This window comes from Nocardiopsis sp. JB363, from assembly GCF_900143625.1.
Classification (GTDB): Bacteria; Actinomycetota; Actinomycetes; order Streptosporangiales; family Streptosporangiaceae; genus Nocardiopsis.
Window position 1 is genome coordinate 57,521 of the sequence record NZ_FRFF01000198.1, and the last position, 44,307, is coordinate 101,827.

The window sequence follows — 44,307 nt, forward strand, 5'->3', positions numbered from 1 at the left end:
GATCGCCGAGTTGGGCGAGGGAGTGCGCGGGAAGGTCCCCGGTGCGGGGCACCGGTTCACCGTCGAGGGCTACGGAAGGCATGTTCCCAGTGTCGCCGACGAGGCGGAGTGAGCGGACACGGTCGCGGCTCGGCTGTGGCGGACGACTCGCTCCTTCGAGAGCTCGGACACATGTTCGCTGGTCGTGGTCGTGGGCACCGGCGGTGATCTGGGGGTTCTCCAGAACGCCCACGGGGGTGGGACCTACGCCCCTGGGGAGCGTTACCGCAGGTCCTCGAAAGGAGCTCTCCCAAGGGGTTGTCTTGGAGGTGACACAACAGTTCGGCGAGAGGACACACGATGTCCGACCACACGACCACCCCCCGAACCGCACCGGCGGAGGAACGCCCCCTGATCGGTTCTCCGACGGCCCGCTACCTCTTCGCCGTCACTCGGATCTCGCTCGGCTGGGTGTTCCTTTGGGCCTTCTTCGACAAGCTGCTGGGCCTGGGCTTCTCCACCCCCGCCGAAGCCGCCTGGATCAACGGGGGAAGCCCCACCGGAGGGTTCCTGGCCAACGCCGTGAGCGGCCCCTTCGCCGGAGCGTTCAGCTCGATCGCCGGGACGTTCTGGGCCGACCCGCTGTTCATGGTGGGGCTGTTGGGTATCGGAGCGGCCCTGTTCCTGGGCATCGGTGAGCGGATCGCCGCCGCCTCCGGCGCGTTGATGATGCTCCTGATGTGGGCGGCGGTGCTGCCCCTGGAGACCAACCCGTTCATGGACGACCACATCGTCTACGCCCTGGTGCTGGTGGGCCTGGCGTGCGTGCGCTCGGCCGACACGCTCGGACTGGGCCGCTGGTGGGGCGCCACCGCGCCGGTCCGCAGGTTCCCCGCCCTGCGGTGACCCGACATCCCGTCCCGCGGTGGGTGCGGGACGGGACCCGGGGGGTGCGTGCGCGCGGCACGCACCCCCCTTTTTCCTGCCCGTGGGTCAGTGGGTCAGCGGCCTTGGGCCGCGCTCTCGTGGTCGCGGACGGGGCGCACGGGGGCGGTGATCCTGGTCTCGCGCACCGAGGGCACCGCGGTGGTGGAACCTCGTACGACCAATTCGGGGTCGAAGACGTACTCGGCGTGCGAGACGGGGTGTCCGGCGATCTCGTCGCACAGGGCGCGCACGGCCGCCATCGCCATGGCGTTGATCGGCTGACGGACGGTGGTCAGGGGCGGGTCGGTGAAGGCGATGAGCTGGGAGTCGTCGTAGCCGACCACGGAGAAGTCCTGGGGGACGCGCAGACCGCGCTGGCGGGCGGCGCGGATGGCGCCCAACGCCATGATGTCGGAGCCGCAGACCATGGCGGTGACGCCGCGTTCGATGAGCCGGTTCGCGGCGGCGTGCCCGCCCTCGACCCCGAACAGGGAGAGTTCGACGAGGTCGTCGCCGTCCAGCCCGTGTTCGGCCAACGCCTGGTGGAAGCCGTCCAGCTTGCGGCGGACCGGAACGTAACGCTCGGGCCCGCTGGTGAAACCGATGCGGGTGTGGCCCAAGGCGACCAGGTGGTTGACGGCCAGGTGGCCGGCCTCACGGTCGTCGGCGGAGATGAACGCCGCGGGGATGTCGTCGGAATAGCCGTTGACCAGCACGATCGGCAACCGCCGGGCGACCAGCGCGTGGTAGCGCTCGTGGGAGGCGGAGGTGTCGGCGTGTTTGCCCGAGACGAAGAGGATGCCGGAGACGTTGCGCTCCAGGAGCAGCTCGACGTACTCGTCCTCCGTTATTCCGCCGGGTGTCTGGGTGCACAACACCGGGGTGTAGCCGCGCTGGGCGAGGGCGCCCTCGGCCGCTTGGGCGAACATCGGGAACACGGGATTGTCGAGTTCGGGGATCACCATGCCGACCAGCCCGGCGGAGCGTTGTCGCAGCCGGGCGGGGCGCTCGTACCCGAGCACGTCGAGGGCGGTCAGGACGGCTTTTCGGGTGTCGCCGCCGACGCCGGGCTTGTCGTTGAGCACCCGCGAGACGGTGGCCTCGCTGACGCCTGCGTGCCGCGCGATGTCGGCAAGTCGTGGACCCATGGGAACGACTCTAGTCGAGATCGGCGTCACATGACAGAAAGTTGACGGTAATCTTGCGCAAGAACTTGCAGTCACTTTGAGGGAAGGACCCCGCCGATGCAGCACGAGGCGCACTGGTGGCGCGAGGCCGCCATCTACCAGATCTATGTGCGCAGCTTCGCCGACTCCAACGGGGACGGAGAGGGTGACCTGGCGGGGATCCGCGAGCGTCTCCCCCACCTGACGGAGCTGGGCGTCGACGCGATCTGGTTGACCCCGTTCTACGTCTCTCCGCTCGCCGACGGCGGATACGACGTCGCCGACTACCGTGACGTCGACCCCCGTTTCGGGACCCTCGACGACTTCGACGCTCTCCTCAAGGACGCCCACGAACAGGGCATCCGCCTGATCATCGACGTCGTCCCCAACCACTCCTCCTCGGAGCACGTGTGGTTCCGCGAGGCCGTGGCCGCCGAGCCGGGCGCCCCGGCGCGTGCGCGCTACATCTTCCGGGACGGCAAGGGCCCGGACGGGGAGGAGCCGCCGAACAACTGGAAGTCGATCTTCGGCGGTCCGGCCTGGACCCGTCTCACGCGTCCCGACGGCACGCCCGAACAGTGGTACCTGCACCTGTTCGACCCGGGCCAGCCCGACTTCGACTGGACCCACCAGGAGGTGCACGACGAGTTCGACGACGTGCTGCGCTTCTGGATGGACCGAGGGGTGGACGGCTTCCGGATCGACGTCGCGCACGGCATGGTCAAGGACCCGACGCTGCCCGACATCGACCCCGACGCCAAGGCCGACATGCTCGACGGCAGCACCTCGCTGCCCTACTTCGACCAGGACGGTGTGCACGAGATCTACCGTCGTTGGTCGCGGATCGCGGCCTCCTACGAGGGTGACCGCGCCCTGGTGGCGGAGGCCTGGGTGGAGGACTCCGACCGGATCGCGCGCTACCTGCGCCCGGACGAGCTGCACCAGGCGTTCAACTTCGAGTACCTGACCGCCCCCTGGGACGCGGCGCGTCTGCGCGAGGTGATCGACGGTTCGCTCAAGGCCAACGATGCCGTCGGCGCGACCACCACCTGGGTGCTGTCCAACCACGACGTCGTCCGGCACGTGACCCGTTTCGGCGACGGCGAGCAGGGGCTGCGTCGGGCTCGGGCGGCCACACTGCTCATGCTCGGGCTGCCCGGTTCGGCGTACATCTACCAGGGCGAGGAACTGGGCCTTCCCGAGGTCACCGACCTGCCCGAGGACGCCCTTCAGGACCCGAACTGGGAGCGTTCGGGTCGCACCGAACGCGGCCGGGACGGGTGCCGGGTGCCGCTGCCCTGGGAGGGCGAGACCGCGCCGTTCGGGTTCGGCTCCGAGGGTTCCACCCCGTGGCTGCCCATGCCCGAGCGCTGGGCCGGGCTGTCCCGGGCCTCCCAGAACGGCGTGGAGGGCTCCACCCTGGAGCTGTACAAGACCGCGCTGCGGCTGCGTCGGGAGCTGGACGCCCTGGGCGACGGCTCCATGAACTGGCTGGACTCGCCCGAGGGTGTCCTGTACTTCGAGCGCGAGCCCGGTGTCCGGGTGGCCGTGAACATGACCGAGGCACCGGTGGAGCTGGCCGCCTCCGGTGAGGTGCTGGTCGCCAGCGGCCCGGGCGTCGAGGTGTCCGAGGGCACCCTGACCCTGCCCGCCGAGAGCTCGGCCTGGCTGAGCGCCTGATCCCCGACGCCGGGCGGCCCTCGTCCCGGGCCGCCCGGCGTCCCCCCGTTTCACCCCTGATCTCTCCACCCTTCACATCCCCTGGTGCGGGGCGACCCCCTTCGTGTGTCCACGGTCCCCGCCGGCTCATCCTTGGAGTACACCTTGAGGAAAATTCCTCTCTCACTGTGCGCAGGCACGCTGGCGTTGACCTTGGTCGCCTGTTCGGGTGCCGAGGAGGTCGACGAGTACTCGTCGATCCCCCTGACCATCTGGGCCGACGAGGACCGCGCGCAGGCCATGCGAACCTTCGCGGAGGCCTTCTCCCGTGACGTCAACCAGCAGGTCGAGGTGATCGTGATCGAGCACGACGAGCTGCGCGCCAGCTTCCTGAGCTCGCACGCCACCGGTCTCGGCCCGGACCTGCTCGTGGGTCCCCATGACTGGACGGGTGAACTGGCCGCGGCGGAGTCGATCGTGCCGGTGGGGCTGGAGTCCTCCCAGTCCGACCTGTTCTCACCGGGCGCCTTGGACGCGGTCAGCTTCGACGGGCAGGTGTACGGGGTTCCTTACGCCACCGAGAACCTGGGGCTGTTCCGCAACACGGACCTGGTGCCGGAGGCGCCGACATCGATCGAGGACATGGCGAAGATCGGGGAGGATCTCGTGGACTCGGGGTCGGCCGATCAGGCATTGAGTCTGCAGGTCGGCGCGGAGGGTGACGCCTACCACATCCACCCGTTCTTCACCTCGGCCGGCGGCTACCTGTTCGGTGAGGACGAGTCGGGGGATCCCGACCCCACCGAACTGGGGGTGGCCACGCCGGAGTCGATCGCCGCCTTCGAGAAGGTGGCGAAACTGGGTGAGGACGGTTCGGGGCTGCTCGACCGCGGCACCGATGCCGACAACGCCACCGACCTGTTCGCCACGGGCGCGGCCCCGTTCCTGATCAGCGGCCCGTGGAGCGTCTCCGCGACGGAGGCGAACGAGATCCCGTTCGAGGTCAGCCCGATCCCCGGGTTCAGCGACGGCGCCGAGGCTCGATCCCTGATCGGCGTGCAGGCGTTCTTCGTGGCCTCCGGTGCGGCCGACCCGGACTTGGCCCAGGAATTGGCGCAGGCCTTCCTCGCCGACCCCGAACTCTCGGTGATCCTGTACGAGTCGGATCCCCGTGTACCCGCTTTGGACGCCGCGATGGAGATGGTGTCCGGCCAGGACCCGCACCTGGAGGCGTTCCAGCAGGCCGGAGAGGGCGGTGTGCCGATGCCCGCGATCCCGGAGATGGAGGCCGTGTGGAGCCCGTTCTCGCAGGCGACCGCGGACATCATCGGTGGAGCCGACCCGGCAGGGGCGCTGGCCGAGGCCGAACAGCTGATCCTGGAGAGCTTCGGCCCCTGATCCGGCCCCTCGGATCGAGCACCGGAACGCGCACCCTGAGTGACCATCACCCGACCGTTTCCAGGGTGTATCCACATCTTTATCCCCAGAGTTTGCAAAGACTTTCATGTCCTGCAAGTTATTGCTAACGTCACATCAACAGGCATGCCCGCAACGGACCCGCAACCTCCGGTGAACCGCATGCATGACCTCCGTCAGTCCTCCTGGAAGGAAGACACCATGAGATCCCGAAGCGCGTCCGCGGTCGCCGGCATCGCCGCGATCGCCTTGATGGCGACCGCGTGTGGCAGCGACGGCGACACCGGCGGCGGTGACGAGGGCTCTGCCGAGGGCACCCTCGTCATCTGGTCCGACCCCGAGCGCGCCGACGCCATCCAGAGCGCCGCCGCCGACTTCGCCGAGGCCAACGGCATCGAGGTCGACGTCCAGAACGTCTCCTTCGACGACATCCAGGGCGACATCGTCAACGCTCACCAGGCCGGCAACGCCCCCGACGTCTTCATCGGCGCCCACGACTGGGCCGGCAACCTCCTGCGCAACGGCACGGTCCAGCCGATCGAGCTGCCCGCCGACCGCGCCGAAGCGCTGGACGAGACCGCTGTGGAGGCCATGACCCTGGAGGGCCAGCTCCTGGGTGTTCCGTACGCGCAGGAGAACATCTTCCTCATGCGCAACACCGAGCTGGCTCCGGACGCCCCGGAGACCTTCGAGGAGCTCGTCGAGGTCGGCAACGAGCTCAAGGACGCCGGCGACACGAGCGAGGTCCTGGCGATGGCGGTCGGCCAGGAGGGCGACCCCTTCCGCATGAACGCCCTGATGACCTCGGCCGGTGGTTACCTGTTCGGTCAGGACGACAACGGCGACTGGGACCCCGAGGACCTCGGCATCGGCTCCGACGAGACGATCGAGGCCATGGAGACGATCGCCGAGTACGGCGAGGAGGGCGAGGAGGTGCTGCGCCGCTCCATCGACCTGGAGAACGAAGCCTCCCTGTTCTTCGACGGTGAGTCCCCGTTCTTCGTCGCCGGCCCCTGGAACATCGGTGACGCCAACACCTCCGACATCGACTACGAGATCAGCGCCATCCCCGGTTTCGACGGAATGGACCCCGCCAGCCCCTACATCGGCTACCAGGGCTTCTTCGTGACCGAGGGCAGCGCCAACAGCGCGCTGGCCGAGGAGTTCGTGGTCAACTACGTCTCCGACTCCGACTTCGTTCAGACGCTGTACGAGGCCGACCCGCGCACCCCGGTGCAGAGCGAGGCCCTGGCCGCCGTCTCCGAAGAGGACCCGAACATCGCGCTGATGGCCGAGACCGGTGAGAACGGCATGCCCATGCCGAACATCCCCGAGATGGGTGAGACCTGGGAGCCGCTGGGCGTGGCCCAGGCCCAGATCATCGGTGGTGCGGACCCCCGTGAGGCCATGGAGACCGCCCACGAGACCGTCGCCGAGCGGATCGGCCAGTAACTGTGGCAACCGACCGTCCCGGCACCGCGGGCGCCTCCACCAAGGGGGCGCCCGCGGGCCGCAAACGCCCAGGAGGCCCACTGGCCGGTGGCTCCCTCGGCGGCCAGATCATGAAGATCCTCCTGTTGGGCCTGTTCACCGCCCTCGGTGTGTGGGCGGTCCTGCCCCTGTACCTGGCGGGTGTGTGGTGGGGGATCGGTCTGGTCGTGGCCGTGGTGGCCCTCGTCTACTGGGTCTACTTCTCCAAGCGCACCGTCCCGGCCAAATACCTGGTGCCGGGTGTGCTCTTCCTGATGGCCTTCCAGATCTTCCCGGTGATCTACACGATGAGCACCTCGCTCACCAACATGAGCGACGGACACCGGGGATCCAAGGACCAGGCCATCGCGTCCATCGAGGCGTTCTCGGTGACACGAGACGCCGACTCCCGCGAGTTCGTCCTCACCGTGGCCGCCAACGGCGACCCCGAGACCGGTGAACTCGTCTTCCTCCTCAGCGACGACGAGGGCGGCACCTACGCCGGTACCGAAGAGGGGCTGAGCGACCTGGTCGGCGCCCAGGTCGACGACTCGGGCAAGATCACCGACACCATCGGGTACACCGTCCTGACGCCCGCCCAGGTGAACTCGCGCAGCGACGAGCTGCAAGGGTTCGCCGTTCCCACCGACGAGGGCTCGGGCATCCGCTCCAGCGGTCTGTCCAGTGCCTTCGAGGGCAGCGCCCTCCGGGTCTACGACGAGTCCTGCGACTGCATCGAGGACACCGAGACCGGTGCCGTCTACCACGCGGACGACGAGCGCGGCGCGTTCTACGACGAGGACGGGCAGCGCCTTCCCCAGGGCTGGCAGGTCGGGGTGGGACTGGACAACTTCCTCCGGTTCCTGTTCAACCCGACCTTCGCGTCCTCCTTCTTCGGCACGCTGGTGTGGAACGTCGTGTTCGCCGTCTCGGTCACCTTCCTGGTGTTCGTGGTCGGCCTGGCGGTGGCCCTGACCCTGCACGTGCCCAAGATGCGCGGCAAGGTGGTCTACCGGATCCTGGTCGTCCTGCCCTACGCCATGAGTTCACTGGCCATGTACCTGCTCTGGCGGGACATGTTCAACGCCGACTTCGGTCTGTTCAACCGGATGCTCGGGTTGCAAGTGGACTGGTTGGGCGACGTGTGGGCGGCGCGGTTCGCGGTGATCCTGGCCAACGTGTGGCTGGGCTATCCGTACATGTTCCTGGTCGCCACCGGGGCGCTACAGGCCATCCCCCGTGAGCTGGGGCAGGCGGCGCAGCTGGACGGGGCCGGGCCCTGGCAGGCGTTCCGGCACGTCACCCTGCCGCTGCTGATGGTCTCGATGACCCCGATCCTCATCTCCACGTTCGCGTTCAACTTCAACAACTTCAACGCGGTGTGGCTGATCACCAGGGGTGGACCGTTCGGTTCGGAGGGCACCACCGCCGGCGGTGCCACCGACCTGCTCATCACCTATACGTACCGGTTGGCGTTCAGTGAGGCCACCGCGCAGTACGGCTACGCCGCCGCGCTGTCGGTGATGATCTTCCTGATCGTCTCGGTGATGTCCGTGGTCACTCTGAGCCGGACCAAGGCCCTGCAGGAGGTGGACCGATGAGCGTCCCCGATGTCGCCACCAGGCCCGTCTATCAGCGCAGCGTCAGCACGCGCTTCGCCCTGTGGGCCGGGCGGCTGGGTTGGCGCCACGCCGTCATGTGGGTGATCGCGGCGTTCGCGATCTTCCCCGTGCTGTTCGTGGTCTCGGCCGCGATCAACCCGGTCGGCACCCTGAGCAGTTCCCAGTTGTGGCCGACGGGCGCGAGCCTGGACAACGCCAAGGAGCTGTTCCGCAACACCCCGTTCACCACCTGGTACACGAACTCGCTGTTCTTCGCGCTCACCAACGCGGCGGTCACCGTGCTGCTGTCCGCGCTGGCGGCCTACGCCTTCAGCCGGATGCGGTTCAAGGGCCGCCGGGTGGGACTGATCGGGCTCCTGGTCATCCAGATGTTCCCGCAGTTCCTGGCGATCGTGGCGATCTACCTGATGTTCTCCAACATCGGCGAGCTCTACCCGGCGATCGGCTTCGACACCCGTTGGGGCCTGCTGCTGGTGTACCTGGGCGGGGCGCTCAGCATCAACACGTGGTTGATGAAGGGCTTCTTCGACACCGTGCCCAAGGAGTTGGACGAGTCCGCGCAGATGGACGGGGCCACGCACGCGCAGGTGTTCTTCCGGATCATGCTGCCGCTGGTCACCCCGGTGCTGGCGATCGTGGCGCTGTTGGTGTTCATCAACACCATCAACGAGTTCCTGTTGGCCAGCGTGTTCCTGCGGGACACCGACTCGCAGACCTTGGGCCTGGGGCTGTACCAACTGGTGGACTCCCAGCGCAACGCCAACTTCGGGATGTTCGCGGTGGGCGCCATCATGCTGTCCCTGCCCACCCTGGCGGTGTTCTGGTTCCTCCAGCGCTACATCAGCGAGGGCCTGACCTCCGGAGCGGTCAAGGGCTAGTGGAGCAAACGTAGGAGGGGCGCCCCTGTTCGATGGGGGCGCCCCTCCTTCGTCGTCCGCCGGCCCCGGCCGGCCGCGACTACTTCTTCTTCTTGTCCTCGGAGACGCTGTCGTCCGTGGACAGTGCGGTGATGAAGGCCTCCTGGGGCACCTCGACCCGGCCGACCATCTTCATCCGCTTCTTGCCCTCCTTCTGCTTCTCCAGCAGCTTGCGCTTACGGCTGATGTCACCGCCGTAGCACTTGGAGAGCACGTCCTTGCGGATCGCCCGAATGTTCTCTCGGGCGATGACCCGGGCGCCGATGGCCGCCTGGACCGGGATCTCGAACTGCTGCCTCGGAATGAGCTCGCGCAGCTTCTTGGTCATCTCCACCCCGTAGGAGTAGGACTTCTCCCTGTGGACGATCGCCGAGAAAGCGTCGATGGGCTCGCCCTGGAGCAGGATGTCGACCTTGACCAGGTCCGCCGCCTGCTCCCCGATGGGCTCGTAGTCCAAGGAGGCGTAGCCCTTGGTCCGGGACTTGAGCGCGTCGAAGAAGTCGAAGACGATCTCGGCCATGGGAAGCGTGTACCGCATCTCGACACGGTCCTCGGACAGGTAGTCCATGCCTTGGAGCTCACCGCGGCGGTCCTGGCACAGTTCCATGATCTGACCGATGTGCTCGGCGGGGCTGAGCAGGGTGGTCTTGACCATCGGCTCGTAGATCGAGTCGATCTTCCCCTCGGGGAACTCGCTCGGGTTGGTCACGACGTGCTCGGTGCCGTCCTCCATGACCACCCTGTAGATCACGTTGGGGGCGGTGGAGATGAGTTCGAGGTTGAACTCGCGCTCCAGACGGGCCCTGGTGATCTCCAGGTGGAGCAGGCCCAGGAAGCCACAACGGAAGCCGAAGCCCAGAGCCGCGGAGGTCTCGGGCTCGAAGGCCAGGGCGGCGTCGTTGAGCTGGAGTTTGTCCAAGGCGTCGCGCAGCACCGGATAGTCGGTGCCGTCGATCGGATACAGGCCCGAGAACACCATGGGCTTGGGTTCCTGATAGCCCTCAAGCATCGTCTCGGCGGACTTGTTGAGGGTGGTGATGGTGTCACCGACCTTGGACTGACGCACGTCCTTCACGCCAGTGATGATGTAGCCGACCTCTCCCACGCTGAGGCCCTGGCTCTTGGTCGGCTCGGGTGCGCTGACCCCGATCTCCAGGATCTCGTGGGAGGCCTTGGTGGACATCATCTGGATGCGCTCGCGCGGGCTGAGCTTGCCGTCCACGACCCGCACGTAGGTGACCACGCCGCGGTAGGTGTCGTACACCGAGTCGAAGATCATCGCGCGGGCGGGGGCGTCCGGGTCGCCGACCGGGGCCGGGATCTGGGTGACGATCTCGTTGAGGAGATCCTCGACACCCTCACCGGTCTTGGCGCTGACCTTGAGCACGTCGGAGGGCTCACAGCCGATGATCCCGGCGATCTCCTCGGCGTACTTCTCGGGCTGGGCCGCGGGAAGGTCGATCTTGTTGAGCACCGGGATGATCTGTAGGTCGTTCTCCAGCGCCATGTACAGGTTGGCGAGGGTCTGCGCCTCGATCCCCTGGGCGGCGTCGACCAGCAGGATCGCGCCCTCGCAGGCGGCCAGCGAACGCGACACCTCGTAGGTGAAGTCGACGTGGCCGGGGGTGTCGATCAGGTCGAGCGTGTAGGTCTTGTCGTCCAGGGCGGTGAAGGGGATGCGCACCGCCTGGGACTTGATGGTGATGCCGCGCTCGCGCTCGATGTCCATGCGGTCCAGGTACTGGGCGCGCATCTGACGGTCCTCGACGACCCCGGTGATCTGGAGCATCCGGTCGGCCAGCGTCGACTTGCCATGGTCGATGTGCGCGATGATGCAGAAGTTGCGAATCAGCGCGGGATCGGTCCAGTTCGGCTGTGCCACCGTGCTCCGTTCAACAGGATTGGTTCAGGGTCGTGTGCGCCTGTGGGGGGCGTCATACCACCGCGGCCGTGGGCACACGGCGGCCTCTATCCTCCCATGGTGCGGGCACCGCACTCACCGGGTATCCCCCGGGGCGATGCGGCAGTATGGGCGCGAGGCGCGGGTGTCGACCTCCAGATTATGCGAACCGACGCCGGGCACGGTCCCGGCGGGGCGAGAGCGGGTGGCGCGGGAGTGAAGTGGTTTCTGACACGGCTGCTGGCGGGGATCGCGGCGATCCTGGTGCTGGTGGTGGCCGCGGGCGCGTTGCTGAGCTTCCAGTTCTCGGGCACGCCCAGCGATCGGGCGGCCTCCCAGGACGCGGACGCGGCTTGGGTGGGGTCGTGGGAGGACACCGACACTCTGGCGGATTTGTTGGACACCGGCTCGGTGAACACCCTGTACGTGTACGCGGGGGACGTGTCCGCCGACGGGACCGTGGAGCGGGTTCCCGACACCGAGGCGTTGCTGTCGTGGCTGGACTCCACCTATCCCGAGGTGCGTCCGCTCGCCTGGCTGCGGCACGTGGAGTCCGGTTCGTCCCTGTTGCGGGACCGATTCCCCACCGAGGCCCGTGAGGCGCTCGCGCCGGAGGTCGCCGAGGTGGCCGCGGACGGTTTCGCCGGGGTGCACCTGGAGATCCGTCCAGTGACGGTGAACGACCCATCGATCCCCACGTTGGTGTCGCTGGTCCGGGAGGAACTGGGCGAGGACCCGGTGCTGTCGATTCAGGCCCATCACGTGGAGTTGCTCCCCGGCGGCCGGGTGGCGTCGTTCGTCACCGACGGCGAGGAGAAGTACTGGTCCAAGGGGTACCTGGACCAGGTGACCGAGCACGCCGACGAGGTCGTACTGCCCGGGGTGGACGCGAACATGCCGACCGAGGGGATGTACGGCGGCTTCATGGTGCGTCAGGTGACCGAGGCGGTGGCGGCGCTCAGATCCCGTGAGGACCTGACCCTGCGTTTCGGGGTACCCGCCTACAGCGGTGCGGAGTGGGGGCCGGACCACGAGAACGAGGACGCGCTGACCGCGATCGCCGCGATCAGGCTGGGTCTGTCCAAGGCGGAACCCGCCGAGGAACTCACCACCGGAGTGGCGCTCTACCTGGCCGACGAGGCCGAGAAGGGCGACCTGGACGCCTACCGCACGGGGTGGCTGGGCCCCATCCCCTGAGAGTTGAGCAGTGCTTTTTGGGGCCTTTGCAGAGGGATTCTTCATCGTCGTCTACGCCTGCCGCTCGTACCTCGCTCACGGCTTGACTCCTTCTTGCAGAACCCTCTCCGGACCCGAACGGGTAACCGCCAGGTCCCGAGTGGTCCACCGAATACGGCATACTGAGAAGTCCGTGTCTCGGACTTCCACGTTCCAATTCGAGCCCTTCTGGTCTCTCACACACACCCTGCGCCGGCGCCCACGCGCGCGACTCATGGAACGGCTGCCCATGAGATGAGCCGCCTGTTCGACCGGCGCGCAGATCAAAGTTACTGGAGCACGTTTTCGCATGGCGAACATCAAGTCGCAGAAGAAGCGCAACCGGCAGAACGAGAAGGCTCGTATCCGCAACCAGGCGGTGCGCTCTTCGCTGAAGACCTCCATCCGGAAGTTCCGCGAAGCCGCCGAGGCCGGGGACGTCGAGAAGGCCACCGTCCTGCAGCGTGACGCCGCTCGTGCCCTGGACAAGGCCACCAGCAAGCGCGTCATCCACAAGAACCAGGCCGCGAACCGCAAGAGCGCGATCGCCAAGCGCCTGGACCAGCTCCAGTCCGCCTAAGGACTGCGTAGCCCGCGGTTTCCAGGGCCCGGCCTCCTCAGGGAGGCCGGGCCCTTTCGTGTCTTCGCGAGTTATCCACAGGTGGAAATCACCCGGTGACAGCCGGTCGCGATCTCCCTAGCGTTGCATGCATGACCGCTTCGCGCCGGTCGCGGCGCTACCCTCCCGTTGCCACCCCCGAGGAACGACTCCGCGCACTCGGCCTGGGCTCCTCCCCCTCCGCCAGGCGTCTGCGCGCCCGAATCCCCCGTCCACCGACCGATCCTCCGGCCCTCCCCGCTCCCCGACCGGGCACCGACGTTCCCAGCGCGCCCTACGCGGTCGACGCACGGACCCCCTACCGGCCTGCCGGGCGGGACTGGCCGGAGCGCGCCCCGGAGGACGTGCTCACCGTCTCGGCGCCGAAAAAACCCGAGCCCTCCCCCTCTCCGTGGGCCCCTCCTGATCGACCCGACGGTGACTCGGACGATCGGAAACAGCGCCGGCGTGAACGTTCGACGCGAGACCGGCCCACGGGATCGTCCCGGCCGCCCGCCGGGTACACGGAGTTGGTCCCGGACGAACCCGTGGCGGCCCTGGAGCGGGTCACCCGGGGCTGGGCCACCGAGGCCGCGCTGTCGCGCCGGTCACTGGCCGTGCTGGTGGTGCTGGGTCTGCTGGCGGTGGGGGTCGCGTTCCTGATGCTGCGCGAACGTCCCGAGGAGGTCGCCGTGCCCGAGCTGGTCACACAGGCCGCCTCCGATGACGGTCCGGTCCCGGAACCCGATGCTCCCCCTCCGGACGGCGATGTCGTGGTGCACGTGGGCGGTGAGGTGACCGAACCGGGCCTGTACACGATGCCCGCGGGTTCGCGGGTGGCCGACGCCGTGGAGGAGGCGGGCGGAGCGCTGCCCGACACCGATCTCGACCTGCTCAACCTGGCCAGGACACTGACCGACGGCGAACGCATACTCGTGGGGGTCGCGGAGGAGGCGCCCGGTGACGGCGGCGCGGCGGCCGCCGGTGGGGAAGGTCCGACGGTGAACGTCAATACCGCCGATGAGGAGGAACTGCGCTCCCTGCCGGGGATCGGGGAGAAGAAGGCGCGCCAGATCATCGACCACCGGGAGTCCCTCGGGGGATCCTTCTCCAGTGTCGAGGACCTGCTCGGGGTGGACGGGATCGCGGAGAAGACCCTGGAGAGCCTCCGACCGCACGTGAGCGTGGGGTGAGTCGGCGTTGGTGACATGGTTGGGGACCGACGCTCACGGGTTGGGGCACCCGCCGGACCTGCGGCTGATCGCTCCGGCGTTGGCGTCATGGGCCGCCGCACTGGTGGCCTTGGCCGTCCCTCCGTGGGCGGCGTGGGCGCTGGCGGGCGCGATGGTCCTCGTGGCGGCGGTGGCGTTCCTGTGGGAGCGACCGTCCGCGCTGCTCGGGGAGGCTCCGATCACCGCGGTGGCGGCGACCCTGGTGTGCGCGGCGACGGTCGCCGCGGTGGCCGGACTCCACGTGCATCGAACGGTGTCGAGCGCGGCGGTGGCCGCCGGCGACCGGGGCGGGGAGGTGGAGTTCGCCGCCGTGGTGACGGTCGATCCGCGATCCCGGGCGGGCATGCCACGACCGGGACGGGCGGAGTGGGTGGTGCCGGCCCGCACCGTGTGGGTCCGTGTGGACGGCGAGGTCCGCGCCTCGCGGGCGTCGGTGGTGGTGTTGGCCTCCGGCGCGGACTGGTCGGGGCTCCTGCCGGGTCAGGAGTTCACCGCTCGGGGGGTGTTCCTGACCGCCGAGGACGAACCGTTGACGGCGGCTTTGGTGCCGGTGCGGGGCCCTCCGGAGGAGATCGCCGAGCCCGGGCGGCTCCAGGCCTTCGCCGGTGGGGTCCGCGGCGACCTGCGGGAGGCCGCGTCCTCACTCCCCCAACCCGAACGCGGGCTGCTACCGGCGTTGATCGTCGGCGACACCTCCGAACTGAGGGAGGAGACCGCGGAGGATTTCCGCGCCACCGGGATGACGCACCTGTTGACCGTCAGCGGGGCCAACCTGGCGGTCCTGACCGGGTTCGTGTTGGCGGTGGCTCGGTGGGCCCGGGCGCCGACGTGGTGTTCGGTTCTGGGCGGGGCGGTGATGATCTGGCTGTTCGTGCTGGTGTGTCGACCGGAGCCGAGCGTGGTGCGGGCCGCGTTCATGGGTTCGTTGGGGTTGTTGGCGTTGGCCACGGGCCGGGCGCACGCCGGTTTGGGCGCGTTGGGCGTGACCGTGGTGGGCGTGCTGTTCGTGGCTCCGGGGCTGGCTACCTCCTTCGGGTTCGCGTTGTCGGCGCTGGCCACGGCCGGAATCCTGCTCCTGGTGCCGGGGTGGGCGCACGCCTGGTCGGCCCGGATGCCCCTTCCCGTGGCGGAGGCCCTGGCGGTGGCGGTGGCCGCGCACGTCGCGGTGGCCCCGGTTCTGGTGCTGCTGTCCGGGGAGGTGTCGTGGGTGGCGGTGCCGGCCAACGTGTTGGCCGCTCCGGTGGTGGCGGTGGTGACCGTGGCGGGGTCGGCGTTGACCGCGCTGGCGTCGGTCTGGTCGGGCGCCGCGGCGGTCCTGGTGCACCTGCCGGGGCTCGGGGTGTCCTGGCTCGCCGTGGTGGCGCGGGCGGGGGCTCGGGTGCCGTACGGGGCGCTGCCATGGCGCTCCGACGTGGCCGGCGCTTTGGTGCTGGCCACCTTGGTGGCGGTGTTCCTGCTGACCCGTGGACGGCTGCGTCGGGTGTTGGCCGCCGTGACCGTCGCGGTGTTGGTGGCGGGTCTGGCGGTCCGGTGCGTCCCGGGCGGTTGGCCACCGACGGGGTGGGTGTTGGTCTCCTGCGACGTGGGACAGGGCGACGCGTTGGTGCTGTCCGCCGGCGGAGGGGCGGCGGTGGTCTTCGACGCCGGGGACGATCCGGAACGGGTGGACGGGTGCCTGGAACGGCTGGGGGTGCGGGAGGTCCCGTTGTTGGTGCTCAGCCACGACCACTCCGACCACGTGGACGGCGCCTCGGGTGTGCTGCGGCACCGACGGGTTCCGGTGGCGCTGGCCCCGGCGGGTTTCGAGGGCACCGCGGTGGGGCGCCTGTTGGCGGAGGAGGGTGTGGAGGTCCTGACCGCCGAGCGGGGGCAGACCTTCGAGGTGGACACGTGGACGCTGCGGGTGCTGTGGCCGCGGCCGGGCTACGTGGGGACGGTCAACGACACCTCGGTGGTGATCCGGGCGGATGGCACGCACCTGTCGGCGCTGCTCACCGGGGACATCGAGGTACCGGCCCAGGGTGAGCTGGTGCGCGGTCCGGACGCCGCGTTGTTGGCGGTCACCGTCCTGAACACCCCGCACCACGGTTCGGGCACCCAGGACCCGGCCTTCCTCGCCGCGACGCGGGCGCGTGTGTCGGTGACCTCGGTGGGAGCGGACAACCCCTACGGCCACCCGGCGCCGTTCACCCAGAACATCCTGGAACGGGTGGCCCTGGTGAACGCGCGCACCGACCGGGACGGGGACGTGGCGGTGCTGGACGACCCGGTGCGCGTGGTCTCCCGCGGCCCCGCCCCGGATCGATGAGCCACCGAACGGCACCGGCGGGTCGGTGGGTCGTGGCATGCTCGTTGTATGCCTGCACCCGCCCTCATCACACTCATCGTCGGCGACGAGGAACTGCTCGTCGACCGGGCCGTGGCCGCGGTGGTCGCCGCGGTCCGAGAGTCCGATCCGGACGTGGACGTCCACGACCTCGTGCCCGCCCAGGTGGGCCCGTCCACCCTGGTGGAGGTCACCTCACCGTCCCTTTTCGGCGACCGCCGGGTGGTGGTGCTCCGTTCCTCCCAGGACCTGACCAAGGACCTGGCGGCGACCGTCCTCGACTATCTCCAGAACCCCGCCGACGACGTGAACATGGTGCTCACCCACGCCGGCGGCGCCAAGGGCAAGGCGCTGTTGGAGGCCGCCACGAAGGCCAAGGCGGAGCGGGTGGACTGCAAGGGCCCCAAGAAGGGTCCGGAACGGGTGGCGTTCGTCAAGGGGGAGTTCGCCGCGGCCAAGCGGCAGATCACCCCCGACGCCGCCGAGGCGCTGGTCGACGCGGTCGGATCCGATCTGCGTGAGATCGCCGCGGCCTGCACCCAGCTGATCGCCGACACCGAGGGACGTGTGGACGCCTCCGCGGTGGCCCGCTACCACTCGGGCAAGGCCGAGGCCTCCGGGTTCACGGTGGCGGACCGGGCCGTGGAGGGGCGCCTGCCCGAGGCCTTGGAGCAGCTGCGCTGGTCGCTCGCGGTGGGCACCGCCCCGGTGCTGATCAACAGCGCCCTGGCCGGGGCGATACGCGGGATCGCGGTGGCGGCCCAGCCTCCGCGCGGGATGAGCGAAGCGGATCTGGCCAAGCGGGCGAAGGTACCGCCGTGGAAGATGCGGACGCTGCGTCAGCAGGCCCGGGGGTGGAGCCCCGGTGGGGTCACCCGTGCCATGGCGGTGATCGCGGAGACGGACGCGCTGATCAAGGGCGCCGGACGCGATCCCGAGTACGCCTTGGAGCGTGCGGTGATCGAGATCGCCCGCGCCCGCGGCAACCGCTGACGGACTTCAGCGGATGGTCTGACCGCCCTGCCACACGCGCAGGGTGTTCAGCCCCATGGACCAGGCGAAGGCGCCCTCGTGGTCGGCGTCCCACTGCACCAGGTCGGCGAGGCTGCCGGGGGCGAGCAGTCCCCGGTCATTGAGTCCGAGGGCGCGGGCGCCACCGACGGTGGCGGCGTTGAGCGCCTCCTGCACGGTCATCTCGAACATGGAGATGGCCAGGGAGATGACCAGCGGCATGGACGTCGTGCCGGACTGGGCGGGGTTGTGGTCGGTGCCCAGCCCCACGGGGACACCGTGGTCGAGCAGGGCGCGCACCGGAGGGGTGCGACGTTCGTGCAGGGCCGTGGTGGGGCAGGCGACCACCGGTGTGCGGGTGGCGGCCAGGGCGAGCATGTCCTCGTCGTCGGCCTCGTGCATCAGGTCCACGGAGGTGCAGCCGAGTTCGGCGGCCATACGCACGGCGCCGTGTCGGGGCCGTGAACAGGCGTGCATGGTGGTGCGCAGCCCCACGGACTGCCCCACGCCGAGCAGCATGTGGGCGTCCTCGGTGGTGAACTGCTGGTTGTCGCAGTAGACGTCGACCCCGTCGGCGCCCGCCATGGCCGCGTCGCCGAGCCAGGACGCGGCGGTGGTCACGTACTCCTTGGGGCGGCCGAAGAACTCGGGGGGCACCCCGTGGGCGGGGAAGAACGTGACGTGCAGGCGCGGCATGCCCGGTTCCTCCTCCAGGGAGCGCAGCAGGCGCACGTCGGCGAGTTCGCCGTCCCGGGTGAGGTGGTAGCCGGTCTTGGCCTCCACGGTGGTACAGCCGGAGAGCACCCAGTGCCGGAGCCGTTCGCGAACGGCGTTGCACAGGGTCCAGGGATCGGTTCCACGGGTGATGGTGACCGTGGTGGACACTCCCCCGCCGGCGGCGAAGATGTCGGCGTGGCTGGCGCCCTTGGCCCACATGTTGACCTCGGCGTAGCGGTCACCGGCGTACACGGGGTGGCAGTGGGCGTCGACGAGCCCCGGGGTGACGAGCCCTCCACCGATGTTGACGATCTCGTCGACGTCGGTGAGGTCCTCCATCACTCCGGGAATGTGCTGCGGCAGATCGGCGGCGGGTCCGACCCAGGCCACGCGGTCGTTGTCGATGAGGACCGCGGCTTTGGTCAGCAGCTCGTTACCGGTCCACAGGCGGCCGATGTTGGTGAGGAGTACTACCGGCATCAGATGGTCCGCCTCCGCCGGTCAGGTCCGTCGAGCGCCACGCGGACGGGGGGCGCGAAGAGCACGGGCGGACATGGCGACCTCGTATCTGGGTGTGATTCCGACAGGGCCGTGGGCGACCTGGGGCCATCACGCGGTGCCGGATCAGTGGGGGTGCGCCGTCGGGGGCAGCGGCCACTGCCGGCCGGTGCTCCGAAACCGTAGTCCATTCGCCGACACCGTGTACACCTCTCCCTGTGGACGAATGCGAACGTTCCGGGGCGAAGTTCGCAGATTGATGGCGTGATGAAGACCACTCGAACCACGTTTGATCTGCGACGACCCGCGTCACGGGTGGAATTCGGCCGGTGTCGCGGAACATGAGAGACCTGCGGGGGCCTCGGACACGCGCGGGGGCCGGGAAGTCCGTGCGGACTTCCCGGCCCCCGGGGCCTGTCAGACCATGCTCAGCGTGTTCTCCTCGAACTTGGCGGCCAGCGGAGCGGGCACGAACGCGTGCAGCTCGGTGCCGTCCGCGGTGTGCTCCTCACTGACCACGCGGCCCTCGTCGTGGGCCCGGGCGATGAGGTCGCCCCGCGAGTACGGGACGAGTGCGCGCACCTCTTGGGCGATCTCGGGCAGCGCGTCGGCCAGGGCCCTCACCAGGCCCGGAACGCCCTCGCCGGTGCGCGCGGAGACCTCGACCATGTCGGGGTAACGCGTGCGCAGGGTCTTGACCATGTCGGGGTCGGCGGCGTCGACCTTGTTGAGCACGATGAGCTCGCGGACGTCACCGGCCTCGATCTCGGCGAGGACCTCGCGCACGGCGCCGATCTGTGCCTCGGGGTCGGGGTGTGAACCGTCGACCACGTGCAGGATCAGGTCGGAGTCGGCGACCTCCTCCAGGGTGGAGCGGAAGGCCTCCACCAACTGGTGCGGCAGGTGGCGGACGAAACCGACCGTGTCGCTGAGCGTGAAGCCGCGGCCGTCGGGCGTGCGAGCCTGACGGACCGTCGGATCCAGGGTGGCGAACAGCGCGTTCTCCACCAGCACCCCGGCTCCGGTCAGCCGGTTGAGCAGGCTGGACTTGCCCGCGTTGGTGTACCCGGCCAAGGCGACCGAGGGCACCTGTCGGGTACGCCGGACGTCGCGCTTGACGTCGCGCGCGGTGCGCATGTGGACCAACTGTCGGCGCAGCTTGGCGACCCTGTCGTGGATCCGACGACGGTCGGTCTCGATCTTGGTCTCACCGGGACCGCGCAGACCCACGCCGCCGTTGCCGCCACCACCGGCGCCACCGGCCTGACGGGACAGGGAGTGACCCCATCCGCGCAGTCGCGGCAGCAGGTAGTTGAGCTGGGCGAGTTCGACCTGGGCCTTGCCCTCGCTGCTGCTCGCGTGCTGGGCGAAGATGTCCAGGATCAGTGCGGTGCGGTCGATCACCTTGACCTTGACGACGTCTTCCAGCTGGATCAGCTGACCGGGGGTGAGCTCACCGTCGGTGATGACGGTGTCTGCGCCGGTGGCCTCGACGATGTCGCGGAGCTCGGCGGCCTTGCCCTTGCCGATGTAGGTGGCCGGGTCCGGCTTGGATCGGCGCTGGGTGATGCCTTCCAGGACCAGGGCGCCCGCGGTCTCGGAGAGAGCGGCGAGTTCGGCGAGCGAGTTGTCGGCGTCGGCCTGGGTCCCGCGGGTCCACACGCCGATCAGGACCACGCGCTCCAGGCGCAGGGCCCGGTTCTCGACCTCGGTGACGTCGGTGAGTTCTGTGGACAGCCCCTGGACGCGACGCAATGCGTGGCGCGCGGCCAGTTCCATCTCGCCCTGATCGGGCGAGACCTCACGGAACGCGTCCTCGGCATCGGGGCCGATCCGGTCGTTTCCGTGGAAGTCAGCAGTATTCATATCCCTCCAGCAGGATCAACGCGGACACCGCCGGGATTCTTCCCGTTTCGCCCTGGGGGCGGGGCGTGTGTCCGCGGATCGCGCCCTTGGATCGATGGTGGCATCTCGGGTCGAGTGAAGGCACGTGAATTATCGCAGGAGGTGTGACACAAGCCACCAGGACACGGCCGCCGTGTAGCCTTCGAAAGCGCGGACGATGCCGAAGAAACGGCATATTTGCCGAAGAAGTTTCGCGAAGCTTCTCCAGGCGGAAACTTCACCCGCCATCGATGTCGCGAGTGACGTTGACCGCTTGACATCGAGATAGTAGTTTCACTTCCACATACCAGAAGCTTATTTCGTATTGCGGAAGGTTTTCCATGGGCGCCACGCACGGGGTCGAGATCACGGGACCCCTCAACGACCGGTTCGACGAGATCCTCACCGACGACGCCCTCGCGCTCGTCGCCGAGCTGCACCGCACCTTCGAGTCCCGCCGCCAGGACCTCCTGGCCGCGCGCAAGACCCTCGAAGCGCGGGTCGCGGCCGGGGAGGACCTCGACTTCCTCCCCGAGACCAAGCACATCCGTGAGGACGACAGCTGGAAGGTCGCGCCGGCCGCCCCCGGCATCGCCGACCGCCGCGTGGAGATCACCGGTCCGACCGACCGCAAGATGACCATCAACGCGCTCAACTCCGGTGCGAAGGTGTGGCTGGCCGACCTCGAAGACGCCAACACCCCGCTGTGGGAGAACATGATCCAGGGGCAGCTCAACCTGCGCGACGCCCTGGACCGCGAGATCGACTTCACCTCTCCCCAGGGCAAGACCTACGCCCTGAAGGAGGACGCCGAGCTGGCCACCATCGTCGTGCGCCCCCGCGGCTGGCACCTGGACGAGAAGCACATCCTCGTCGACGGCCAGCGCGCCAGCGGCGGCATCGTCGACTTCGCGCTGTACTTCTTCCACAGCGCCCAGCGCCAGATCGCCAAGGGCAAGGGCCCGTACTTCTACCTGCCGAAGATGCAGAGCCACCTTGAGGCCCGTCTGTGGAACGACATCTTCGTCCTGGCCCAGGAGCGTCTGGGGATCCCGCGCGGCACCATCCGCGCCACCTGCCTGATCGAGACCATCCCGGCCGCGTTCGAGATGGACGAGATCCTCTACGAGCTGCGTGAGCACTCCGCCGGCCTCAACGCCGGCCGCTGGGACTACCTGTTCAGCATCATCAAGACCCACCGCACCCGTGGCCGCAGGTTCCTGCTGCCCGAGCGCAACGCCGTCACCATGACCGCCCCGATGATGCGCGCCTACACCGAGCTTCTGGTCAAGACCTGCCACAAGCGTGGCGCCCACGCCATCGGCGGCATGGCCGCGTTCATCCCGTCCCGTAAGGACGAAGAGGTCAACAAGAACGCCTTCGCCAAGGTCCGTGACGACAAGTCCCGCGAGTCCGGCGACGGCTTCGACGGCTCCTGGGTCGCCCACCCCGACCTGGTCCCGATCTGCCGCGAGATCTTCGACGACGTCCTGGGCGACAAGCCCAACCAGATCGACAAGCAGCGTCCCGACGTCGAGGTGACCGCGGCCGACCTGCTCGCCGTCGACCAGACCCCCGGTGGCGTCACCAAGGCCGGTCTGCGCGCCAACATCAACGTCGCCCTGCAGTACCTGGCCGCCTGGATGGGCGGTAACGGCGCGGTGGCCATCCACAACCTCATGGAGGACGCCGCCACCGCCGAGATCTCCCGTTCGCAGATCTGGCAGTGGCTGCACAACGACGTCACCCTCGATGACGGCCCCAAGGTCACCGCCGAGCTCGTCAAGCAGATCATCGCCGAGGAGCTCGTCACCATCCGGGAGTCCCTGGGCGCCGGCTACGACGATGGCCTGTTCGAGCAGGCCAAGGAGCTGTTCACCGAGGTCGCCCTGGACGACGAGTACGTCGACTTCCTGACCCTGCCCGCCTACGAGCGCATGCCGTAGGACCCCGCCGGGTCGAGCGATTTCATAAAACGGAAGATTGTTTCCACCGCACCCCTTGTCTCGGCAAGGGGTGCGGTCGTACGGTCCCTCTGCGAGGTCGCAGTCCTTCCGACCGCACCAGGGGAGACGCCCATGGCCACGTCCGCACACCAGACGAACATCCCGGCGGCGCTGACCGCCCTGGTCCCCCGACTGCGCGAGATCTGCGGTGAGGACGGCGTCCTCACCGACCTCTCCCGACGCCGCGTCTACGAGAGCGACGGCCTCACCTACCACCGCGCCACCCCGGGCGTGGTCGCCCTGCCCACCACCACCGCGCAGGTCGCCGCCGTGCTCTCCCTGTGCGCCGAACACGGTGTCCCCTACGTGCCCCGCGGCGCCGGCACCGGTCTGTCGGCGGGAGCGCTCCCCCACGCGGAGGGGGTCCTCCTCGTCACCTCGCGCATGCGTCGCGTCGTCGAGATCGACCTGGAGAACGAGTGCGCCGTGGTCGAGCCCGGCGTGGCCAACCTCGACATCACCCGCGCCGCCGCGCCCCACGGCTACTACTACGCGCCCGACCCCTCCAGCCAGCAGGTCTGTTCGGTCGGCGGCAACGTCGCGGAGAACTCCGGCGGGGCGCACTGCCTCAAGTACGGGTTCACCTCCGGGCACGTGCGCGGCCTGGAGATCGTCACCCCGTCCGGCGAGGTCGTGGAACTGGGCGGTAAGGCGACCGGCGCCCACGGCTACGACCTCATCGGCGCGTTCATCGGCTCCGAGGGCACCCTGGGCGTGGCCACCCGCGTCACCGTCTCCCTGACCCGCTCGCCGCAGAAGACCGTCACCCTGCTGTCCGCGTTCACGTCCATGGACGCCGGCGGCGAGGCCGTGGGCGCGATCATCGCCGCCGGGGTGCTTCCGTCGGCGATCGAGATGATGGACGCGCTGGCCATCGAGGCCGCGGAGGCGGCGGTGGCCTGCGACTACCCGGCGGGTGCGGCCGCGGTGCTGGTGGTGGAGCTGGACGGGCCGACCTCGGAGGTCGACGCCCAAGTGGAGCGGGTCACCGAACTGTGCGCCGCCAGCGGTTCCTTCGAGACCCGTACCGCCAGCGGCGCGGAGGAGCGGGCACTGATCTGGAAGGGCCGCAAGTCCGCCTTCGCGGCGGTGGGCCGGATCAGCCCGGCCTACATCGTGCAGGACGGGGTGGTGCCGCGCACGGCGCTGGGCGAGGTGTTGGGCCGCATCGCCGCGTTGTCCGCCGAGAGCGGCATCCGGGTGGCCAACGTCTTCCACGCCGGTGACGGCAACCTGCACCCGCTGGTGCTGTTCGACGACGCCGAACCCGGCGCGGGAGAGCGCGCCGAGGAGGTGTCGGGGGCCATCCTCGACCTGTGCGTGGAACACGGGGGTTCCATCACCGGCGAACACGGGGTGGGTGTGGACAAGGCGTGCAAGATGCCGCGCATGTACTCCGACGACGACCTGGCCACCTTCGACCTGTTCCGGCGGGCGTTCGACCCCGCCGGGATCGCCAACCCGGACAAGCTGTTGCCCACCCCACGTCTGTGCGGTGAGCGGCCCGGGGTGCGCACCGGGGTACACCCCTTGGTGGAGTCCGGTCAGGCCGAGCAGTTCTGACCCCGAACGGCGAGAGGCGGGAAGACCCAGCGTGAAGGACCTGGACGTCGAGGGCGTCACCCTGCGGAAGGGGACCGAGGCGGACGCGGTGTGCGGGGTCGTGCCCGGCCGTGTGGCCCGCCCGAAGGACACCAAGGCGCTCGGGCGGTTGCTGACCGCCGCCCGCGCCACCGGGGCCACGGTGACCCCGCGCGGGGGCGGCACCGCCCTGGACTGGGGTTCGCCGCCCCGCTCCCTGGATCTGATGGTGGACACCTCCGCGCTGTCCTGGATCGACCACAACGCCGGTGATCTGGTCGTCGAGGTCGGTGCGGGCACACCGCTGGCCGAACTCCGACGGACCCTGGCCGACGCCGGGCAACGCCTTTCCTACGATCCGTTGCGCGTCGGCGGAACCGTGGGCGGGGCACTGGCGACCGGAGTGAGCGGGCCCCGCAGGTTGCTCGCCGGAGGGTTGCGGGACCTGGTGATCGGGATGACCTTGGTGCGCGCCGACGGGGTGGTGGCGCGCAGCGGTGGTCGCGTGGTCAAGAACGTGGCCGGGTACGACCTGGCCAAGCTGCACACCGGCGGGTACGGCACGCTCGGGGTGATCGCCTCGGCGGCGTTCCGGCTGCACCCGCTACCGCCGGCCGTTCGGGTGGTGAGCGTGCCTCTGCGGTCGCGGGAGGGTACCGAGCGGGCCCTGGCGGACCTGAGGGCCACCACGGTGGTGCCCGCCGCGGTGGAACTCGACCGGGACCGGTTGTGCGTGGTGTTGGAGGGGACCGCCGAGGGTCTGGTCCCCCGGGTCGAGGAAACCCTCCGGGCCTTGGGCGAGGAGGGGGCGGAGGTCGCCGAGGAGCTCCCCGAGGACTGGGGCCTCCTGCCCACCGAGGGGACCCTGGCACGGGTCCTGGCGCCTCCGGCCGAGCTACCGGGCCTGGCCTGCGACCTGGACGCCGACGTCCGACGGTACGGGTCGGTGCCCGCGGGGACCCTGTACCTGGCGTTCGCCCCGGGCACCCCCGCCGACGTCGTGGAGAAGCGGTTGGCCGCGATCCGCCGCGTACCCGACCGGACCGCGGTCCTGCTGCGCGCCGAACCGCACGTACGCGAGGCCGGAGTCGACTCCTGGGGCGAGGTGCCCGGGCTGTCGCTGATGCGGGCCGTCAAGGACTCCTTCGATCCCGACCACCGTCTGTCGCCCGGCCGCTTCGCGGGCGGAATCTGAATCGTCCACCGCGCCCCCTGGGAGGATCCCGTGACCGAACGACCCACCGAGCCGGCACCCGGACCCGAGCGGCTCTTCGGCGACCTGCTGAACGACTGCGTGCACTGCGGTTTCTGCCTGCCGACCTGCCCCACCAACGTGCTGTGGGGTCAGGAGATGGACTCCCCGCGCGGGCGCATCCATCTGATGTCGCAGATGCATGAGGAGGACGTGCTCACCGAGACGGCGGTGGGCCACTTCGACAACTGTCTGGGCTGTCTGGCGTGTGTGTCCTCCTGCCCGTCGGGGGTGGCCTACGACGCCCTGTTGGAGCACACCCGCCACCGGGTGGAGACCGAACACGAACGGCCCCGCGGTGAACGGGCGTTGCGCGCGGCGGTGTTCTCGCTCTTCCCGTACCGCAATCGGCTGCGGGCCCTGCGCGGACCGTTGCGCGCCTACCAGTCCGGCGGGGTCTCCTCACTGGTACGACGCTCCGGGTTGTTGGACCGCCTCTCCCCCACCCTGGCCACCATGGAGCGCATCGCGCCGCCGTTGTCCTCTCCGCCACCGCCGCTGCCCGAACTGGTGCCGGCGGTCGGTGCCCGGCGTGCCCGGGTGGGCATGCTGGTGGGCTGTGTGCAGGGGGCGTTCTTCCCCGAGGTGAACACGGCGACCGCACGGGTGCTGGCCATGGAGGGCTGCGATGTGGTGATCCCGCGCGCCCAGGGGTGCTGTGGCGCGCTGTCGGGCCACGCGGGTCGTCTCCGGGAGGCGGTGGAGTTCGCCAAGCGGTTCGTGGAGGTGTTCGAAGCCGGCCAGGTGGAGCGAATCGTGGTGAACTCCGCCGGATGCGGATCCAGCATGAAGCGCTTCGACCGCACCATGGCCGAGGCCGAGGAGAGCGATGCCTGGGTGGAGCGCGCCCGGAAGGTGTCGGCCAAGGTGGTGGACCTGACCGAGTTCCTCGTGGAGCTGGGACCGCGCGCCGAACGCCACCCGCTACCGCTGCGCGTGGCCTACCACGACGCCTGTCACCTGTCCCACGGCCAGGGCGTGACAAGCCAGCCCCGCGAACTGCTCACGCAGATCCCCGGGTTGGAGGTGTCCGACCTGCCCAACAAGGAGATCTGTTGTGGTTCGGCGGGGGTGTACAACCTGTTCAAGCCCGAGGCCGCCGCCGAACTCGGTGACCGCAAGGGGCAGGACGTGGCCGCGACCGGGGTCGGGGTACTGGTGTCGGGCAACCCGGGTTGTTCGCTCCAGATCGCCTCGGCGATGGAACGCGCCGGCACGTCGGTGACGGTGACCCACACCGCCCGTCTGCTCGACGCGTCCCTGCGCGGCCTGACCGTGGAACAAGTCCTCGGAAAGGTGTGAGACTTTCCAAAAGAGAGCGGCGATAAAGGCAAATAGAGCGCCTGTCGCCGCTTTTTCCATGCCTCCGGAAACATACCCTACCCATTGATCAGACCCGGCCGGCGACAACGCGCCACCATGGAGATCGCCGGCGAACGCGAAATTGCAGGTCACACCGTTCCCCTGTGGCCCGCACCACCGCCATGGCCACATCCGGACACCCAGAGTTCCCCAGAAGCCGCGCATGGCAACCGGCCGAATTCGACCACGACGGAAGACACAAGCGGCTAACCAGCAAGAATGCCCGAAGTGCGCACTTACTCACCTCCTACAAGCGATCCGAACCACCCCTCCACCCCGACATGGGAAAACAAGAAGAACACGAAGGTCAGAACCACCCGAGACAAGAGGATTCCCACCACGCCGAGAAAACGACCGACCACCATCGCAACAACCTGCAAAAACACCGAAAAACCGCAGCCTGATTCCGCATTCGAGATCGACCTGGACAGAAAAGCGGACCTGCCATAAGTTCTTCCTCGGACAACAGAGAAACGTTGTCAGGAATCCCCCGGGAAGGAAGCATGAACAGAAGCAAGAAAGTACTTGTGACCGTTCTGGTTGCTGCGGGCATCAGCGTCGGAACGGCCGGAGCCGCCTCCGCGGTCGTCTCGAACGTGGGCGGTGGAACCTGGGACCGCGGCATCGTCGCTGAACGCGTCTACTCGAACTATCTCCACAACAGCAGGTGCCACGGCTCCACCGCTGTGGGGACCAGCACCGTTCGCTCGCCGAACACCAGCGCCGGCTCCTGGGCACGAGCGAGTGTCCAGAAGTCGTGGACGAACAACCAGACGTACTGGCGCAACAGCTGCTGATGACGAAACAGGAGCAATCCCCCATGAAACTCACCAAGCGCGCTCTCGTGACCACGGCCCTGGCTCTCGGCATCGCCGCCGGTGCCGCCTCGGCCGCGCACGCCGCACCTCCGAACGAAACCTGGAACCGCGGCGTCACCGGAATTCCGGGTGCCGGTACCAGTTACTCGCACTACTTCCACCCCAGTGCGTGTCACGGCGCCACCGCGGTGGGGAAGACCACCGTGCGCACCGCCAACATCGCCGCGGGGTACTGGGCGCGGGCCACCGCCGATCGCGCCATCGGCAACAACCAGGCCTACCGACGCACCTGCTGATCCCCCGACGAACAAGCCCGCCGGTGCCACGGCACCGGCGGGTTCCTGACAGGACGAATTCGTGCCCAACAGAACCCTCGCCTTCGCCTACGTGGCCTGTGCCGTGTTCGCCACGGTTATCGCGTTCCTCCTGGCCACGACGGCCGAACGCACGATCTACGTGCTGGAGGACTCCCAACTGGTGTGGATCTCCCAGAGCGACGGGACCCACGACAACGACGAAGTGGCTGCCGCGGTACAACAGGTCGCCGACGACCAGGACACCTCTATCGGCTACGTCATCACCGACGTCAATGAACCGTCCTCGGTGGTCCACCTCTACCTCGCCGTCGCGAACTCCGAGTCCCGCCACCAGCAGTGGTTGGAGGACGGCTACCCCGCCTTCGGCCGGGACCTCACCGTCACGACCCACCCCATCACGGACTTCGGTGAGGTGGGGCCGAACGGCATATACCTGATCTTCGGTGACACCGAGGCGGAAGCGGCACTGCGCGCAGCCCTGTCCGAACACGGCCTCCATGAGGCGGCCGGCACCCAGGTCACCCAGATGTGGCACTACTTCACCGGCGGGCACCTGTTCAACCTCCTGGCGGTCGCCCTCCTGGGGTCGGCGGCCGCGACCGGGGCCGGAGTCCTTCTCTCCGCCCGCGACTACGGTGTCATGCGCCTCCAGGGACGCTCCTACCTCGACATCCTCGGCGGAGACCTCAGGAAGGTCCTCCTTCTGTCCGCGATCGCCCTGCCATCGGTGGCGGCCGCGACGCTGGCGTTCCTCGGGGTATACAACGGGTGGAACCAAATCGGCCTTTACTCCCTACTGGCCGTGGTGTTCCTGGCCCTACTGGCGGTCCCCTGCCTGCTCGTGCACGCGGCGGTCCTGGGTCTGGTCCACACCACGGGCATCCTGCCGGCGCTCAAGGGACGCCTCCCCGTGGGCAGCACCACCGCGGCGGTCTACCTGGTCAGGGTCCCCGTACTGGTACTGACCCTGATCATCCTCGGCGGAGTCCTCAGTGCCGCCCAGGACGTCCGTGACCAGCGCGCCGGGCTGGCACTCCTGGAGGACCGCGGCGACACGTCCTTCCCCTCCCTCTCGGCCAACTATGGGTGGGCGGACTCGGAGGCCGTGGACGAGGCCCTGGGGCCGTGGCTGCGAGAAGCCGATGTCGCGGGTGACATGGTCCTGACCATCCACGGCAACATCGACGAGTTCCTTCCCGTCGACCAGGCGCAGCCGTGGACCACCCCCTCGACGGTTCGCCCGGTCCTCGTGGTGAACGACACCTACCTCGCCGAAGAAGAGGTGCTTTCCCCCTCCGGTGAGCGCCACGGCTCCGGGGACACCGTTCGGATCATCGTGCCGGATAACGCCCGGGAGCTCACCGACGAGCTCGTCGACGGCGTGGCCAACGGCTGGCTCACGATCAACGGCCGAGGAGAACAGGCGCCGGAGGTGGAGGCGCTGGTGGCGGCCGACGACCAGACACTGTTCACCTACGCGGCCAAGGGCATGAGCGATCCCCAGCACTTCCTGCCCCTGGTGCACGACCCGGTCGTCATCGCGCTGCCGAACGGCGCGATCTTGTCCGACGACGACTACGTCAACTACCTGACCGGCCGCTCGACGGCCTTTCCCGATCCCTCGGTGGTCGAGGACTTCCGTGAAGAGAGCCCGGAGGCGTCACGGTACCTCTCGATAGTGGAGACCCTCACCGTCAGCGCGCTGAAGGACCACCACTACTCATTGAACGTCCTGCGCAGTGAGACGTTCAACCTGCTCGGAGCGGGCGCCGTGCTGCTGCTCACCGCCATGGCCGCGTGCATCGTCCACGTGCGTACCCGGGCCCAGGAGATCTTCGCCCGGCACATCAGCGGCTGGACCTTCGCCGCCACCCACCGGCGCCTGCTCCTGGTAGAGGGCGGCCTCGCCGTGGCCTTTCTGGGCTGGGCGACGTGGGACACACTCCGCAAGCTGGCTATGGCTTCCGACGCCATGTACGGAGGCCCAGGAGGTATGGGACCCAGCGGGGCCGAGCCGTTCTACGCGCTGGGCATCGTGTTGGTGAGCATGGTGATCACCATCGCCGCACTGGCCCTCTTCCACCGAAAGATCGTCCGCGAAGGCGCCTCCCAGGCCTGACCACCGAAGAACCGAGGAACACCGTGATCACCCTGAAGAACCTCAGCAAGTCCTTCGGTAACCGCGTCCTGTGGGACGACCTGGATCTGGCCGTCGAACCCGGCCGCATGCTCGCCTTGGTCGGCGCCAGCGGATCGGGCAAGACCACCCTGCTCAACTGCATGGGCCTGCTGGAGAAACCGACCGGCGGGCGGATCCTGTTCGAGGGCACCGACGTCACCCGATTGGGCCCGGGGAAACAGCGCCGGTTCCGCCGCGACCACCTGGGCTACCTCTTCCAGAACTACGCGCTGATCGAGAACGCCACCGTGAAGGCCAACCTGGACGTGGCCCGCCGTCGCGGCACCCGCCCCGACCACGCGACCGCTCTGGAGAGGGTCGGCCTGGCCGGGCGGGAGAAGGAGAAGGTCCACCACCTGTCCGGCGGCGAGCAGCAGCGCGTGGCCCTGGGCCGGCTCATGGTCAAGAGGCCGTCTCTGGTCCTGGCTGACGAGCCCACCGGAGCTCTGGACCGCGACAACGGGGCAATGGTCGTGGACGTGCTGCGCAGGATGAGCCGTAAAGGCTGCGCGGTGGTCATCGCCACGCACAACGACTCCGTGCGCGACGCCTGTGACACGGTCTTCGACGTCGCATCCCAAAAGGAGCTCGCTGCGCGCTGACCCGGTGTGCGGCCCCGTCAGATCAGGGAGGTCTCACCCTCGGCGATGATGACGGCGGGACCGGTGAGACGGGCGCCGGAGGCGTCCATCTGGACGGTGCACTCGCCGCCGAGTACGCGCACCTTCCAGGTCGCGCTCTCGCCCACGGGGGTGGCCGCGGCGGCGGCCGCGACGATGCCGGTGCCGCAGGAGCGGGTCTCACCGGAGCCCCGCTCGTACACGCGCATGTCCAGTACCCCGGGGGCGACCTCGTTGTACACCTCGACGTTGGCGCCCTTGGGGAAGGCCTCCGCGTCCAATTCGGGGGGCAGGCTCAGGTCGACGTCGGCGACCGGGAGCTCGACCCGGCATGCCAGGTGCGGGTTGCCCACGGAGATCTGCTCACCGTGGACGACCTGGCGGGCGAGCTTGGCCGAGGAGGTGCCCTGCATCTCCACCCGGCCCATGTCTATGGTGACGTCACCGTCATCCTCGATGGTGACCTCCTTGGCACCATCGCGGGTGCCGACCTCGAACCGGTCGGCGTCCACCAGCCCGGCGTGCAGCAGATAACGGGCGAAGACGCGCACCCCGTTGCCGCACATCTCGGCGATGCTGCCGTCACCGTTGCGGTAGTCCATGAACCACTCGGCGCGTTCGGCGGTGCGCGCCGCCGGGGCGAGGGCCTCGCCGAGTTCCCGCGTGCGGATCACCCGAAGGACGCCGTCGGCGCCGATGCCCGCTCTGCGATCGCACAGCAGCCGGACGTCCTCCTCCGTGAGTCGAAGCTCCCCGTCGGGGTCGGGGAGGATCACGAAGTCGTTCTCTGTTCCGTGGCCCTTGGCGAATCGCATGCGGACCATCCTAGGGGCGTGTGTCGACACGACCGGACCGCCGAAGTCCCGTTCATGGTCACGGGGCGTGCCCGGCGTGGTTACGCTGGAGGAATGATCAAGGTGATCGCGGTCGTGGGCCCGACCGCTGTGGGCAAATCGGACCTGGCCGTGGACCTGGCGGAGCGGCTGGAGGAGAGCACCGGCCGCCGGGGTGAGGTGATCAACGCCGACTCCATGCAGCTGTACGAGGGCATGGACGTCGGTACCGCCAAACTCCCCGAGGCCGAACGTCGTGGTGTCCCGCACCACCTGTTGGACGTGTGGGAGGTGCACGAACCCGCCGACGTGGCCAGTTACCAGGCCATGGCCCGTGAACGGGTGGAGGACTGCGCCGACCGGGACGTCATCCCCGTGCTGGTGGGCGGTTCCGGGCTGTACGTCCGGGCGGTGCTGGACCACATGGATTTCCCGGGCACCGACCCGCGGGTGCGCGCGCGTCTGGAGTCGGAACTGGCCGACGTGGGTCCGGGACTGCTGCACGCCCGTCTGGCCGAGGCCGACCCCGAGGCGGCCCGTACCATCCTGCCCGGCAACGGACGGCGGATCGTCCGCGCGCTGGAGGTCATCGAACTCACCGGCAAGCCGTTCACCGCCAATCTGCCCGACCACACGTCCTACTACCCGTGCGTGCAGCTGGGGCTGACCGCTCCGCGCCCCGAACTGGACGAACGCATCGACCTGCGCGTGGAACGCATGTGGGGACAGGGACTGGTGGAGGAGGTCCGCCGGCTGGACAAGCAGGGTCTGCGCGAGGGCCGCACCGCCGCAAAGGCGCTGGGGTACGCCCAGGCACTGGCCCAGCTGGACGGGGAGATCACCGAAATCGAGGCCATGGAGAGCACCGCCCAGGCCACCCGCCGGTTCGCCCGCAAACAGGAGTCCTGGTTCCGCCGCGACCCGCGCGTACACTGGCTGCCCTACGACTCCCCCACCCTGGTGGAACGGTCGATGGCCCTGATCGAGGCGGCGCTGACGGGCCGTAGCGAGGACCCGGGCGAAGGCCTGGTGGACGTCGCCACCATGGTGCCCTTCCCCCAAGGCCACGACACATAGTCGGTCAGGTGCGGGTCCAGTGGGCCACGTGGTAGCCGACGCCGTAGGGCGCTTCGTAGTACAACGTCTCCCCGTTGAAGGGGTGCCCTCCCGCGGCGCCCGCCAGGGCCTGCCAGGCGGGGCGGCCCGCGACCATGAGCGCGCGGGCGGTATCGGGGTCGAGTTCCTCGATGTGGGCGGTGTCGGCCTTGGCCAGGGCTTCGGCGACGGCGTCGTCGTAGGGGATCGCGCGCGCGTCCACGTAGCCGGGTGAGCTCTCGGTGCGGCGTGCGCTTCCGTCCCCCATCACCAGCAGAGCCACCCGCGCGGCGGAGTCGGCCAACGCCGCGCCCCGTTCGGCGGCGCGGGCGGGGGCGACGTCCGACGGCAGTTCCAGGTAGCCGTCCGGAGTGAGGCCGCCGCGTTCGGCCAGCCACCGGCCGGTGGTCGCTGCCAGATCCAGGATCCCGGGGGCGGGCCCCACGCGTACGTCGACGCCGTAGGAACGCAGGTCCCCACCAGTCTCAGGCCCGTACTCCCGTTCGACGGGGCCGCGTCCCACCACGTACAACCGGTCGGCCTCGCAACGCGCGAGCGCGGTGGCGGCCCGGTCACAGGCGGCCCGCAACGAGGCGAGTTCGGCGGCGGCGCCCTGGGCGACCTCGGGGAACAGCACGGGCGGGTGGGGACACACGGCGGCGGCGATCAACACATGAGTGAGGCTATCCCCGAATCACCGACACCCCTTGTGCGGGTCGCCCGGCCGACCTATCGTTGACTTCGTGACCGATTTAGAAACCTGGTCATGAAGTCATCAGAAGCCGACGAAGAGGTATCACCGTGACGACGAGAAGCGGCCCCAGGACGACTCGGGAGGCCGAACGCGCTCGGCGCGCGGCACGCATCCTGGACGTGGCCGGGGAACTCCTCGTCGCCTGGGGATACACCAAGATCACGATGGAGGACGTGGCGCGTCGGGCCGACGTCGGCAAGGGCACCGTGTACCTGCACTTCCCCACCAAGGAAGCGCTGTTCAGCACGGTGCTGGTCCGGATCCAGATCGAGGTCGGCACGCACCTGATCGAACGTTTCCGGGAGGACCCGGCGGCGATCCTGCCCAGTTCGATCGCCCGCGAGGTCCACCTCGCCCAAGAGCGGTGGCCGATTCTCCGGGCGCTGCTCACCAGCGACACCACCACTCTCGGCTCGATGATCACCGCCGTCAGCGAGGAACGCGGCGACCTGATCAAGGGCCGGGCGCGGGTGATGCTCTCCTACACCGAACTGCTGCGGAGCCACGGCCTGCTGCGTGACGAGCGCACGGCCGAGCAGCAGAACTACGTGTTCGTTTCGAGCGTGCTGGGTTCACTCGCCACACGACCGCTCCTGGAACTGCAGTCCTATCCGGTTCCGGACTTCGCGACACGGGCGGACATCCTCGCCGAAACCGTGCACCGCGCCCTGGAGGCACCCGCGAGCCCTGAGGCCCTGCTCGCGGCCAGAGACGAGATCCTCCCGCTGTTCGACGCCCTGATGGCCACGGCCCGGGACGTCCTGCCGGAGTATCTCCCGCCCACCGGCTGACCTCCCCTTTGGAGGGGACATGAGCACTCCGACGTTTCCCGACCTGACCTCACCCGAGGCCACCGCCGATCCGCTCGGCTTTCTGGAACGCCTGCGCGAGGCCGGCGGTTCGGCCATCGCGTCCTTCGGCGGGGCGCCCGCCCGATTGTTCGTCGACGACACCGACGCGCGCACCATCCTCGGCGACAAGCGCTTCGTCGTGAACACCGCGAACCTGGAGGGGGAGACCACCACGCTGTCCCGCCCCGAACTCCTGCGCAATCTGGGGATCGAACCCGACCTGATCGTCTACGCCACCGAGGGTGTGCTGGACAAGGACGGGATCGACCACGTGCGCCTGCGCAAACTGGTCTCGCGCACCTTCACCGTCCGCCGGGTCCAGGCGATGCGCCCCGGTATCCAGGCCATCGCCGATCGTCTCCTGGCCGAACTGCCCGACCACGTCGAGGACGGATCGGTCGACCTGCTCCGGCACTTCGCCTACCCGTTGCCCATCGCCGTCATCTGCGACCTGGTGGGGGTACCCGAGGACGAGCGCCCGCGCTGGCAGGCATGGAGCCACGCCCTGACCTCGTTCGACCTCGGCGCCCCGGAACGGCTCAGCGCCACCCTCAGAGAGCTGGTGGAGGCCTCCCGGCGTCTCATCGCGGACCACCGGGAACACGAGCACGACGACCTGCTGACCGACCTGGTCCGGGTCACCGACGACAACGGCGAACGCATGTCCGAGGACGAGTTGATCACCATGATCCTCTCGCTCATCATCGCCGGACACGAGACCACGGCCAACCTCATCGGCAACGGCACCCACGCTCTGCTCACCCACCCCGACCAGCTGGCCCTGCTCAAGGACGACCCGGAACTGCTGCCCGCGGCCGTCCACGAGCTGCTGCGCTGGTGCGGCCCGGTGTTCCAGACCCGGATGCGCTACGCGAGCGAGGACGTGGAGCTGAACACCGGCACGGTCCGACGTGGCGAAGCGGCCATCGCGATGATCGCCGGTGCCAACCGCGACCCGAACGTGCACCCCGAACCCGACCGACTCGACCTCACCCGGCACCAAGGCGCTCCCGGTGAGGCCCATCTGGCGTTCGGTCACGGCATGCACTACTGCCTGGGCGCCGCCCTGGCCCGCGTGGAGGGTCAGGTGGCCTTCGGGTCGTTGCCGTCGGCCTTCCCGGGCCTGTCCCTGGATCCGAACAGGCCCGCGTCCCGGCAGCCCAACATCGCCTTCAACCGCTTCGAGGACCTGTACGTACGGCTCTGACGTGGGACGATCGGAGATCGGGGTCAGACGTCGCAGCAGCCGCCCGCGGGGGCCGGCTGTTCGTCGGGGACCCCGATCTTCGGCATGCCCAGCATCACGTCGGGCCTGGTCACCTGGACCGGCTTGCCCTGGCGCGCGTCCCAGGCGTCGCCCGCGCGGGTCCGACGCAGCTTCCGGACCCCGGAGTCGGCGACCAGGTGGTGCGGGGCCGCGTAGGTCACCTCGACGGTGACCATGTCTCCGGGGCGGGGCTCCTCGCTGTCGCCCAGGCGGAAGTGCACCAGACGGTTGTCGGAGGCGCGGCCGGACAGACGGCGTTGCTCGCCGTCCTTCTTGCCCTCGCCCTCGGCCACCATGAGCTCGACCTCGCGGCCGATCAGCTTCTGGTTCTCCTCCCAGGAGATCCGGTCCTGCAGGTCCACCAGGCGCTGGTAGCGCTCCTTGACGACCTCCGGCGGCACCTGGTCGTCCATGGTGGCGGCGGGGGTCCCGGGGCGCTTGGAGTACTGGAAGGTGAACGCCATCGCGAAACGGGACTCGCGGACCACGTGCAGGGTCTCCTCGAAGTCCTCCTCGGTCTCGCCGGGGAAGCCCACGATGATGTCGGTGGTCAGGGCGGCCTCCGGCATGGCGGCGCGCACCTTGTCCACGATTCCCAGGAAGCGCTCCTGGCGGTAGGAGCGGCGCATGGCCTTGAGGACCTTGCTCGACCCCGACTGCAACGGCATGTGCAGCTGGGGCATGACGTTGTGCGTCTCGGCCATGGCCTCGATGACGTCGTCGGTGAAGTCGCGCGGGTGCGGGGAGGTGAAGCGGACCCGCTCCAGCCCCTCGATCTCACCGCAGGCGCGCAGCAGTTTGGAGAAGGCCTGGCGGTCACCGAACTCGCTGCCGTAGGCGTTGACGTTCTGCCCCAAGAGGGTCACCTCGGTGACGCCCTCCTCGACCAGCGCCCGCACCTCGGCCAGCACGTCACCGGGACGGCGGTCCTTCTCCTTGCCGCGCAGCGCGGGCACGATGCAGAAGGTGCAGGTGTTGTTGCAACCCACCGAGATCGACACCCAGGCGGCGTACGCGGACTCACGGCGGCTGGGCAGCGTGGACGGGAAGTGCTCCAGCGACTCGGCGATCTCGACCTGTGCCTCCCGCTGGACACGCGAACGCTCCAGCAGGGTCGGCAGGGATCCGATGTTGTGCGTTCCGAACACCACGTCCACCCAGGGGGCGCGGCGCACGATCTCGCCGCGGTCCTTCTGGGCCAGGCAACCGCCCACGGCGATCTGCATGCCGGGATGGGCGTCCTTGACCGGACGCAGATGCCCCAGGTTTCCGTAGAGGCGATTGTCCGCGTTCTCTCGGACCGCACAGGTGTTGAAGACGACGATGTCCGCGGTGGTGTCCTCGGCTGCGCGATCGTACCCAGCGTCCTCCAGCAGACCGGAGAGGCGCTCGGAGTCGTGGACGTTCATCTGGCAGCCGTAGGTCCGCACTTGGTAGGTACGACTCTGGCTCACCGTTCAAGGCTATCCGCTCCCGGACGGGACACCGTCCAAGGCGACAACGGACACGATGGGTGGCCGATATCGGCCGGCGGATGGGCACGAAAACCCCCAACGGCAAGGGTGTCCGACGCTGACCTGGGTATCTCCCGAAGCGTCTTCCGCACGGAGGGGACCCGACGAGATCACAGGGAGTCACGGATGAGACTCTGGAGAACGGAACCGCCACTCGTTGCGACGAGGGCGCACATATGTGTGTCTTCAGGTAACAATTTCGCGAATCACGCCGTAACAAGTCAGCTACCAGCGAGGCCAGGCGGCGTTTTCGTGATGACACGGCAACATGGACCTATTAGGTTCCGACCATGACCTCAACACCTCTCGTCGTGCTGGAGAACGTCAACAAGCACTTCGGCGACCTGCACGTGCTCCGCGACATCGATATGACGGTCAACTCCGGCGAGGTGGTAGTCGTCATCGGCCCGTCCGGGTCCGGTAAGTCGACGCTGTGCCGCACGATCAACCGCCTCGAGACCGTCGACTCCGGCACCATCTCACTCGACGGACAACCGCTGCCCGCGGAGGGCCGCGGCCTGGCCAAGCTGCGCAGCGACGTCGGCATGGTGTTCCAGTCCTTCAACCTGTTCGCGCACAAGACCGTGCTGCAGAACGTGACGCTGGGTCCCATGAAGGTGCTCAAGCAGACCAAGGCGCAGGCCGAGGCCCGCGGCATGGAACTGCTCGACCGTGTGCAGATCGGCAACCAGGCGAACAAGTACCCCGCTCAGCTCTCCGGCGGTCAGCAACAGCGCGTGGCCATCGCCCGAGCCCTGGCGATGAACCCCAAGGTGCTCCTCTTCGACGAGCCGACCTCCGCGCTGGACCCGGAAATGGTCCAGGAGGTCCTCGACGTCATGACCGACCTCGCGAACGAGGGCATGACCATGGTCGTGGTCACCCACGAGATGGGGTTCGCCCGTCGCGCGGCCAACCGGGTCGTCTTCATGGCCGACGGACAGATCGTCGAGGAGAACACCCCCGACGAATTCTTCACGACCCCTCGGTCGGAGCGGGCCAAGGACTTCCTGTCCAAGATCCTGACCCACTAGGTTTTCCGCGTTCATCGCACGCTCAAGCTTCGCACGCTCAAGGAAGAGGTACCCCACATGCGAGCCCGTCGTATCAACACCGTTCTGGGCGGCGCCGCCGTCCTCGCACTGGCCCTGACCGCCTGTGGCACCGCCGATGTCGGTGACACCGGAGGCGAAGATGGTGGCAACGGTGATGGCGACACCATCACCATCGGTGTCAAGTACGACCAGCCCGGCCTCGGCCTCGACGAGGGCGGCACCCCCGTCGGCTTCGACGTCGACGTCGCCACCTACATCGCCGAGGAGCTCGGCTACTCCGCCGACCAGATCGAGTGGACCGAAGCCGCCTCCGCCAACCGCGAGTCCTTCCTCCAGCAGGGCACCGTGGACATGATCATCGCGACCTACTCGATCACCGACGAGCGTCGCCAGGTCGTCGACTTCGCCGGCCCCTACTACGTCGCCCAGCAGGACATCCTGACCCAGGCCGACAACTCCGACATCAGCGGCCCCGAGGACCTCGACGGCAACGTGCTGTGCTCCGCCTCCGGTTCCCGTTCGGCGCACAACATCACCGACGACATGGAGATCGGCGCCGAGCTGCGCGAGGCCGGCAACTACTCCGAGTGCCTGGAGCTGCTCGGCAACGGCACCGTCGACGCGGTGACCACCGACAACACCATCCTCGCGGGCTTCGCCGCCCAGAACCCCGACGACTTCCGCATGGTCAACAACGCGTTCGGTGAGGAGAAGTACGGCGTCGGCCTCCCCGCCGGTTCCACCGAGCGCTGCGAGGAGATCAACGCGGCCATCACCAAGATGTGGGACGACGGTGCGGCCACCGAGTACCTGGAGAACGCCTTCGGTGCGACGGACTTCGCCTTCGAGGAAGAAGTTCCCGAGCTCGACACCTGCGCCTAAAACCGTCATCTGACCTCGTTCGGAAGGTGGGGCCCGCACCACTCGGCCCCACCTTCCGACCCTTGACCGGCTGGGACCCATGGAAGCCTTCCTCAGCAATATCGACAGGGTCGTCGACGGTTTCTCATGGACCGTCAGGCTCACCCTGCTCAGTGCCTTCTTCTCATTCATCCTGGGCATCCTGCTCACCGCGATGCGGGTCTCCCCCGTTCCGCTGCTGCGCGGGCTGTCCACCGCCTACATCGAAGGCATCCGGAGCACGCCGCTGACCCTCGTGCTGCTGTTCTGCGGCCTGGGCCTCAACAGCGCCCTGGGGGTGAGCCTGGCCGACAGCGTGGCCCTCGACGTGTTCTGGTGGGCGGTGATCGGCCTTTCCGCCTACACCTCCTGCTTCGTGTCCGAGACCCTGCGCTCCGGTATCAACACCATCCCCCTCGGCCAGGTCGAGGCGGCCCGATCCCTGGGTCTGACCTTCACCCAGAACCTGCGCTTGATCGTCGTACCTCAGGCGCTGCGCACCGTCGTGGGTCCGCTGGGCAGTGTGCTCATCGCGCTCACCAAGAACACCACCGTCGCCTCCGTCGCCGGGTTGGGCGTCCAAGAGGCGTCCCGGGAGATGAAGCTCATGTTCGACCAGGGCATCGCCCCGGTCCTGCCGACCTTCGTCGGATTCGCGATCGGGTTCCTGATCCTGACCCTGCCGATGGGTTACTTCTTCGGCTGGCTGTCCAAGCGCGTGGCGGTGGTCCGATGAGCGCCCAGCACTCCGTTCTCTTCGACGTTCCCGGGCCCCGCGCCCGGAAGCGCAACGCCTTGTACACGGTCTTCACCGTCTTCCTGGCGCTGATCGGCCTGGCCATCCTGTACCTGGGGTTCAACCGGACCCTGAGCGATCGGGAATCGGGCCTGTTCACCGCCGAGACCTGGGCGGTGAACCCGGCGGGCCAGTGGGCCGCAGACATGTGGGCGCCGTTCCTGCGGCCCGAGACCTGGACCGGATACGTCATCCCCGGTCTGCAGAACACGCTGACCGCGGCGCTGACCGCCTCGGTGCTGGCGATCGTGTTCGGCCTGGTCTTCGGTATCGGCCGTCTGTCGAAGCACTGGTGGATCCGCGTCCCCTCCGGGGCCATCGTGGAATTCTTCCGTGGCATCCCGCTGCTGATGCTGATCTTCTTCACCATGGCGCTGCCCATCGTCGCCTGGCAGGTCTTCAACATCCCGACCGGTACCTTCCAGGTGACCGCGCTGGTCGCGGTCGTCACCGGCCTGACCCTGTACAACGGGTCGGTGCTGGCCGAGGTCTTCCGCGCGGGCATCCTCGCCGTGCCCAAGGGGCAGAGCGAGGCCGCCGAGTCCATCGGTATGAGCCGGACCCAGACGATGTGGACGATCCTGGTCCCGCAGGCCGTCACGGCGATGATGCCCGCGATCGTGGCACAGCTGGTGGTCCTGTTGAAGGACTCCGCTCTCGGCTACATCATCGCCTTCCCGGAACTGCTGCGCAGCTTCACCCTGCTGGCGACCCGGGAGAGCAACGTCATCCCGGCCGCGATCGTCTGTGCCGTCATCTACATCGTGATCAACCTGGCCCTGAGCCGGCTCGCGATCTGGTTGGAGCGTCGCAACGCCCGGCGCGGCAGGCCCTCCGCGAAGCCCACCGCGGCAGGAGGCGCTCCCGTCGCGGTGAAGGGCACCGAACCCGACACCACGGGTTCCGACGAGGAACCGCGAGGCGAGGACGGCCCCGCCAAGGGCTGATCCGAGCGGATCCCACGGTCACGTCACGGCCCCGTCGAACACACCCCTGGTGCGATCGGCGGGGCCGTCGCCGTCCGGTGTGAAGTCGATACCGTTTGTCCTTCCGGGTACCGGTCAGGGCTGCACAGCAACCCCGTGGAGCACTAAGGTCGACATGTCATCTCATCACCCACGACCCATCCTGAGCGGGACATGTCTGAACTGTCGAGCCCTCATGGCCGTTGGCCATCGCCCATCAGCGCCGGAGACGTCGCCCGAGGAACGCTGCTGCCCGCGTTTCCCTCCGTTCGGGGCGACGAGGTCTGGTGGCAGGAGTACCGACCGGCCGAGAACGGCCGTACGACCCTGGTACGGCGGGACTCGGACGGGACCGTGCACGACCTGCTTCCCGCGCCCTGGAACGTGGGGACCCGGGTGCACGAGTACGGAGGTCGCTCCTACCTGCCCGTCCCCCGCCGCGACGACAAGGCCATCCCCCGGGTGGGCGTGGTGTTCGCCGACCATGACACCCAGCGGCTCTTCCTCCTGGAGCGAGGCGCCAAGGAGCCCGTTCCCCTCACCCCCGAGCCCGTTCGCAAGGCGGGACTGCGCTACGCCGACCCGGTTCTGAGCCCGGACGGCAAGCAGGTCCTGTGCGTGCGCGAGGACCACACCGGCGAGGACGTGAGCCGCTCCATCGTGTCCGTGCCGCTCTCCGGCCGTGGCGCCGAGGACCCGGCCGCCATCCGCGAGCTGGTCACCGGGGCACGCTTCTACGCCTCCCCCGCCCCGTCCCCGGACGGGCGCCACCTGGCCTACGTCCGCTGGAACCATCCGCGGATGCCCTGGGACGGCACCGAACTGCGCGTGGGCGAGCTCACCGAGACCGGCCTGACCGGCGAGTACACGCTCAAGGGCGGGGTCGACGAGTCCGTACTCTCCCCCACCTGGATCGACGACAGCACCCTGTACCTGGCCTCGGACTGGCCGGGCTTTTGGAACCTGTACCACGCCGGGCTCAAGGGGCAGGCGCTCGCGCTCTACCCGGCCGAGGAGGAGTTCCACGAGGCTCCGGGCCGTCTCGGCAACCGTTCCTTCTGCGTGCTGGAGAACGGCAAGGTAATGGCGCTGCACGGCGACACCGCGCTGCGGCCCGCCCTGTACGACCCCGACACCCTGGACCTGGACGACGTCCCCACCGACCTCACCTCTTGGTCGCAGGTCGACTCCGACGGACTCAACGTGGTGGCGGTGGCCGCCTCCCCCGACACCGCGCCCTGCGTGGTGCGCCTGGACCCGGCACGACGCAGTGTCGAGATCCTGCGCCGGTCCACGCAGCAGGCCCCCGACGCCGCGTACCTGCCCACCCCCCGCCGGGAACAACTGCCCGGCCGTTACGGGGCCACGGTGCACGCCAACGTGTACCCGCCGACCCACCCCGAGCAGGACGGGAACGCGCCCGCGCCGTACGTGGTGTGGGCACACGGCGGCCCGGTGGGCCACTCCCGTCAGGAACTGGACCTGAGCAAGGCCTACTTCACCAGCCGCGGCATCGGTGTGGTGGACGTCGACTACGGAGGGTCCACCGGCTACGGACGGTCCTACCGCAAGCGCCTGCACAAGGAGTGGGGCGTGGTGGACGTGGAGGACTGCGCCGCGGTCGCCCGCGCCCTCGTCGACCGCGGTATCGCCGACCCCGAACGCCTCGCGATCCGCGGCGCCAGTGCCGGGGGCTTCACCTCTCTGCTGGCCCTGACCGGTGACACCTTCGCCTGTGGGGTGTCCTACTTCGGCGTCGCCGACCTGCTCGGCCTCGCCGAGACCACCCACGACTTCGAGTCCCGTTTCCTGGACACCCTGCTCGGCCCGCTCCCCGGTTTCATCGAGACCTACAAGGAGCGGTCCCCCGTCAACCGGATCGCCGAGATCGACGTGCCCGTGCTGCTGCTCCAAGGCATGGACGACCCGGTGGTCACCCCGGACCAGGCCTTCTCCATGGCCACGGCCTTGGGCGAGCGCGGCGTGCAGTACGCCCTGCTGGAGTTCGAGGGCGAGTCGCACGGATTCCAGACCGAAGAGGCCCGCGTGCGTTCCTTGGAGTCGGAGTTGGCCTTCTACGGGAAGGTGTTCGGGTTCGAACCGGACGTGCCGACCCTGGAGCTGAGCACCACCCCGCCCGAGCCCCGACCCGAGTTGACCCCGGGGCCCGATACGGCCTCCGGTGAGACGGAGACCGGAACAGGTACGGGGACAGGGACGAGGACGAAGGGTTCGGGCACGGACGGTTCGGGCACGGACGGTTCGGGCACGGACGGCGAGTCCGGCACCGACCCGCACGAGGTGTCCGAGGACGACATCCCGGTCGCCGAGCAGCTCCCGGACGTCACCCCGGCGGCGGGCGTCACCGCGGGAACCGGAGAGCCTGTCACCAAGGACGAGTAGAGGGCCTTGGGTGGGTGCCGGGGTGCTCTGGGAGTTCCGGGTATCGGATGCCGGCCGGGTGCCGGGGTGCCGGGGTGCCGGGCTCTGGTGGGCCGCCTGAAGTGGGGATCCTTGGGGTTGTCGGGCGTCTCGTAGGTCTGTGGTGGGGCGCCTGAGGTGGGGGTCCTGCTGGTGGTCTGGCGGGGTTGCGGTGGTCTCCCCCTTCCCCGCCGCGTGATTGTGGCCGTCTCCGCTACGCGCGTCAAGGTCGTCGCTGGGGCGGCTTCGCCGAGAGAGCGCTCCACCTTGACCCGCTTCGCTACGACGGCAGTTGGCGGCTATCGGGGAAGCGGGGAGTGGGGTCAGGGCCCCAAAAGCCCTTCCGGGCCTTCGGCCCGGGCCCTGACGGGCCGCCGGGCTCCGCCCAGTCCGGCCGCAGCCGGCCGAATCCCTACCCAACCGCCTGGCGTCCTCGTGGGCCGCGTCGCCACCACGTGACAGGTCGGGCAACGAAGGGCCCGCTACAGGCCCGGCTCGGGGCGGGGCGCGTCCCAGCGGTAGCCGGCCCCGGTGGGGGGAATGGCGGGAAAAGGGGTTGTGGATAACCTGAAAGAGGTGCCATTCCATGATAGGCACGCCGACGCCCCGAGAAAAGAAAGTAATATACCCGGGAGTAGGACTGCCATTCTCCTGGTCATTGGCATATAATCAGAGTATGATCTTTCCTCCCAGCGCACCGCCCTCGACCGGGAGCACCCCGGTCGATCAGGCGATGGCCCATGCGCGGGAGATGGCGGTAGGATTCGCCGGCCGGGATATCCCGATCGGGGCCGAGGACGAGGCGCTCGAACAGTGCGGGCGGATCAACGGGGAAATGGATCGCATCTACTACGGGATGCTCCCCGCTCTGGCCACCATGGAAGCCTCCGGGGCCGTGTTGGAAAAAGGCGGCCAGAACACCCTCAAAGCGTGGATCACCCACAAGTGGGGCACCACCCCCGCCCAGGCCGGCAACCTCGCCACCCTGGCCCGTGCCCTGCACCACCAGCAACTCCCCCTGGTGGACGAAGCGTTCCAGGGTGATGTCCTGTCGTTGGGTGAGGCGTGTGCGATCGCGACCTCCACCGAAAAAGCCACCGCTGAGTGGGCGAAGGTCCTGGACTCGGCTGATGAGGCGTTCAAGGCCGACCACCCGGACGTGGAGGGTTTTCGGGCCCGGTTGG

General features: G+C 68.8%; 36 protein-coding genes and 1 pseudogene (1 of these 37 running past the window's edge). 29 read left to right on the forward strand and 8 right to left on the reverse strand.

The annotated features are described in order from the left end of the window. Positions 1-82 carry the 5' end (the start) of a radical SAM family heme chaperone HemW gene (gene hemW, locus BQ8420_RS29750; protein ID WP_087103602.1) on the reverse strand. It extends 1,151 nt beyond the left edge of the window, so the window shows 82 of its 1,233 coding nt (coding positions 1-82); it begins with the start codon at positions 80-82; the stop codon falls past the left edge of the window. A gap of 257 nt (positions 83-339) precedes the next feature. Here hemW and BQ8420_RS29755 point away from each other — a divergent pair, with 257 nt between their 5' ends. Then, positions 340-885, forward strand: a complete 546-nt coding sequence (locus BQ8420_RS29755; RefSeq protein ID WP_087103604.1) for a hypothetical protein — start codon at positions 340-342, stop codon at positions 883-885. Positions 886-980: 95 nt separating this feature from the next. Here BQ8420_RS29755 and BQ8420_RS29760 read toward each other — a convergent pair whose 3' ends face one another. Beyond that, positions 981-2,054 (reverse strand): LacI family DNA-binding transcriptional regulator, encoded by a 1,074-nt coding sequence (locus tag BQ8420_RS29760; protein ID WP_087103606.1) that lies wholly within the window; start codon positions 2,052-2,054, stop codon positions 981-983. A gap of 96 nt (positions 2,055-2,150) precedes the next feature. Here BQ8420_RS29760 and BQ8420_RS29765 point away from each other — a divergent pair, with 96 nt between their 5' ends. The 5 genes from BQ8420_RS29765 to BQ8420_RS29785 all read left to right on the forward strand — a co-directional run bounded on the left by BQ8420_RS29765 (position 2,151) and on the right by BQ8420_RS29785 (position 9,117). Continuing rightward, positions 2,151-3,752 (forward strand): glycoside hydrolase family 13 protein, encoded by a 1,602-nt coding sequence (locus BQ8420_RS29765; protein ID WP_087103608.1) that lies wholly within the window; start codon positions 2,151-2,153, stop codon positions 3,750-3,752. Positions 3,753-3,896: 144 nt separating this feature from the next. Further along, positions 3,897-5,129, forward strand: coding sequence for a maltose ABC transporter substrate-binding protein (locus BQ8420_RS29770; RefSeq protein WP_087103673.1), 1,233 nt, complete (start codon positions 3,897-3,899; stop codon positions 5,127-5,129). Between the two features lie 219 nt (positions 5,130-5,348). After that, positions 5,349-6,599, forward strand: a complete 1,251-nt coding sequence (locus BQ8420_RS29775) for an extracellular solute-binding protein (protein WP_087103675.1) — start codon at positions 5,349-5,351, stop codon at positions 6,597-6,599. 2 nt (positions 6,600-6,601) lie between these two features. Then, the gene (locus tag BQ8420_RS29780; RefSeq protein WP_087103611.1) at positions 6,602-8,218 is read left to right on the forward strand and encodes an ABC transporter permease subunit; all 1,617 of its coding nucleotides are present in this window, start codon (positions 6,602-6,604) and stop codon (positions 8,216-8,218) included. Continuing rightward, positions 8,215-9,117, forward strand: a complete 903-nt coding sequence (locus BQ8420_RS29785) for a sugar ABC transporter permease (RefSeq protein WP_087103612.1) — start codon at positions 8,215-8,217, stop codon at positions 9,115-9,117. Before BQ8420_RS29780 ends, BQ8420_RS29785 begins: the two co-directional genes overlap by 4 nt. A 79-nt stretch (positions 9,118-9,196) precedes the next feature. Here the strand turns inward: BQ8420_RS29785 and lepA are convergent, their stop codons facing one another. Beyond that, positions 9,197-11,038, reverse strand: a complete 1,842-nt coding sequence (lepA, locus tag BQ8420_RS29790) for a translation elongation factor 4 (RefSeq protein ID WP_087103614.1) — start codon at positions 11,036-11,038, stop codon at positions 9,197-9,199. A gap of 234 nt (positions 11,039-11,272) precedes the next feature. Here lepA and BQ8420_RS29795 point away from each other — a divergent pair, with 234 nt between their 5' ends. The 5 genes from BQ8420_RS29795 to holA all read left to right on the forward strand — a co-directional run bounded on the left by BQ8420_RS29795 (position 11,273) and on the right by holA (position 17,420). Continuing rightward, entirely contained in the window at positions 11,273-12,253 is a 981-nt protein-coding gene (locus BQ8420_RS29795) for a hypothetical protein (protein ID WP_200816150.1), read from the forward strand. Positions 12,254-12,581: 328 nt separating this feature from the next. Continuing rightward, complete coding sequence (gene rpsT / locus BQ8420_RS29800; RefSeq protein WP_087103618.1) at positions 12,582-12,851, forward strand: 30S ribosomal protein S20; 270 nt, start codon at positions 12,582-12,584, stop codon at positions 12,849-12,851. A gap of 131 nt (positions 12,852-12,982) precedes the next feature. Beyond that, positions 12,983-14,062, forward strand: coding sequence for a ComEA family DNA-binding protein (locus BQ8420_RS32510; protein WP_087103620.1), 1,080 nt, complete (start codon positions 12,983-12,985; stop codon positions 14,060-14,062). Positions 14,063-14,069: 7 nt separating this feature from the next. Beyond that, positions 14,070-16,409, forward strand: a complete 2,340-nt coding sequence (locus tag BQ8420_RS29810; protein WP_087103622.1) for a ComEC/Rec2 family competence protein — start codon at positions 14,070-14,072, stop codon at positions 16,407-16,409. A 48-nt stretch (positions 16,410-16,457) separates the two neighbouring features. Further along, a complete protein-coding gene (gene holA / locus BQ8420_RS29815) occupies positions 16,458-17,420 on the forward strand; it encodes a DNA polymerase III subunit delta (RefSeq protein ID WP_087103623.1) in 963 nt (320 codons plus the stop codon). Positions 17,421-17,426: 6 nt separating this feature from the next. Here holA and BQ8420_RS29820 read toward each other — a convergent pair whose 3' ends face one another. Both BQ8420_RS29820 and hflX read right to left on the reverse strand, forming a co-directional pair. Continuing rightward, complete coding sequence (locus tag BQ8420_RS29820; RefSeq protein WP_087103625.1) at positions 17,427-18,635, reverse strand: amidohydrolase family protein; 1,209 nt, start codon at positions 18,633-18,635, stop codon at positions 17,427-17,429. A gap of 435 nt (positions 18,636-19,070) precedes the next feature. Then, the gene (gene hflX, locus BQ8420_RS29825; RefSeq protein ID WP_087103627.1) at positions 19,071-20,519 is read right to left on the reverse strand and encodes a GTPase HflX; all 1,449 of its coding nucleotides are present in this window, start codon (positions 20,517-20,519) and stop codon (positions 19,071-19,073) included. Between the two features lie 359 nt (positions 20,520-20,878). Between hflX and aceB the strand changes: the two genes are divergently transcribed. From aceB to BQ8420_RS29865, 9 genes are all read left to right on the forward strand, one after another. After that, positions 20,879-22,483, forward strand: a complete 1,605-nt coding sequence (gene aceB, locus BQ8420_RS29830; protein ID WP_087103629.1) for a malate synthase A — start codon at positions 20,879-20,881, stop codon at positions 22,481-22,483. A gap of 132 nt (positions 22,484-22,615) precedes the next feature. Further along, on the forward strand, positions 22,616-24,106 hold the full coding sequence (locus BQ8420_RS29835) for an FAD-linked oxidase C-terminal domain-containing protein (RefSeq protein ID WP_087103631.1): 1,491 nt from the start codon (positions 22,616-22,618) through the stop codon (positions 24,104-24,106). Between the two features lie 31 nt (positions 24,107-24,137). Further along, the gene (locus BQ8420_RS29840; RefSeq protein ID WP_087103634.1) at positions 24,138-25,319 is read left to right on the forward strand and encodes an FAD-binding oxidoreductase; all 1,182 of its coding nucleotides are present in this window, start codon (positions 24,138-24,140) and stop codon (positions 25,317-25,319) included. A 30-nt stretch (positions 25,320-25,349) separates the two neighbouring features. Next, on the forward strand, positions 25,350-26,678 hold the full coding sequence (locus BQ8420_RS29845) for a (Fe-S)-binding protein (protein WP_087103636.1): 1,329 nt from the start codon (positions 25,350-25,352) through the stop codon (positions 26,676-26,678). Between the two features lie 164 nt (positions 26,679-26,842). Further along, complete coding sequence (locus tag BQ8420_RS32110; RefSeq protein WP_160049495.1) at positions 26,843-27,142, forward strand: hypothetical protein; 300 nt, start codon at positions 26,843-26,845, stop codon at positions 27,140-27,142. A 99-nt stretch (positions 27,143-27,241) separates the two neighbouring features. Beyond that, positions 27,242-27,535: a lactococcin 972 family bacteriocin gene (locus BQ8420_RS29850; RefSeq protein WP_084392676.1), complete on the forward strand. Its 294-nt coding sequence runs from the start codon at positions 27,242-27,244 to the stop codon at positions 27,533-27,535. A gap of 23 nt (positions 27,536-27,558) precedes the next feature. Continuing rightward, positions 27,559-27,852, forward strand: a complete 294-nt coding sequence (locus BQ8420_RS29855) for a lactococcin 972 family bacteriocin (protein ID WP_087103639.1) — start codon at positions 27,559-27,561, stop codon at positions 27,850-27,852. Between the two features lie 61 nt (positions 27,853-27,913). Beyond that, complete coding sequence (locus BQ8420_RS29860; RefSeq protein WP_087103641.1) at positions 27,914-29,992, forward strand: hypothetical protein; 2,079 nt, start codon at positions 27,914-27,916, stop codon at positions 29,990-29,992. Between the two features lie 23 nt (positions 29,993-30,015). After that, positions 30,016-30,654: an ATP-binding cassette domain-containing protein gene (locus tag BQ8420_RS29865; protein ID WP_087103643.1), complete on the forward strand. Its 639-nt coding sequence runs from the start codon at positions 30,016-30,018 to the stop codon at positions 30,652-30,654. A gap of 17 nt (positions 30,655-30,671) precedes the next feature. On the opposite strand, the gene dapF is transcribed toward BQ8420_RS29865, so the two are convergent. Beyond that, positions 30,672-31,487, reverse strand: a complete 816-nt coding sequence (dapF, locus tag BQ8420_RS29870; protein WP_200816151.1) for a diaminopimelate epimerase — start codon at positions 31,485-31,487, stop codon at positions 30,672-30,674. 93 nt (positions 31,488-31,580) lie between these two features. On the opposite strand from dapF, the gene miaA reads away from it, so the two are divergent. After that, positions 31,581-32,582 (forward strand): tRNA (adenosine(37)-N6)-dimethylallyltransferase MiaA, encoded by a 1,002-nt coding sequence (miaA, locus tag BQ8420_RS29875; RefSeq protein WP_087103647.1) that lies wholly within the window; start codon positions 31,581-31,583, stop codon positions 32,580-32,582. A 4-nt stretch (positions 32,583-32,586) separates the two neighbouring features. Here miaA and BQ8420_RS29880 read toward each other — a convergent pair whose 3' ends face one another. Then, on the reverse strand, positions 32,587-33,273 hold the full coding sequence (locus BQ8420_RS29880; protein WP_087103649.1) for a class III extradiol dioxygenase subunit B-like domain-containing protein: 687 nt from the start codon (positions 33,271-33,273) through the stop codon (positions 32,587-32,589). Between the two features lie 128 nt (positions 33,274-33,401). Here BQ8420_RS29880 and BQ8420_RS29885 point away from each other — a divergent pair, with 128 nt between their 5' ends. Together BQ8420_RS29885 and BQ8420_RS29890 are read left to right on the forward strand one after the other, a co-directional pair. After that, positions 33,402-34,145 carry a TetR/AcrR family transcriptional regulator gene (locus BQ8420_RS29885; RefSeq protein ID WP_160049497.1) on the forward strand — a complete coding sequence of 248 codons (744 nt, stop codon included), beginning with the start codon at positions 33,402-33,404 and terminating at the stop codon, positions 34,143-34,145. Between the two features lie 19 nt (positions 34,146-34,164). Further along, positions 34,165-35,412 carry a cytochrome P450 gene (locus tag BQ8420_RS29890; protein ID WP_087103653.1) on the forward strand — a complete coding sequence of 416 codons (1,248 nt, stop codon included), beginning with the start codon at positions 34,165-34,167 and terminating at the stop codon, positions 35,410-35,412. Between the two features lie 23 nt (positions 35,413-35,435). On the opposite strand, the gene miaB is transcribed toward BQ8420_RS29890, so the two are convergent. Further along, positions 35,436-36,902, reverse strand: a complete 1,467-nt coding sequence (gene miaB, locus BQ8420_RS29895; RefSeq protein WP_255404918.1) for a tRNA (N6-isopentenyl adenosine(37)-C2)-methylthiotransferase MiaB — start codon at positions 36,900-36,902, stop codon at positions 35,436-35,438. Positions 36,903-37,276: 374 nt separating this feature from the next. Between miaB and BQ8420_RS29900 the strand changes: the two genes are divergently transcribed. The 6 genes and pseudogenes from BQ8420_RS29900 to BQ8420_RS29925 form a co-directional block, all read left to right on the forward strand. After that, positions 37,277-38,020: an amino acid ABC transporter ATP-binding protein gene (locus BQ8420_RS29900; protein WP_200816152.1), complete on the forward strand. Its 744-nt coding sequence runs from the start codon at positions 37,277-37,279 to the stop codon at positions 38,018-38,020. A gap of 57 nt (positions 38,021-38,077) precedes the next feature. Next, the gene (locus tag BQ8420_RS29905; protein WP_087103659.1) at positions 38,078-38,923 is read left to right on the forward strand and encodes a glutamate ABC transporter substrate-binding protein; all 846 of its coding nucleotides are present in this window, start codon (positions 38,078-38,080) and stop codon (positions 38,921-38,923) included. Between the two features lie 79 nt (positions 38,924-39,002). Next, entirely contained in the window at positions 39,003-39,677 is a 675-nt protein-coding gene (locus tag BQ8420_RS29910) for an amino acid ABC transporter permease (RefSeq protein ID WP_087103661.1), read from the forward strand. Continuing rightward, positions 39,674-40,684: an amino acid ABC transporter permease gene (locus BQ8420_RS29915; RefSeq protein ID WP_235006564.1), complete on the forward strand. Its 1,011-nt coding sequence runs from the start codon at positions 39,674-39,676 to the stop codon at positions 40,682-40,684. The genes BQ8420_RS29910 and BQ8420_RS29915 overlap by 4 nt, the downstream gene beginning before the upstream one ends. A gap of 192 nt (positions 40,685-40,876) precedes the next feature. Next, positions 40,877-43,105, forward strand: coding sequence for a prolyl oligopeptidase family serine peptidase (locus BQ8420_RS29920; RefSeq protein ID WP_087103663.1), 2,229 nt, complete (start codon positions 40,877-40,879; stop codon positions 43,103-43,105). A gap of 694 nt (positions 43,106-43,799) precedes the next feature. Further along, positions 43,800-44,307 (forward strand): annotated as a pseudogene (locus tag BQ8420_RS29925) (hypothetical protein); the annotation flags it as partial.

Excerpts from the sequence above, each read along its gene's own strand:
- BQ8420_RS29900 (WP_200816152.1), top strand. The coding sequence starts at position 37,277 with ATGACCTCAACACCTCTCGTCGTGCTGGAGAACGTCAACAAGCACTTC.
- BQ8420_RS29755 (WP_087103604.1), top strand. The coding sequence starts at position 340 with ATGTCCGACCACACGACCACCCCCCGAACCGCACCGGCGGAGGAACGC.
- BQ8420_RS29855 (WP_087103639.1), top strand. The coding sequence starts at position 27,559 with ATGAAACTCACCAAGCGCGCTCTCGTGACCACGGCCCTGGCTCTCGGC.
- aceB (WP_087103629.1), top strand. The coding sequence starts at position 20,879 with ATGGGCGCCACGCACGGGGTCGAGATCACGGGACCCCTCAACGACCGG.
- BQ8420_RS32510 (WP_087103620.1), top strand. The coding sequence starts at position 12,983 with ATGACCGCTTCGCGCCGGTCGCGGCGCTACCCTCCCGTTGCCACCCCC.
- BQ8420_RS29910 (WP_087103661.1), top strand. The coding sequence starts at position 39,003 with ATGGAAGCCTTCCTCAGCAATATCGACAGGGTCGTCGACGGTTTCTCA.
- rpsT (WP_087103618.1), top strand. The coding sequence starts at position 12,582 with ATGGCGAACATCAAGTCGCAGAAGAAGCGCAACCGGCAGAACGAGAAG.
- BQ8420_RS29820 (WP_087103625.1), bottom strand. The coding sequence starts at position 18,635 with ATGCCGGTAGTACTCCTCACCAACATCGGCCGCCTGTGGACCGGTAAC.
- hflX (WP_087103627.1), bottom strand. The coding sequence starts at position 20,519 with ATGAATACTGCTGACTTCCACGGAAACGACCGGATCGGCCCCGATGCC.
- holA (WP_087103623.1), top strand. The coding sequence starts at position 16,458 with ATGCCTGCACCCGCCCTCATCACACTCATCGTCGGCGACGAGGAACTG.
- dapF (WP_200816151.1), bottom strand. The coding sequence starts at position 31,487 with ATGCGATTCGCCAAGGGCCACGGAACAGAGAACGACTTCGTGATCCTC.
- BQ8420_RS29765 (WP_087103608.1), top strand. The coding sequence starts at position 2,151 with ATGCAGCACGAGGCGCACTGGTGGCGCGAGGCCGCCATCTACCAGATC.
- BQ8420_RS29835 (WP_087103631.1), top strand. The coding sequence starts at position 22,616 with ATGGCCACGTCCGCACACCAGACGAACATCCCGGCGGCGCTGACCGCC.
- miaA (WP_087103647.1), top strand. The coding sequence starts at position 31,581 with ATGATCAAGGTGATCGCGGTCGTGGGCCCGACCGCTGTGGGCAAATCG.
- BQ8420_RS29785 (WP_087103612.1), top strand. The coding sequence starts at position 8,215 with ATGAGCGTCCCCGATGTCGCCACCAGGCCCGTCTATCAGCGCAGCGTC.
- BQ8420_RS29850 (WP_084392676.1), top strand. The coding sequence starts at position 27,242 with ATGAACAGAAGCAAGAAAGTACTTGTGACCGTTCTGGTTGCTGCGGGC.
- BQ8420_RS29905 (WP_087103659.1), top strand. The coding sequence starts at position 38,078 with ATGCGAGCCCGTCGTATCAACACCGTTCTGGGCGGCGCCGCCGTCCTC.
- BQ8420_RS29775 (WP_087103675.1), top strand. The coding sequence starts at position 5,349 with ATGAGATCCCGAAGCGCGTCCGCGGTCGCCGGCATCGCCGCGATCGCC.
- BQ8420_RS29920 (WP_087103663.1), top strand. The coding sequence starts at position 40,877 with ATGTCTGAACTGTCGAGCCCTCATGGCCGTTGGCCATCGCCCATCAGC.
- BQ8420_RS29760 (WP_087103606.1), bottom strand. The coding sequence starts at position 2,054 with ATGGGTCCACGACTTGCCGACATCGCGCGGCACGCAGGCGTCAGCGAG.
- BQ8420_RS29915 (WP_235006564.1), top strand. The coding sequence starts at position 39,674 with ATGAGCGCCCAGCACTCCGTTCTCTTCGACGTTCCCGGGCCCCGCGCC.
- BQ8420_RS29890 (WP_087103653.1), top strand. The coding sequence starts at position 34,165 with ATGAGCACTCCGACGTTTCCCGACCTGACCTCACCCGAGGCCACCGCC.